Here is a 50,944-nt window from a genome sequence, read left to right on the forward strand (position 1 = left end):
GATCCGGAAAAAACAGTCAATATCGTGCTCAATGCCAAAATGCGGCGAACCGGTGTGTGCGGCGCTCTTGAGACACTGCTGGTCAATCGCACTGTCGCCAAGACCCTCCTGCCCGCGATCGCTGCACCCTTGCGCGACGCAGGTTGCGAACTGCGCGGAGACGGTGCGGCTCGCGCGATCCTGCCGAATATGACACCGGCGACTGAAGAAGATTGGCGAACGGAATACCTCGCCCCTATCCTCTCGGTACGAATTGTCGATGACCTCGATGCCGCACTCGATCACATCGCCTATTACGGCACCGGCCACACCGAACTGATCATAACCGAAAACGCATCAACAGCTGAGCGTTTCCTCAACCAGGTCGATGCTGGCATCGTCATTCACAACGCATCGACCCAGTTTGCCGATGGCGGTGAATTTGGCATGGGGGCCGAGATCGGGATCGCGACCGGCCGCATCCATGCGCGCGGCCCTGTCGGAGCCGAGCAGCTGACCATTTTCAAATACGTCGTTCGTGGCCATGGCGAGACACGTCCCTAGTATGGCCCCTGTCTGTTGAGCTCAGCCTTTCTTCCACCCGTGCGGACGTTGCCGCCCTCCGGCACACGCCAGCGGATTGGCCTGCTTGGCGGTAGTTTCGACCCACCCCATTCAGGGCACATGCACGTCGCACAGACTGCGCTGAAGCGTCTGAAGCTGGACTGGATTTACTGGCTCCCTGCGCGCGGCAACCCGCTGAAGCAGGCACCGGCCGATTTCTACGAACGTCTGCATGCCGTGCGCGAACTGATCGGTCATCACCCGAACATGTTTGTCAGCGATTTTGAACACTGGGCCGGCGTACGCTACACGGCTGATGTGCTTGGTCACTTTATCCAACACTGTCCGCATGCGAATTTTGTCTGGCTGATGGGCGCAGACAGCCTGATGAACTTCCATGACTGGTACCGATGGCAACAGGTTGCCGAAACCCTGCCAATCTGCGTTGTATCGCGCCCCTCAGCTGGCCCACGCGCCTTGCGCTCGCCCTTCGCGCACCGTTATGCATCCTGCCGCCTGCGCGAACGGGATGCGGCTCTTTTGGCCGATTGCGAACCGCCTGCCTGGGTCTATCTGAAAGCCCCCTTCGACCGGACATCCTCGACAGAACTGCGGACTGCCGCCCAAAAACGCTAGAGGGCAAGGGCAACGCGTGCTATAAATTGGTGACTCGAGATGAAAGGAACCGAAACCCTGCCTGCTACCCACACGCAGCCACTCAAGGCCGCCACTGTCAGCGTTGACGATATCCGCGCGCTTGCCGATACCGTCATAAGCTCGCTCGAGGATGACAAGGCTGAAGACATCACTGTCATCAATCTCGAAGGTAAATCTTCTCTAGCCGATATCATGATCATTGCGTCCGGACGTTCCGCCCGGCACGTGGCCGCTATTGCCGATCACTTGGCACAAACCGTCAAGGATGCCACCGGCCGTCCGATCAAGCTGGAAGGCCTTCCCAACGCAGATTGGGTCCTGCTGGATATCGGTGACATCATCGTTCACCTGTTCCGTCCGGAAGTTCGCGCCTTCTACAATCTTGAAAAGATCTGGTCTGACGACAGCGCCCACGGCCACGCCTGAGCGCCGTCGGCTGAACGGGATCCGTGCGTATTACCATTCTTGCCGTCGGACGTTTGAAATCCGGCCCTGAAGCTGAGCTTTGCGACGACTATCTCGACCGCTTCCGCAAAGCAGGACGTGCGCTCGGGTTTCGCTCAATCGACCTGATTGAGGTCGACAGCGGCGGAGGCATGGAGGCAGAAGCCGAACGGCTTCTCGCGAAACTGCCACAAGGTGCCCACACCATCCGTCTCGACGAACATGGCCGCGAACATCGGTCCGAAGCCTTCTCGACATATATAGCCACCCTACGCGACCGCGGCGTGCCCGACCTTTGTTTCCTGATCGGTGGGGCGGAGGGCTATGGCAAGGCCATTCAGTCGGCCGTGCCGGAAACCATGGCCTTTGGGAAACAGACCTGGCCTCACCGGATGGTGCGCGCCATGCTGGCCGAGCAGCTGTACCGGGCCGTCAGCATCGAAGCCGGCCTGCCCTATCACAAGGCCTGATCCGCCATGTCCGAAGCATCCGAAAAGATACTCGCCGCCATCCGGGCACAGGCCGACCTGCATCACCAATACCTGCTTGGCCTGGAACTGATGGTCGCCACACGCGAAGGCCCGAAGATTGTCGGTGACTGGATGTTCCGGTTGTTTCGCGCCCAGCATGAAGAGAAGTTTCTCTCCAGCTTCCAGAAACTCGGCCTGGACGGTCTTCCCGACGCAGTGGCCTGCGCACGCTACCATGTCCTGTCCAACAATATGGGCGGGGTCGGCGTCGAATACATAGAAGAGAGCGAAACCAAGGCCTGGGTGCGGTTTCGCTATCCGCGCTGGATGTATGCCGGCCCCGCGATCTGCGGCGTACCGGTCGAGGCGAGCCGCGGCTTTCTGAAAGGCTGGTACGCCCAGAACGGCGTCAGCCTCAGGAATCCGAGGCTCGGCTTTGTATGCGTTTCCGAAGACATGACAGGGCAGTTCGGCCTATGCGGCTATTTCCAGGAATTCGACCAAGATCTCACGCCGGATGAGCGCCTGCAGTTCCGTCCTGACGAATCGCCGCCGCCCTACGACCCTGATGCCCAGCCAGCTCCGCCACCTGGCGAATGGAACGAGGATCGCCTCGCCAAGGCCAATCGTAATTACGCAATGGAGTACATCCGCAACGGTGTGCGGAAATTGTGCGCGGTGCTCGGGCGAGATCGTGCCCTGGAGCTTGGAAAGCTTTCAGCGCGGCTGACCGGCCTGCAGCAATACCACGCCATGGCCGCAAGCGTTGGCGCCGTCGATGGCGGTCCGGCCGAAGCGGCCGCGTTCCTGTCCGCCATGTTTGCCGGCATGGGCGACACCTGCCAGGTGATCCCGGACGGCGATCATGTCCGCATCGAACAGTCCGGCCTGCGAATCGTCCGAGGGCTGGACGAAGAGGCCCGCGAGACGTTGCTGGCCTGCTGGATCGAACTCTGGCGAGGGGCCGTGCACTCGCACCGGGCCTTCATGGATATCGAAGCACAGCCAGGTGACAACGCTCTAACCTGGTCGATTCGGGCGCGCTAAACCGAGGTTCTGTTTGACGCCCGCCGCTGCTGGCGCCAAAGCAATTGAAAACACGGATAAAGGAGGACGCAGACATGGCTGAAAAGGATCTGGCAGGACGCAAGGCACTGGTGACGGGATCGGCGACAGGCCTAGGGCGGTCGATTGCCATCAAGCTCGCCGAACGCGGCGCCGACCTCATCATCAATTGCACCCGCAGCATCAGCGAGGCTGAAGAGACGGTTGCAGCGTGCAACGAGCTTGGTGCCCAGACACAGCTCGTTCCCGCAGACGTATCGACCGAGGAAGGCTGCCGCAAACTCGCCGATGCCGCCGCCGGATGGGGCCAGCTCGACATTCTGGTCAACAATGCCGGGATAACGCGGCACGCACGGGATCACTCTGACCTCGACGCTCTCACCCGGCAGGACTTCATGGACACTTATGCCATCAATGTCGCCGGGCCGTTTCTGATGATGCAGGCCTGCAAGCCGCTGCTGGTCAAGGCGAGTGAAAATACGGGACGCGCCTCGGCTGTGCTCAATGTCTCATCAATTGCCGGCGTGACCGGAATCGGCTCTTCGGTCGCGTATGCTGCGACCAAGGGCGCACTTAACACCATGACACTGTCCCTGGCGCGCGCATTGGCGCCTCAGATACGGGTAAACGCTGTTTGCCCCGGCTTCATCGGAACGCGCTGGTTCAAGGATCGTCTTGATGAGGAACAGTACCAGCGCATGACCGAGGGAGTCGCCCGGACAACGCCGCTTGGCGTGGCGAGCGGACCCGATGACATCGCTGATTCTGCAGTGTTTTTTCTAACCGACAGCTCGCGCCACGTGACCGGCGAAACCTTGCTGGTCGATGCCGGAATGCACCTCGGATTCGCTCCCCTCAGCGCACGTTGAAACCCGAAACAGCACTTTTTACAGGCGGATTTTGCGCAGGCTGCCCGAATTTCGTGCTGCGGCGCAAAAATTACCGTCTGTACGCTGTCAAACGTAGATAAAGGCCTGCTCTCACCTCCAAATTCGCACCGTGATGAGGATGCAAAGGAGGTACTTTATGAGCAAATCATTCACACGCCTTGCTGTTATGGCAATCGCTGCAACCGTTGCTGCTGGCCCTGCACTGGCTGAGGGCGAATGGAGCGCAAACGTTGCACTGACGAGCGACTACAAGTTCCGTGGTATTTCGCAAACCGACGGCGCACCCATGGTTTCCGGTGGCTTCGACTGGGCTTCCGACTCCTTCTATGTCGGCACCTGGGCTTCGGGCGTGGACTTCGGCGACGGCACGTCGACCGAAATCGACATCTATGCCGGCTTCACACCGACCGTTGGCGTTTTCGACCTCGACATCGGTGCGATCTACTACCTTTATCCGGATGCTCCGGATGAGCCGGAACAGAACTTCGTCGAGCTTTACGCTGGCGGCAGCACCACGGTCGGCGAATTCCTCGACATTGGTGCGTCCATCGCCTACTCGCCGGAATTCTACTACGAAACCGGCCAGGCCTTCTATTACGCTCTCAGCGCTGGCGTTCCGCTGGGTGAGAGCTTCGGCCTCGACGCGACCGTCGGTTATTCCGCCGGTGACGAGGATGAAGGCTTTGTCGACTATACCGACTACTCGGTCGGCCTGACCACGTCTGCCGAAGGCTTCGATTTCGACCTTCGCTATGTCGGCACCGACCTCGACGACGATGATGGCTCCATCATCTTCACCATTGCTCGCGCAATGTAAGTCGACACCCATCTTCCCGACCGGCATTGCCCTCCTGTAATCGCCGGTCAGGAAAACAGGCCGCTGTCCGATCCGTCGGGCAGCGGTCTTTCTTTTGCCCCCAAGCTGCTCCATATCGAGTAGCAGGAGACTGGAATGGCTGATGCAGCAACAACCCCTGTAGACGCGCTGATCCCGGCGATGACGCTGCTGGCTGCCGGCGGCGCCGCTGCACTCGCGTCCAAAGCGCTGAAACTGTCTCCAATCGTTGGCTACCTCGCCGTCGGCATCCTGATCGGCCCGCACGCCTTCGGCCTGATCGAGGAAAGCGCGACAACGCACCTTCTCGCTGAACTCGGGGTTGTTTTCCTGCTGTTCGACATCGGCCTGCATGTGTCATTGCGCGAGATACGAGAGAGCGGCCGGGACCTTGTCGGTCTCGCACCTGCGCATCTCGTCTTTACCAGCGTGCCATTCACAATCGCGCTTGCCCTGTTCGGACTGGAATGGCCGGTCGCCCTGGCCCTTGGCCTGTCATTCGGCCTGTCCTCGACCGCCGTTGTCTCACGCGTGATGGCAGAACGCGGCCTCGGCTCCTGTCCGCTTGGCCGCTCGACAACGCACGTCCTCATCTTCCAGGACATCGTCGCGATCTTCCTCCTGATATTCGCGAACTCCCTGGGACAGGGCACTGATGGCATGGCGCTCGCCCTGGATCTCGCCATCGCAGCTGGCTACGCCGTCATTGCTTTCGTCATAGCCTTCGCAGCTGGCCGCTACCTGATGGGGCCGATCTTCAAGGGCCTCGCCCAGACACGCAACCAGGAAGCGTTCACCGCCGTCACCCTGCTGCTTGTGCTCGGTGCCGCTTCTGCAACAGCACAGATCGGGCTGTCCCTGACGCTTGGGGCATTCCTCGCCGGACTCGCCGTGTCGGGAACAGCGTTTCGCCACCAGGTTCAGATGGAAACGGGACCGTTCCGCGGCCTCCTCCTGTCCTTCTTCTTCATGTCGGTCGGGCTTAGCGTCGATCTCGGCGTTCTCGCATCTCATTGGCCGCTCGTCCTGGCGGGCGCTGCCGCCATTCTTGCTGTGAAGACCCTGTTCGGCTTTGCCGCCGCCCGTCTCAACAAGTGGAGCAATCCAGGGAGCGTCCAGCTGACCTTCCTTCTCGCGCAGGGATCGGAGTTTACGCTTGTTGTCCTTTCCATCCTGACCGCAACCAGCGACGCCGTCCCGCCACTGGTCGCAACGATTGCCGTCAGCGCCATCGCTCTCTCCCTTGCGGTTGCGCCTGTCTGGGCCTCCGCCGGCATGCGCCTGTCCAGAAAGGTCGCGTCAATCTTCAAGGGGCAGACGCGTCCGGTGAACGAAATCACGCCCGTCGCGCCAGACCGCCCGGTGATCATATTCGGTATGTCGCCGGCTGGGCGCCTGGCAGCCGACGCCCTGTCGGACTTTTCCATTCCGCATGTCTGCCTCGACGCCGAGCCGGAACGGTTCGTCTCGGCCATCGCGGACGGCTACAAGGTCTCCTTCGGGAATGCAGCCAATCTCCGCCTGGTCGAGGCCGTTGCCGGACCAAATCCGCGTGCGGTTGTGATTGGTGCACCGCGCTATGAGACGTCACGCGATCTCACACCTGCTGCACAGCGGGAGTTTCCCGATACGCCGCGCTTCGTTTCCGTCGACAATGAAGCCGACCGCCAGCGGTTCAGCCAGCTGGGCATGCGCGCCTGGTTGTCCATGGGCCTGCCGACCGGCATCGAGATGGCAACCGACGTGCTTCGGCAGCTCGGCGTCGACGAAGAAAAGGTCGTCGAATGGATGTCACGCGAGGCAGACCGCTTCGATGTCGACGCACCCGGCGATCAGACGGCCAGCTCAGTGGAAACCGAAGCGGCCTAGCAAAAACAAAGAAGCCAGCCCCTGGGGACTGGCTTCTTCACGAAAACACCTGGTGAAGTCTGCGCCGGCCTAGCCTGCGATGCGACGGGCGTAAGCTTCATCATCGTTGCGCTTGCGGTCACGCTTGCGTTGCGGCTGGAAGGCAACTTTCGCGTGCTCGGAACAGTACGGACCGCAATCCGACTTGCGTCCGCAGAAAGCGAATTTCGGATCGGCCGGATCGCCAATCGGCCATTTGCACATGGAGTCACGCAGCGTGAGAATGGTCGCCGCTTCCCCGTCAGCTACAGGAGCCGGCTGCAGTGCCGAGACAATCGCGTCCTGATCGGAACGGCGAATGCGGGTCTCATCGAGATTGGTCTCTGTTGCCGGCGAGACACCATCGGGCCGGATACGCGGCTTCGGACGCGCCAGGCGCGGCGGACGCTTGACCGGGCGGGATGGCGTTGCACGGCCAGACAGGCCGAGCCTGTGAACCTTGCCGATCACTGCATTGCGGGTCACCCCGCCAAGCTGCTTTGCAATCTGGCTGGCCGAGTGACCTTCTGCCCAGAGTTTCTTCAAAACCTCGACGCGTTCTTCCGTCCAAGACATGTACTTGCCTCCTGGCGCTTTGCACCCCTAGATGTTGTAGCAGCTGTTTTCAGCCACCCCCGTTAACACCTAGATATCGTATCAGCGGCGAAATGAAACACAATATCCTGATATCTCTTCTCCACAACCTTTCTATATCTAGTAGCAGTTTGTGGAAAGCTGAGAAAAATCATTCGATTCGCGTCACTTACCTATCGTCATTGTGCGATTGCGCCCCTAAATAGCGGCGATGACCGATGAGATTTCTGCAGCCGCCCGCCCACTTCCGAAGCCGCCAAGATCTTATGGCGCGATCAACTGGATCGGCCTCTGGACACTCTACAAGCGCGAGGTGGGCCGTTTCCTGAAGGTCTGGATGCAGACGCTGTTTGCGCCCGTTATCACGACACTGCTCTTCATGACTGTCTTCAAGCTTGCCTTTGGCAATCGCGGTGAGCTGACAGGCGACTTTGCCGGCCTGGACTACAATTCTTTCCTCGCGCCCGGCTTGGTCATCATGTCGATGCTGCAGAACGCTTTCCAGAACACGTCTTCATCGCTGACCATCGCCAAGGTGCAGGGCAGCCAGGTCGACTTCCTCATGCCGCCGCTTTCACCGCTCGAGCTCACGCTCGGCTTTATTTTCGGCGCTGTCACAAGAGGACTTATGGTTGGCATCATCGGTGCGCTTGCCATTCATTTCTCGGGGCTGGCCAGTCTCGACATCGCGAACATCTGGCCGGTGATCTGGTTCAGCCTGATGGCGACCATCTTCCTGGCAGCCCTTGGGGCCGTTGGCGGCATCTGGGCTGAGAAGTTCGACCACCTCGCTGCTGTTACCAATTTCGTCATCGTGCCGCTCACCTTCCTGTCCGGCACCTTCTACGACATCAAGGTGCTCGTCGAACCGTTCCAGTCAGCAGCCCATTTCGACCCGATTTTCTATCTGATCGACGGTTTCCGCGCCGGTTTCATTGGCGTGTCGAACTCAGACTTGATGGTGGGTGTGATCGCGTCCGGCGTGTTCACATTCCTCGCTGGTGTCTGGGTCTGGTGGCTGTTCCGCATCGGCTACAAGCTCAAGGCCTGACAGGACCGGCTTGACGAGCCGCGCCAAGCGCGCGCACCACACACAATATGGCAGAACTTCCCATCCTCCGTCTGGCCGATGTCGAGCTGACCTTCGGCGGCACGCCAATCTTCACAGGTGTGACGTTTACCTTGGCGAAGGGCGAGCGCGCTGCACTTGTCGGACGCAACGGCGCGGGGAAGTCGACGCTGATGCGGCTCGTCACGGGCCGGCACGAGCCGGATGCCGGGGAGCTCTGGCTGCAGCCTGGTACGGTGGTCGCCACTGTCGAACAGGAGCCTGATCTCTCGGCGTTCGACACGGTGCTCGACTATGCTAGCGAAGGCGCCGATGAAACCTGGATGGCCGAGGCAGAGCTTGGCCTGTTCGGCATCGATCCGACGGCAAGTCCGAAAACGCTTTCAGGCGGCCAGATCCGCCGGGCAGCCCTCGCCCGCGCCTTTGCGAAGGACCCCGACATCCTTTTGCTCGATGAGCCGACAAACCATCTCGATGTGCCGATGATCGAGACGCTGGAAGAACGCCTCAAATCCTTTCCTGGCGCGGTCTTGCTGGTCAGTCACGACCGGCGTTTCCTGGAAAACGTCACGACGACGACCCTCTGGCTGCGGCAGGGCAAGGTCTGGAAGTCGCCGCGCGGCTATGCCGACTTCGACGACTGGGCAGCCGGCATCGAGGCCGAAGAGGAAAAGCAGCTGCAGCGCATGAAGACGCAGCTGAAGGAGGAGCAGCACTGGCTCGCCCGCGGCGTGACCGCACGGCGCAAGCGGAACATGGGCCGGCTGGCCCGGCTGCATGAGCTGCGGTCCCAGCACGCAAAACAGAAGTCGTTGCTAAACGAGAGCAAGTCCACGGCCGGCCTCTCGGCCGAAAGCGGCGACAGCCAGAGCCGCAAGGTGCTGGAAGCCTTCGGCCTGTCAAAGGCGTTCGGCGACACAATCATCGTTGATGACCTGTCACTGCGTATCCTGAAGGGCGACCGCATCGGCATTGTCGGACCCAATGGTGTCGGCAAGACGACGTTGCTCAAGCTCCTGCTAGGGGAAATCGCGCCGGACAAGGGCTCGGTAAAACTCTCCCAGGCCCTCACCGTGACCTATCTGGACCAGACGCGGGAAACCCTGAAACCAAGCGATACGCTGTGGGAGGCGCTCGCGCCTGCTGGCGGTGACGCGATCATGGTGCAAGGCAAGTCGAAGCATGTCGCCGCCTACGCCAAGGACTTCCTGTTCTCGCCTGAACAGCTGCGCCAGCCCGTCTCGGCCCTGTCCGGCGGTGAGCGCAACCGGCTGACCCTCGCCATCGCGCTTGCAAAACCCGCTGACGTTCTGGTCCTCGACGAACCGACCAATGATCTGGACATGCAGACGCTCGACCTTCTGGAGGAGATGCTTAGCGAGTTTGACGGCACGCTGATCCTGGTCAGCCACGACCGCGCCTTCCTCGATGCGATTGTCACCTCCTGCCTGGTGCCGATGGGCAAGGGAAAATGGGTCGAAACGGCAGGCGGGTGGAGCGATGCCGCGCAGCAGGTGCCATCGCTGACCTCCCGCAAGGCCGCCGCGCCACCGCCGCAGGACAAACCCAAGGCCCAGGCGCCCGCTCACACCCCCAAACGTGAAGCCAAACTCTCTTTCAAGGACCAGCACCGGCTAAAGGAAGTCGAAGCCGCTCTGCCTCGCCTGGAAGCGGAAATTGCAGACCTCGAGAAACAACTGGGCGATCCCGACTTGTTCAGCGCGGACCCGAAAAAGTTCGAGCAACTGACCGGGCGCCTGAATAAAGCGCGGGCAGACCTTGATAAGGCTGAGGAAGACTGGCTGGAGATCGAGGCGCTGAAAGAAGAGATCGCCGCCAAGGGCTGACGCCTAACCCATCCTTAAGGGCTGGACTGATAAATCGGGAGACCGGTTTGGTCTGAAAGCGCGCGTAAATGTCCCTGAAGATCCGTACCCTTGCATCCTTTTCGATGCTGGCCTTGGCAATCCTGCCAGCAGCAGCGGACGGTAACGGGCCGGCCCGTGAGAGAGATACATACCGCCCGGCTGGAACCTATGCGACCTTGCGAGGCTCGACGCCTGACGCCTGCGCGGCGACCTGCGAAAGTGATGCGCAATGCCGTGCCTGGTCACTGACGCCGCCGACCTTCCGGGCCGGGCCGAAGTGTGAACTGAAGTCGGTCGACGGCCCGCCTGTCGAACGCGTCGCCGCCATCTCAGGCATTGTGAAGCGATCGAGCGCCCCAGTCAGCGTGGCCTACACGCCCCCGCCCCCCTCACAGCCGCAAGCGGCCGAAGCCCGCCCGCCTGTCGCACAGCCTGCCGCGCCAAGACCCGCGCCGACGGGTAGTATCCAGCAGCAACGAATGGATGAACCGGATCGCCGGCCACTGCCCGCTCAGCCGGCTTCGATCGGTGATGCCGACCGGCCTTGGCCTGGCTTGCGCCGCAGCGAGGAGTCGGGAACCTACACGCTGCCGCCGGAAGGCACGCGGCCACTGCCAAGGCGCCGCCAGGACGGCATTCCGGTGTATTCGGTCCAGCACCTGGAAACGCTTCCAGCCGACTACAAGGACAATGCGGGGCTGCAGGGCCGCCTGCCATCCGGTCAGCTTCCCGAAGAGGCCGAAACCGAAGATTCTGAAAATTGAGGCCTAGGCGGGCGCGCTTGTCTTGAGAGCAAGGGCGTGCAGCTCGCCGCCCATCTTTCCCTTCAGCGCGGCATAGACCATCTGGTGCTGCTTGACGCGCGAGACGCCTTTGAACTGCTCCGACACGATTTCCGCCTGCCAGTGATCATTGTCTCCAGCAAGGTCGGTGAGCGTGATCTCTGCGTCCGGGAACGCTTCCTTGAGATGCGTTTCAAGTGTTGCACGATCCATGGCCATCGGCTGTCTCCTTCGGCTGGCACATGGCGTTCAATCTCTCTAGGGTCAAGCCAGTTCCTGTGGAGGCCTTCCCGATGATCCGATCCCTCTTCGCTGCTATGCTCTTGCTGGCTGCCTGTTCGAATGCGCCAGCGGCAGAGCAGGCCCCTGCCGCGCCGGTCGAACCGGCCGGATACCAGGCGGCGTATCATGATGCCGGACGCGCCATCGCCAATCTCGAAACGCTCTCATCGGACGAATTCGAGGGACGCCGTACAGGCGAGCCCGGCAACCTGAAAGCGCAGGCCCTGATCGTGGAGCAATTGCAGGCACTGGGCGTCGACCCGTACTTCGATAATGGCTACCAGGCGCCCTTCGCCGCAGGCCGGTTCGACCAGCCGAACCTGGAAGTGCGCGGCACAAACCTGATCGCCTCTATTGAAGGCAACCTCGGCGCGGATGCGCCGGTCATTGTGATGTCCGCCCACTACGATCATCTCGGCATGGATGGCGGCGAAATCTACAACGGCGCCGACGACAACGCGTCCGGCGTGGCCGCCCTGCTGGAGACGGCAGCCTGGTTCAAGGCCAATCCGCCCGAAAGCACAATTGTCTTCGTCTTTTTTGATGCCGAGGAGCGAGGCATTACCGGATCGGCCTATTTCGTCCAGGCCATGCCGGAAACGCTGAAGGACCGTCTGGCCCTGAACCTCAACCTCGACATGGTCGCGCGCGCCGACAAGGGCGAGCTTTATGCCGTGGGCGGCTATCACTATCCTGACCTCGTCCCGCTGATCGACAGTGTCGCGGAAGGCGCGCCAATCACGCTGAAGCGCGGCCATGACAGTCCGGAATGGGGCGAGCAGGACTGGTCGCTACAGTCCGATCACGCCCCCTTTCTGCGCGCCGGTATCCCGATCATCTATCTCGGTGTCGAGGATCATCCCGACTATCACCAACCAAGCGACACTTTCGACAAGATCGACCCGGTCACGTTTGCGCGCTGTGTCGATACCGTGATCCTGATGGCCGAGGCCGCCGACCAGTGGGTGGCCGAGCAATAGGGACGAGGTGCGATAGAAGGAAACCGGAAAGGTTTTCGTAACCTATCGGCGGATCATGCGCACACTGTTGAAGATGCTGCAGTTCATTCCGATTTTTTCCGTCACTCCACAGCCTCAAAAGCCGAGAACACTTGCAGAACATCCTATTGTTTGACGGAAAAATTTGTGCCCATATCCCGGCCATGAAAAAGCTACTTCCCGCCCTGCTTCTTCTCGCCGCCTGCGCTCCGGAGTCGACTTCGTCCCTCTACTGGTCGGACGGTGACAGCGGGCGGCTCAACGGTCAGGACTTCCGGCTTCACGGGGTCGACGCGCCAGAAACGGGCGGTGTCGGTGCCTATGGCGGAGCCGAATGCGAGCATGAGCGAGAGCTGGGCTACGAGGCGAAGGAAGAGGTCGTCGAGTTCACGCGCGGCAAGTTTGCCTATTTCGGCAAGGAGTATGGCGAGGACCGATACGGACGCCTTGTCGTGGATCTCTTTGTCGATGGCCGAAACGTCGGCGACGAGATGGTCGGACGCGGCGTCCTGAGGCGCTGGGACTATGATGGCGGTGATCCGAAGCCGGCGTGGTGCAGTGGGCGATGATGTGCCTTCCGCGCCGCGGGGCGTAAACCATTTGTTAATGCAACTGCAACGTTGCGCGCGCAACACTCCGAACCATCCCTCTTGCCGAGAAGAACAAATTCGGAAAGCTTGAGGGGTGAGCCCGCACCGATTTGCGTTGGAAGGCGATCAGTACGGGCTCTTGTATCAATCCCCGAGGGGGCTTGGCGACTAGCGCCTCCACCAGACTGGTGAAAGCCGCCAAGCCGGTCAAGTCCTCTCGGTCTGCGCCATGAGAGGAAAAAATGGCAGAGCACAACCTTCACATTTCCTACGACCTGTACTCACCAGGGCAGAAATACGACGCTATCAAAAAGGTGCTGGAGAGGCTCGGCGTTCCCGCCAAGGTCCACTATTCATTCTGGTACCTCAAAAGCCCGTACACGCCAAAAGAAGTCGGAGAAGCTATCTGGAGCGTGATGGACCAGAATGACAGCCTCTACGTCGTCGATGCTGCGACGAACGTTGCCTACTGGTTCAACGTCAACGACTTCACCGAGCAGCGGATCCAGAGGAACTGGAACCAATAAGACGGTTGTGCATGTTTTGTTCTTGGTGTTTACACACGCCATGAGCGACTTGCGCACCACTATTTATGTTGCAATCCGGTCCGCACCAAAGCGCGTGCGGGCCGGCCTTCGGGACCGGAATCCAACCATCGGCGATCGAGCGGCATCCGAGCTTGCGGAGATCGTGGAGAAGGCGGTTCAGCGTCACTTGGACTCTAAAACGCGCAAGGTTCAGCCTCCCGCCCCATCGGTTGGCGGCTGGGCCAACGACTAGCGGCGCGGCCGCCGGTGGATCGTCAGGACCAGCCAGACCAGGAAGACCACTGCCGCAGCCAACGCGCCGGCGAGCTGAGAGGTCACCCGTGCTCCTCTACCCATGCAAGGACGTCGGCCTTTGTGACCGGTGGCCGCTCGGCGTCGAGAGCATGTAGCCCCGCCATGAGTGCCCCCTTCAGGCTCCCATAGGTCTGCGCGTGCCGCTCCAGGAGGCGCAACTCATCATCGGAAAACCGGAATACCGACGCTTTTGATTTCGGCGGGTCGCACTCCTCAAAACCCATCCGAGAGATCGTCTCATGGGCGTCTTCGACACTCAACTCGAACCATTCGGCGTTTCGCCGGAAGCCTGCGAGCTTTGCATGCACCGCCGCCTCTGCAGATGCCGGATCGTCCCCTAATCGATAGGTCCTTTTGAGGTTGAGCGGCACCTTCCATTGAGTCGCAACAGAGGCACGGCGATCAACTGGCGAGTGCGAATAGCCAATCTTGATCGCATCAGGTGCTTCCATGATGTAGAGGTAGCTGTTCATTTTTGCTGCTCCACCCACGCCATAACATCGGCTTTTGTGACTGGCTGTCTCTCCCCTTTGAGCGAGCGGAGCCCGGCCATCAGAGCGGCTTTGTAACTGCCATACTCTTCCTTCAGTTGATCCAGGAGTTCGGCCTCTTCAGGCGTGAACCTAAACGAACGGGGGACATAATCGGTGCTCATGAAAAATATGTAGTGCATTGCAAACTTTTTTGCAATACCCCATTGACCATGCACTACGTATGCACTACATTAACCCTATCAGAACAGGAAAGGACACTCTGATGACAGCAACGACCATCATGATTTCCCTGGTCGCCTTCACAATCGGGACCGCGTTTTTCGAGGCGCTTTTCGAGGAGAAGAAAAAGTAAGTCCCGGCCCCACTTCGCGTCATGGCGGTGGGGTTTCGGGGTGCCGGGTGACCGGCCAAACCGAAGGACCTGAAATGACTGGAACACTTCTCTTCGGCGCTATCCTCGTCGTTCTCACCGTTGCCGGTGGTCTCGCAGGAATCAAGCGCCGCTAACCGCCTCGCCCGGACCCGCTTTCTAGCGGGCCGGGTTTTGAGGTGAGAGGGGTCGCATCCCTCTCGGCTCTTTGACATTCAATGGAGTTTCGAATGACGAAACAACCTACCAGCGCCGGGGTGGCCGGCGCAACACTGATCCTGATAGCAGGTGCCGTCCTGCTTGCGGTCACCGCGGGATTTGCCTTCGTCTCCGGCCTTTACTGGCATGTGAGGCTGGCCGATCAGCCGGATGCGGTACGCTGGGGCCTGATTGGGCTTTCCGTCGCCGTGTCCTTCGCCGGCGCTTTCGGAGCGATCGCTGCGGGCATCAAGCGCAATGCTGCGATGTTCGTCGGGGCCTTCATCTTCATGGGGCTCGATTGCGTCCAGAACGCCTACGGGCTGCAAGAGCTGGATCGGCTGACGAATGGGGCGACAGAGGCCCAGGCTCGCTACGACGCGATGCTGGACAAGCTGGTCTCCCTGCCCAATCCGAGCGCGACGGGGGAGATCCGAAACAAGGACACCTACCTGGACACGCAGGAAAAGCTTGGCGAGAATATCACCCTGCTGAAGACCGAACTCGAAGCATCGGAAACGACCCGCTTCGAACTCTGGCAGGTCATGTCGGCCTTCGCGGCCGCTCAGTTCGCCCTGCTGATGCTTTTTGGCGGACTGGGACGCACACACCGCCCCGAACCGCAGGAATCGCCCCAGCGCGTCCCTGTGCCCCAAGGCAAGAACGTCCATGTCTTCAAACCGAAGGTGATGGACGAACGGGATCAGAAAGCGTGGGCCAAGGTCAAAGCGAGGTCTCGCGCATAAAAAAGAGCCCCCAGCCGCAAGGCCGGGGGCTTTTTCATGCCTGAAATGTCGGTGGCCTTACTGGTCTTCGCCGTCTCTCTTCCGGCGCTTTGCCGCGTTGAGAACGTCCTCCAGCGCTTCGCGCAACGTCTTTCCATGCAGCCAGAGCAAGGTTGTCGGCGCGGTGATGGCGGCCAGCAGGACAGCGACGGGCACGAGATCGGCCGGAAACCAGCTCACCCGCAGAAGAGCCCAGCCGACCGCTGGCGCAAACAGCACACCCGAAAAGGCCAGGCGCGGCTTTCTCTGCCATTCGCTCAGGACCAGGTACCCGGCCCCGACCGCGGCGCAGGCGAGGAAGAACATTTCGCCCAGCTGCTGTAGCAGGTGTTTCATTCTTGAGGCTCCGGCTTGTTGATTGCGCCTGATCTGAGGGCCGCGTGGAAACCGATGACCGCCATGCCGGCGGCGAAGTGGGCTGCCAGCCAGCGAAGCGAGGTCAGTGTCCCCAGCCGGTCGCCGGAACGGGCAATCAGGTATTCGATGTTGAGAGTCGCCATGGCGATGCCGCCCATGGTCGAGACCACGGCAGCAAAGAACCAGACATGTTTGACGCCATTGTCAGCTGGCCATTCATACCGGCGCAGACAGAGCAGCGCGAGAAGGTAGCCGCCGAGGATCCTCGCCGCTTTTACAGCGCGGAACGGCGCACGGGCATGCAGCGCCGACAGGGCGTCGAGCCCGCTGAGGGCGACGAAAAGGTAGACGACTATGATGATGAACTGCGTAAGGTCGTGGACCATCGCGATCATTTTTCACCTCCGCTTGGAGAGAAACGCAGCCGGGCAGACAGCCCCCATGCCCCTGCCCGGCTGCTCCCTGACGCCTGCCTATCAGGCGTCGGCGGGCGTCAAAGCTGGGCTTTGAGCTTTTCGGTGTTGACCGAGATCTCCGCAGAGTTGGCCTTCAGCCGCTCGAGCTGCGCATCCAGCGCGGCCGCGTCGACCTGGCCCTTCTCGTCGATGATCTGCTGCAGGAGATCGGCCGCTTCCTGGACGGCGGCGGCCATGTCCTCGTCGAGCTGGAGCCCAAGCCGCGTGTAGCGGGTGGCGCTCTCGACGATTTCGAGGGCGGTGTCGATCACCTTGTTCTGGCCCTCGAAGATTCGAGCGACAGTAACCGCGCGATCGATCATCGTCAGCCAGGCGGAAAGATTGATAGCCATGGGAATATCCTTTCAGGATAGGAGGTTTTTTTGGTGGGTTGGCGTTGGCGGCGCGCAGCCGCCAGACCTTCGGGGCTAGATCTCGCCGAGCTGGTCGAAGATCGGCTTCGCGGCCGCCCATTTGTCGGTGAGCGTGCCATAGGCAGCCGCCGCTTCGATCAGCAGCGTCTGGGGTGGCGGCACACCTTCAGCCTCGTAGCGGACGACCTCACCGTGCAGGTAAACAAAGGCATCGATCGCCCGGTTGAGGGCCTGGGCGACCGGCGCGGCCTTCGCCTCGATCTCGCCGGCCTTGATCGCGGCCTTGATAAGGGCCTCGTCGCCAGAGCCGTCAGCGGCTTCCTGCAGGCTGATCACGCTTTGCTGGGCCACTTCATAGCCGAGCAGGCCTGCAAAGGCCTCACAGGCCACGCGGTTGCCCGTGCGGGCGATTTCCGAGGCTTCCGCCGTCTCGGTTGGCAGGGTCTCGCACGCCGCCGAGATGTCGGCGACCGGCGGCAGGCCGACTTTCGAGCGTACATCGTTGAGCTGTGTACAGGCGACGCAGGACGCGAGGCCGAGCACGAGGATGCCAAACAGCATCGCATATTTGATAGGTGACATGGGGAGTTTCCTTTCGGGGTTTCAGTCACAAAAAAGCCCGCCTGCCTGATGGCGGACGGGGTCGGCAGACCGGCCGATGCAGGGCCGGGCATTCGGGGTGGGTCAGGGATGAATCTCGAAGTGGGGGCCGTCGATAAATGCAGACCGTCCAAGCGAGCGGCGATGATCGACATAGGCGTTGACGCGAGCTTCCAACTCGGCAGCAGTCGGCGGGAGGTCTTCGCCTTCGTCGACCAGCCAAAGCCAGTCCCCGCCCCAGCGAATGCGCACGCCCAGAGAGTGCGCCGCGTAGGCCATGGCGGCGGCGACCGGGTGAATAAGCGGCCACTCCCAGCGCAGCTTGCCGTTGACATACGGCACGAGGTCCACGGCATGGCCGTAGCCGTCCGGCTGGGTCAGGTGCTTCGAGTTCAACGTCTTTGAAGCACCGCGCGCGACCATCTCACGCTGTTCTGCGGGAGACCGGATTCCATCATGGACACTGAAGTCCTGTGTCGTTACCGCAATAGCTTTCTCAACGCATTTGACGAGCTCCGGGTGCACACCGGTAAGCTCAGAGCGCGAACGCGATCCGAGTTTGAAGCCTGACATTTGGGGCTGGTCCTGTTCTGGTTTCCGGGCAGAAAAAAGCCGCCCGAAGGCGGCGAGCGGAAACAGGATGGGGGCTAAGAGGCGCATGGCTATTCTGCCGGTGTATCTTCTTCGACCGGGTCAGCGGCTGGCAGGGTCGCAATCACCGCTGCCAGCGTTCCCGGGTAATCGATCCCGCCGCGTGCTGCCCATGCATTTTCATTGCAAAGCCGGATTGATCCTGCAAGCAGTTCGCGGGCGCTTTGATCCATGCTGGCGCCATCTGCATCAAAGACCGGATGCAGCGCCGCGATGGCCTTGTGGCAGCGCTCTACCACGGACGGATGAGCCGCCGCCGCAATGAGCGCCTGCTGCGTTTCGGTCGACAGCGATGAGCTGGCCGCATAGGCGACTGCGTTCAGCTTGTCGGTGACCGCCTGAATTGTCTGCGGATATGTCATTGTGCGGCCTCGTGGATGGCGGTGAGGCGGGGGTCATTCACGCTTTCCACGCCGCTTTCGATGGCCTCGGCCACACAGCGCTTGGTGTCCGCCTTGCGGTGACGGTAGGTGTAGGCGTGGTCGGTATGCTCGCAGGCGCGCTCGGCAGCGATGCGCAGCGTGTCGTAGGCCTTCTGTGCCGTCTCGGCGTTGTAGACCTCCGGAACGATCACGGACTGGCTTACAGTCTCACGGTCGCGGATATCGGCGGACGCGCACGCACAGGTGAGCGCCGCCGCCAGGATAAGGGCAGGCGTTTTCATCGGGTTTCCTTTCGGGTTTGTTAGGAGGAGAAGCTGTAGGAGCCGCGCAGGAGGCGGACTCGGCCATCACCGTCCGTGATGGTGGTTTCGAAGCGCCCGGTCTCGGTCTGGCCACCACCAGTGAACGTGGCGGTCAGCTGCACAGTGCTGTCTGATGTTACCGAGCTTGTGATGGCGGTCTTCGGTGTCAGGGAGTCGGGATAGAGCTCGGTGCGCGCTTCATAGGATCCAGCGCCGCCGGAAATGTTGATGTTCGTACTCGCCACCACCGTGCCGGCGCCGCTGCGCGATCCGGTGAGGCTGCTATCGACATAACTGGCAGCGAAGTTGTTGTCGGCCGGCAGAGACGCGACATCTACCCAGCCGGATCCCGGCACGTCCCACTGCACAGTGTTCGTTTCGGTGTTCGCGTAGCCTGCCCAGCTTCCCGTGCTGGCCGGGCGGGCGGCTGTATTGCCTCGCCCATTGCTTGCCGTGGCCTGGTTGCCCTGCCCAGTGATCGAGGCCGCCACGCCCAGCGTCGTGATGACAAGGCTTTCGGTGAGCGTCGTCGTGCCGTCGGCGCGCTTGATGTAGGCGCTTTCGAGACTGATCTGGGTGAGTGTGGCGAGGACGTTGAAGCCGGTGAGTTCCGAGTCGCCATAGGCGAGGCTGGACAGGGTTGCGAGCGCGCCTTGGCCGGAGATTGCTGCGGCTGTGTTCCCGCTGGTGACATCGGCACCCGCTTCGGCGGGTCTCAGGCTTTCGAAGAGCGACACCTCGTCGATTTGGACCCAGACAACTTCGCCGGTTGCGCTTGCGCCAGCGTTCCGGATGCCGCCGCTGAAACGGACCCTTGCAGCACCCGCCGGGAGCGCGGCACTATTCGCTGGCAACCCGGTCGTGGACTCTGCGTAGTAGCATTCAACCTCGACAATGTCGGTCCCGGAGCCTGTCTCCGCACCGCCAAGGTAAACAGTGAAATTCGGCGAAAGCGCCACGCCGTCTTCATCATAACTGCGCGCAATGATCTGCGGATTCCAGCTCCCTTCGTTCGTCAGGGACCGGACGCCTGCGCGCACGCGGTAGACCTTCCCGCTGACCGGGAAATCGGCTTTCGGGCCGCCTTCACTGTTATTGCCATTGGCCGATAGCGCACCCGATGCGTTGATCGGGGCATCTGGCAGGGAGTCGAGCGCTCCGACTGTGCTTTTCGTCCAGGTGCGCGCGGTCGGGCCGGACGTCAGGCTGCCGATTACCGCCGCAGCATCGTCTGCATTCAAGTCAGCGAGAGTGTCAGCCGTCGCGCCCGAACCCTGCCCATCAATCGCAGCAGCCGTGCCAAGCGAGGTAACGACAAGACTATCCGTAAGGCTGGTCGTGCCGTCTTCGCGCTTCAGGTAAGCCGAGCCAAGCGCTATCTGTGAAAGCGCGGCGATGGAGCCAAACCCTGTAAGTTCTGCATCGCCGTACGCAAGACTACTCAGCGTGGCCAGCGCACCTTGGCCGATAAACGCCGCCGCTGTTCCTAGCGACGTGCGCAAGAGCGCATCCGTCGCGCTTGTGCTGCCGTCTTCAAGGCGGACATTCGAGCCGAGTGTCGTGAAGGCGAGCGCGGCAAGTGAACCGAAGCCCGTCAGATAGCCGGAGCCGTAAGCAACGCTATCTTTCGTCGCAAAGGCCCCTTGGCCAGCTATCGCGGCTGCGGTGTTGCCTGAAGTTACATCTGCGCCCGCCTCTGCGGGTCGCAAGGACTCGAATATTGAAACCTCTTCAACAGTAAGCCACAAAGTCTCTGCCGACGCCGAAACGCCGCCATTTCTAATGCCAGCCGTAAAACGAACGCGAGACGCCCCCGCTCTTAATGAGGTCGCCGTTTCATCTATTGAAACGGTGCTATCTTTGAAAAGCCATTCAACTTCAACAATTTCGCCGGTTGACGTCTCTTCGGCAAACTGAACGACGCTGAAGTGACTCACGTCACTCGGGTATTTGTCGCCCGCCTCATCGAAATTCCATGCAATAATATGCGGATTCCATGTGCCATCTGACGCTGTTGCCATAATGGCCGCACGCACTCGATAAACCTTGCCAGCGACAGGAAAATCAGCCTTAGGGCCTGCCGTTCCGGTGTTGCCGGTGCTGACTGCGCCGCCACTCGGCCCTATGCTCGCGTCAACAGCGCCACCCGGAATACTAAAGGACGATGCGGACCAGGTTCGCGCGCTCGGCCTAAAGGCATATGAAGCAACCACAGCAGCAGCATCGCTAGCATTCAGGTCTTCAAGGGAGTTCGCGGTTGCGCCGCTGCCCTGCCCAGCAATTGCCGCCGCCGTGTTGTCGCCCGTCACATCGGCATTATCGTCAGGCTTGCCGCCATCATTCGTGACGCCGGACCAAGGGACAGCGGCCGCACTACCTGAGCTGGTTGCGGTCGCGTTCGCGGTGGTGGTCACTTCCTGGAAGTCGGACCACTCCCCATAGCGCTTGCCGTCATCGCCACGGTTCTCCACGCCGCGAAAGCGGAAGACATAGTCCCGCGAGGGCTGGAATCCCGCGTAGACCAGTGTCGAGCGGCGCGGGTCGAAGTCGAGGACAAAGGACTCCCCCGAGATGCCCGGAGAACTGGCCCCGTCCGAGAAGCCGTACTCCATTTCGGTGCGGTCAGCGATGATGTCGTCGAGATCGGCCGGCAGCGTGACAGCAAGCTGGATTCCCGGTGTCAGGTTTCCACCGCTCCCCAGCTCGACCGCTGTCGCCGTGACGCTCGGCGGATCAATGTCCGGCAGGGTGAGCGGATCGAAACTCGGCGGGGCCGACAGGTCGACCGCCGTCCCCTCATCCCAGACCAGCTGGGCCGGATCGATTTCTGTTGCGACAACTTCGATGCTGCCATCGAGGAAGCGGGTGACTTCATCGGCAACAAAGGTCTTGCCGGATGGAAAGCCGCGGATCGCGCTCTCACGCACGAACCATTCACCCGGCTCGATGACGCGCGCCTTCACGGTGTAGGTCTCGGTCAGCTGGAAGATGCGGCGGCTGTCCTCGATCTTCAGCTTGGCAATCCGCTGAGACCGCTCCCCGCTGATTTCGAGGTCGAGGTCGAGCGTGTCGCTGATCTCGCCATTGTCGTCATCGACATAAGAGCTGATCGAGACTTCCGGGTAATCGTCCTTCTTGTAGTCGTTATCGGGATTGATGAACCGGCCCGAGAGCGTGTTGACCATGTCATCGATCAGCCCGCCCGGGTCGGCAACGCTTTCTGTCCCGCGCTTCAGGTCACCATCGGTGAGCGTGATAACAGGCGTGCGCTCGATCGGGGGCCGGAAGGCGATGCGCCCGCCCTGGTCGATGGCCCTTGCCGCCATCTGGCGCGCGATCTTCTCGAGGTTCTTGGCATGATCGTCGGCGGCCGAGAGGACGCCGTTGACCTCGTAGCGCTTCTGCGTGCCGCCAGCCTTGAGAGCGACGTTCTCGTCGCTGTGGTCAGCCAGCGCTGCAAATTCCGCATAAGGCACCGCGTCGACGGCCTCTCCCACGCCGAACCACATGGCTGACGAACCGGACATGATACGGATGCCGGAACGGTAGTGGTCTGCGGCAACCATCGCGTTCGTGGTGTAGGTCCATGTCGAAGGATCATCCCAGCGCTGCGAGCCGGAGCCGCCAGCGGTGGTGTCGAGCCGCCGGTCATAGAGCCGCGCGCCCTCGCCGCCGAAGCGGTAGTCGTAGGCGTTGGCGAGGTCGCTGTCCCAGCGGTGATCAATGATCACATAGGCAACACCGCGAAGCCTGTGCGCACTCGTCCATGTCGGTTCGACGGACTGAAGGAAGCTGTCGGCGGTCTGGTCCGGGCGGCCATCATAGAAGGTGATCCACGCGCGCGGGCCACCGGAGCGCAGAGCCGTGATCTCGGTGCGCACACCATGCGAGAGCGCACCGTCGATCAGGAGGTCGCCATTGATCCAGACCTTGTCGAGCTTGTTGATGCGGTGGTCGGCAATCGCGTAGATGCGCGTGAGAGACTTGTTCTGCTGCTGATGCGTCCATGCAGCGACGAAGCTGCCTGTCTTCGCGAAGCGGCCGAGCACGAGTTCGCGCGGCGCGGGTTCATACTCTTCCTGCAGCTCATACTGAACTGTGCCGGCCTTCTTGTGCTTCGTGCGCCAGGCAAGCGTCTTGCCTTCGAGCTTCGCAATGAGGTCGAAGCCCTTGTCGCCCGCGAACACGCGCTGCTGACCGGCGGGAGACCGGGTCTCCATGCGCCGTTCGAGATAGGCCAGCGCCCCGCTCTCGATCTCCATGGAGACAATTGCCGGGCTTCCAGCCTGCAGCGTGTCGGAGAGATTGCGGATGCGGCCGCGCTCGTCTTCGAGCACGTCACCATCATCCGGCCCGTCGCCTGCGTCCCATGCCAGTCTGCGAAGCCTGATCGCCCGGTTGCGCCACTTCTCATCGAGAAGCCCGCCGATGGGGTCGGAATTGTCGCTCTGCCGGGAGCTGTCGAACTCCAGATCGATCTTCTCGGATTTGAGCGAGGATTTGCGCTTCAGGCTGTCCGGCGGCGTCCAGCGGTCGCCTAGCCCGGTATAGGTGTTGCTCTCGAAGGTGATGGTCCCGGTACCCGACCACCAGTGCAGCGTCTCTGCGTCCAGCGTGATGTCGAGGAACCAGCGCGAAATCCGGGCCATCAGCGCAGCACCTGCCGGGCTTCAAAATCGATCGACCAGTTCTTGTGGCCTTCACGGATACGCGGCTTGTCAGACAGGCGGAACTCGCCCAGCGCCTGGATGCGGCGAACCGCAGGCGTTGCGTGCGCCGTCACAGGGCGAGGCCAGACCGGGATGGTGATGACACCCGACCCATCAGCCGTCGCCTCAGCGGTCGCCTGCCCGATCCAGTAGCCGCCGCCTGCGGTGATGTAGGAGATCATGTCGCCCGGATGGGCTTTCTTGCCCGCGCCATAGCCCGACAGCGTGATCGTGCTGTTGGCCACGCTGATGGAGGAGACGCCGAGACCAGCATCGGATGTGATCGACGTGTCGCGCGGGCGCGGCTTGAACGTCCGCCACATGGTGAAGGTGAGATCGTGCAGACGCCGGCGCGCGAGAAAGCTGTCCCATGTCTCGAAGTGCGCCCGGTCCTTGATGTTGACCTTCACATCGATCGACCAGAACGGTTCCCCAATCTCGATCGTGTCCGCCTCGCCTGAGTTGGAGACAGTCTCGGTCTGGACTTCATTGCGCTGCCATACCGCCTCGATAATGCCGAGACAGGGCGCCTGCTCGCCTGCGCTCATGGGAGACCTTTCGGGCAAAGAAAAAGCCCCGCTTTCGCGAGGCTCTATTCGGGACTGGTTGACTCTCCGGCGCGGGCCGGGAGGATGCGGCCCTCAATCAGGAGGGGAGCTCATGTCAGAGAAACAAGGCATCTACGGACGGTTCATCGTTGATGTGAACGACCGCAAGGCAATGCACAATCAGCACGCCGATCATATAAACGGCTTCCGAGTAGCACTCGGCGATGGGAAGCCCGTAGGCGTCCAGATTCAATACGAACACAAAGGCGCTCTTCAGAACCTGACGATGGATCTGGATAATGCCAATTTTCTGATGTGCGCCCTGATGGCATTTCATCTGGATTACGATGTGAAATTTCCAGACGACCCCCGCGATCCGAACACGAAATTTCGAGGCAAATCATAGTGATCTCCTGATATGAAAAGCCCCGCCGGAGCGGGGCTGATGGATAAGGACGGGAAGCTCTAAGCGGCTTCCTTCACCTTTTCGGCGAGGCGGGCGAGACCTTTCGGCGTCACCCTCACCTGCTCGTGTATGTCGGCGCGGCCATCTGAACGGGTGATCTCCGTCACCTTGTGTTCCAGCAGACCCTGCTGGATCTTGTCCTGATAGCCGATCCAGTGGGCGACACCGGCACGGCGGTAGACCCACTTGTGCCGCTGAAGCCATGCAAACAGGTCTTTCGGGCGCATCTGCAGCGTTTTCGCTGCGTCTGTGATGCACATGGACTTGTCCGCAAGGGCGATCCGCTCAAGCGCTTCCACTTTGGGCCGGGCCTCGGAGAGGTCGGCTTCCAGCGAAAGCACCCGCTCGGAATAGTCGAGAAGCAGGCCGCGAAGTTGGGCCGGATTGTTGAGGTCCGGTTGCTGCCCACGAAGGCGGGCCTCCATTTCATTGAAGGCCGCGATATACTTCTCTTTCCACTCCGCCGCCTTCGCGCCCGTGAAGCCCATGACGAGGAAGGTGAAGCCGTCCCGCGTCATCTGGCACAAGGGATAGTCTCGCTTCCCGTTCTCGGGGCGATATGTAGAAAAGCCAAAATTGGCTTCTCTAAATTCATCGGAACACTCAAGAGCCTTGATGTCCCGAAGCACTTTGCCGTGATCTTTGCCGAAAACGTCAGCCACCGTGAGGCTGTCGGCCTTGGGTTCGCCGTCGATGATATGAACCAGTTCCATGCTCGCCTCCTATGCGTCTGACTGCTGTTGCAGGGTCTTCACCTGCGAACGCATAGAGATGAGCGCGACAGTGAGCGCCTCGTTGAAGGTGTTGCAGTGCCCGGACAGGCCGCGCATCTGAAGCACCTGCCAAAGCTCATCCTGCATGGCCTCGGCCAGGGTGATGAACCCGTCGATCATGCTTGCGGCTTCGTGAACTTCATCCTTCAGGTGATTTACGTCCTTGGGATGTGCTAGGGCAATTGTAGCCATGAGAGTCTCCAAGACAGACTTGAGTGGTTAGGCCCTCTTCGGTGCGGTAACACCGTGGGGGGCCGCTGTTGCATTTGTGTGCAACTGAGTGCATATTGCCTTCTTCGTTTTGAATGTCAACTGCACACAAAGTAATTCAATGGCAAAAACCTCTGCAATATCCGTTCGCGTTCCAGATGCAACAAAGGCCGCTGCAGAGGCAGCGGCCCAGGATGAAAGGCGTTCGGTCGCCTCGCTAGTCGAGCTGATCCTTACGGACTGGCTGAAGGATAAGGGCTATCTGCCGAAGGATTAGCGGGGTCGGTGCTTCTTTTTGTTCAGCCGCTCAACGCGTTTTTGCCAATCTCCATTCCAGCCGCTGCTGATTGCCGCCTCACACAGATCAATCGCCCGGTCGAAATCGCCCCGTTTCTCTTCGATGATGGCGAGTTGCTTGAAGCAGTGGTGGGCGGGTACCGGATCGCCATATTGCTGTTTCCATTCTTGCGCAGCCCGCTCATTAATCTCGATACTACGCTCGCAAGCTGCGATAGCCCTTGAGAGAGCGGCTTCGTCCTCATCCCGCCAGCGATAAAATACCTGGCAGTGGTTCATGTATGCAAAGTGCAGGTCGAGCACATTCACATCATCGACCGGCGACTCGTAGGCTTTGTCGATGAACGCATAAGCGCAGTGGCGATAGCCTTCTTTGTTGAACCAAACTGCTGCATTCGAAAGGTATACAAACGGATGCGGCCGGGGCGTGTACGGCCTGCCTTCGATTAGCGGTCGCGCCGTTGCCCCCATCGGGGCGTAGGTGTCCGCCATCCATTGGCGATCCTCTTCGGTGAATGTCTCAAACCACCAGTGCTCAAGCCCAAGCAGCGCGATGTCACCTCGCACTCGCTTTTTTTTGAATATCCCAAGCATGCCACCTCAGCCGCCTGCAGCAGATATTTCAGCCGAAAATCGTCTCAGGGCGTGATACGCTTTGCTGTCCTTGCCACCGTCGATGACGGCATCTTCGAGATTTCCATCGCTGGTCGTGACGCGCATCCAAACCCGATCCGCCGTAAGTATACGGTCAATCAAGCTGATCGGAGCAACAAAGTCCTTTTCAGAGCCTTCGACGGTATCGAGCACGCGCTCAAAGTCGGTGAATCCGCCAGCAGGTTCCAGTTCGACCACCTCACCGTCGATATTGAACGAAGCGCCGAGGATGGCCGTTGTCTCATTGAAGACTGCCGCCCTGAGCAGAAACATGTCGGGCTTGGCCTCCTGCCATTGTCCGCCGAAACCCGTACAGATGAACTGCGTGCAGGCGTTGCCATGCGGATTGATGTGAACGACGGCAGAGTCGTCAAATCCACTATACGTGGTCTTGGCCGCCATTCCGGTCGTGGTCCCGCAGGCTGCCAATGCGAGCGCTGCCGCCAATGCTGTGAATCCCCTCAAACTGTTGTCCTCCTGTGCTTGGGAGAAGGCAACGTAAGGCAGATTTACCCGTTAAGGAACCTCTCCCTTTGGTGGCGCGGCGTAGACCGTTTCTTTTCCCGGCTGATTTCGCGGCGAACGTTTTCAAGCATTCGACGGTCACGCGCCTCCAGTTCGCGCATCATGTCCGGCAACGTGTCCTGATTGACAGGGCCGTAGAAGTTGACCGGACTTCCCGTCACGCTCACCCGCTGTCCGCCACCTGAGACGTAGGTCGGATTTACAGGCTGGCTGATGCGGGCGAGCTGGGCTTCCATGTTCGGCGCGGTCACCGCTGGCTGGACCTGCCCGTATCCGCCAGACATCAGGTAGTATTTGCCGCCGCGCTCCAGCAGCTCCGGCTTTCCCTTCTCGTTGACTTCGTAGAACTCGTCGGGGCGAACCGGACCACCGCGCTCGCGCCCGCCGCCGAAATTGGCGGCAACGCCCTGGATCGTGGAAACGACCTGGGCGCCCTGCGCTGCCACCGTCGCGGCCGCCGCAAGGTTTGACGGGAAGGGCAGGCTCAGCGCCTTTGCCACGCCGCTCTGGATCTGGACAATGGAAGACGCGATCGCAAACGCCTTCTCGACGGCGAAGAGCGCCTTGTAGATGCCGGACTGCTCGCCCGCGAATGTCTTGGCGAGCCCGGCAAGCCCGTCAAACAGCTGCTGACCGGCCTCAAGTTGCTGGATGGCGGATTGAGCCCGAATTTCGGCGATCTTCTCTTCGCTTTCAGCGATGATCTCCTGCCGGCGAAGCTCATACTCCTCCTCAAGAATTTGCTTTTTTTCCAGAAGCTCCTTCAGGTCTTTTATTTCGGTATCTCTCTGCGCTTCGATCTGATCGGCCGGGTCAGACGAATACTCGCCCTCGCCCATGACCTTTTTGCGATATTCCTCTTCGGCCAGCGCGCGTTCTTCCGCCAGCGCGGCAAGCGCTTCGTTCCTGCGGCCCTCATGCTCGATCTCGTCTTCAATGGCCTTGGCCCGGCGGTCATATTCTCGTTCGATCAGCGCGAAGCCGCGCCCGGCAAGGCGGTCTCGCGCAGCGGCGATCTGGTCGATGATGTCGAGTTCGCGATCAAGCTTATCCTTATCGGCCTTCTCTTCCGCGTCATTGATGCGGTTGACCTCTGCAAGGTATGCTTCGAGCGCATGGCCACGCTTCAAAGTGGCTTCCTCGCCTTTCAGGCCGAGCGTTTCTATCGCCTTGATTTGCTCGTCATAGGCGGCTTTGGCCTCGTCGCGCTCGATCTGATAGGTCGTTTTGAAAGCGTCTTCGAGTTCCTTTAAGGCGTCCTTGGCGGCGTCGATGTCGGCGGTCGATGTCGGGCCACCGGACGTGCGTTCGCCCTGCACCGTTTCGCGCGCCAGGTCGCGGGCTGTGACTTCATCCAGACCGGCTTCGAGAAGTCGGATGGTTTCTTCGGCAATTTCGATCTGCTGCTGAAAGCGCTCGACCGCAGCGTCCGTTCCGGCAGCGCGCGCCTGCTCAAGCGAGTCCTTCAGCTTATCGATCTGCTCTAGCTCTGCCTCGATGAGGCCGACATTGCGAAGCTCTGTCGATCGTCTGTCGAGCGCCTTCCTCAGTCCCTCGACACCGCCATCGGCCAAGGCCTCGCCAATATTGACGCCGCCTTCACCAAAGGCACCCTCCAGTATGCCGGAAGCCTGTCCGCGCAGAACAGCAAGCTTCTGCTCAACTTCCAGGATGCTGTCTTCGAATCCCGTTTCCTTGTAAACGGAGCCGCGCTGGATGCGCTGGATTTTTTCGGCGTCGGCCTGCTTGTCGCGAAGGTCTTCCAGTTTGGCTTCGGCCTTCGCAATCTCGCCCGTTACGAGAGAGAATTGCTGGACGATGGTTGCTGACGTTACCTCGTTTAAGGCTTCGCTGATCTCACGCACCGCATCACGCATACGGTTAAGCGCTGGGATGGAACCGTCGGCGCCGTTCCGCACCTCATTGAAAGCGTCAAACTCTGACGTGTTCTCCAAAGCAGCGTTCATGCTTTCGATGGAGGCCCTTGCCTCCTCGATGGCACGCTCTCCCGCGCGGGCATCCCTGCCGAGTACGACAAAGGCTGTCGCCGCTGCCGCGATGGCGAGCGTCAGCGGCCCGCCCATCAGGAGACCCAGCCGGCCAGCCACGGCGCTGACTGCGCCAAGACGGGTGACGCTTGTACCTGCGATGGCGTTTGCCACGGTGAGCTGCGCGTTTAGCGCTGCGATCCCGCCAGCCGCTGCGGGCAATGCCTTGGCGGCAAGCGGCAGCAGCGCCCGCACAGACAGCGCGATGATCGCGACGCCAAGAATGTCTGCGTTCTCCGCGGCGACGATGAGGAGCTTTTGCAGGTTTTCCAGCGCGATGATAAGACCGTCTTCCGCTCCGGCTTCACCAAGCGCCAGAACTAGTTCTTCCAAACGAGACCGAGTCTGAAGCAGCGCGCCATTGAGGTTGTCGTCCATGATCTTGGAAACGCGCTCTGCCGTACCGCCTGCCTCGTCGTAGGCTTTGGACAGCTCACGCACCTTCGGGATTGACGACTGCAGCACTTCAAAGGCTGGACCGCCACGAAGGCCGAACAGCGTCATGGCGTCAGCCGTGGCGATCCCAGCATCGGAAAGGCGGTTGAGACTGTCTGCAAGCGATCCCGTCGATGAAAGCGCGATGTCTTCCATCTTGAGGCCGTACTTCGCGAGCACCTTCTCGCCCTGGCTCGACTGTTTCTCGAGACCGATCATGACGCGGCGGAGGCCCGTGCCGGCCATTTCCGCCTGAATGCCTGCGTCCGATAGCGCCGAGACCGCAGCTGCCGTGTCCTCGATGCCCACATTCAGGCCCGCCGCCACCGGCGAGACGTACTTCATGGCCTCGCCGAGCTGGTTCACGTCGGTGTTCGATGAGTTCGCAGCCTTGGCCAGCACATCGACGACACGCGCGGTTTCGGACACTTCCAGGCGGAAGCCCTGCAAAACGTTCGACGCGATATCCGCAGCCCGGCCGAGATCAAGATTACCGGCCTGGGCGAGCTGTAGCGTACCCTCGATCGAGCCAAGCACCTGTTCGGTGTCGAAGCCCGCACGAGCGAGGAAGAGCATGCCCTCTGCGGCCTGCGTTGCGCTGAAGCGGGTTGTGGCGCCAAGCTCGCGCGCCCTGTCCGTCAGGGATGCGATCTGCGCTTCCGTGGCCTGAGTGACCGCCTGAACCGTCGACATGGCCTGCGAGAAGCCCGCAAGCACACGAATACCGGCGGCCGCGCCAGCGGCAAGCGCCAAGGCGGAAGCAGCGCCCGCGAGCGTGCGACCCATATTATTCGCCGATGTACTGATGTTGTTGAATGCCTGGACATTCCGGCGCTCAGTCAGACCGGCCTGCCGACGCATGGAATCCATGTGCTTGTCGAACTTGCGGTCTGCGCCCGCGATCTTGCGCTCGTACTCGGCGACACGAGCTTCAAGTTCGACGATGACCGAATCTGCACGGACGGCCATTATTCACCGCCCTTCTTCGACTGCCGCTTCTCGCGCATCTTCTGGTCGAACCGCTTTTCGGCATGCTTGAGCGCCTCCTGATACGGAGCAATTCTCTGCTCAAGCTCGCGCAGTATGACTTCCGCTCTGACGGCCATGCGGGGCATCCTTCAGGAAAAGAAAAAGCCGCCCCGGAGGACGGCTGTTATGGAGGTGGTCAGACCCTCACATCGGGCAGGTTCATGGCCCGGATGCGGTCTTTCATGGCATCGAACTCCTCATCAGATGGGGGCTCGGCCTTGTCGCTTTTCATGAGCTTGTTGTGCTCGGCGATCATGCCTTGCCACTGCCAGAGCGTGAGGTCGTCGATGTCTTTCGGCGGGATGCCTTTTTCGAGGCCGACCGCGTAGCAGGCGGCGAGGGGGAAGTATCCGTCCCCGCCGCCTTCTGCTTTTTTGGCGCGCCCGCCTCCGGCTTCTTCTCGGCGACCTCATAGCCCTCGACACAGGCGCCGAGGATCGCGAGGGCATGCTTGTGCCACTCCTGGAGCGGCCACTGATCGCAGTAACGCTCGATCAGCTTGCGGGCATCCTGGGCATCCATGCCGCCGCCGATGAGACCGAGCCTGACGGTCTCGATGAGGTCGTTCGCCTTGTAGTCGCCAGTGAGGCAGACACGCTTCCAGATCGTACCGATGGGGGCGCCGCATTTCTCTTCCAGCTCCGCGATACGTTTGAGCGGGAGCCGGAAGAGATAGTCTGCGTCTGCGAACTCCAGCGTGACTTCGCAGCTTCGATACGGTCCGGGCATCAGGCGTTGCCCGGCACGAAGGTCGGCTTGCCGTTGAGAGCGATGCCGACGCTGACGTTCCAGCGCTGGCCGCGAGAGCCGGTTTCCTCATAGGAGGTGATGATCGCCGGCGCCTCGAAATAGCCGCCACCTTCAGCCGAGCTGAGGTCGCGGAACCAGCGGACATTCTTCTCGGCCGTATCGCCGAACCACCAGTCCTGCCAGGTCTGCAGGGCGTCCGTGTCGAGCACGCCGGAACCGGAGAGCGTCATCTGCTTGGAAACGACATCCGAGACCAGCCAGGACGGGAAATCCGGGTCCGAGCAGTCTGGAATGTTGGTGGTGTTGCTCTCGATATTCACCGTCATGGTCAGCTCGGTGAAGCCGCACGGAGCAGCGAATGCCTCAGACGAGGCTCCGTCGCCCAGCATGATCATCGCCTTGCCGAACGTCATGGTCTTTGCTTGTGCCATAGATGGGCATCCTTCTATTGGGCCGCGCCGCTTCACAGCGGTGCATCACGGGGCTGCCCACACCCCATGTCGTTGATTCCTCCGCCTGGGCCGGGCGGGGTCTTCTATCCGGTGGTGACCACCGAAAATTCGATGATTGCGTGATAGTCCGTGCTCTCGTCGCCATCCTCGAGGACCTGCGTGCGCTGCCAGTCGAGGGAGACGAGGCCGAGACCGCTCTCAAGCGGCAGCTGGTCGGCAGAGAGGGCTTCGACGATCGCGGCCGCAAGGGTTGCGCATGCACCTTCGTCGGGACCGCGCGCGAAAGCGTGAACCGTGATGGCGCTGTCGCTGCCGCCCTGCCCGGTCGCCTCATAGGGCCGCGTGTCGGGGACGCCATAGCGAATGAATGGCCATGTCGGATTGTCCGGCACACGCCGACCATAAATCCGGTTGGCGGCAACGATAGCCGTGACGGCGGGAACGCTGCGCAGGTGCGCAACCACCGCCTGCCTCAGCTGGAGAGAATGATCAGCCGGGTTCACGGTCTGCCGTTCCTGTCAGCTTGCCGATCAGCGATTGTCTCTTCGGTGTCTCGTCTTCATCGATCTCCTGGGTCTCGGTGAGGACGACGTCGGGTGTCTCGGTTTGCGAGGTCGTATCATCTGCGGCATCGGCCTCCTTGGAGGAGCGCTTGCCCTTTCCGGCCGCTTCTGCCGCCTCGGCGCAGGCCAAAGGCACATTGACCTTCTGGCCCTTGCGGAACTGCCGCATGCCGCGCTTCGAGGAGCGCCAGTTGAAGTCCTGGTTAAAAGTCACCCATGGCATCGGGCTATCCTTTCCTGATAATTGAATTGACGCCTGCGCTGATATTGACCGTGTATTGCGCCTGAACCTTGCGAGACGCCGGGCGCATGAAGGGGCGCTCCGCCATCTTCGATGTCCCGTATTCCAGGGCGACAGAATAAGGCGCTGCAGACTCCGCCACCGCCTTGAGCGGCGCCGTCCGGCGCGCTGTGGTTTTGGAGGTAAGCAGCCCCGTATCGAGGTTCGGAGGCTCGCCCGGCTTGGAGGGGACGTGCCCCGCGCCTTGGACCGAGCCCCGGGCAATGAGGACGTGCGCCTCCGCCCGCACCTGATCGGCGGCGACGAAGACACGCTTTCCCAACTCGTTGACGAGCTCCCGGCCCTTGAGCCTCTGCAATCGGCGCCGATGACGGCCGACGCCCTTGAACTTAGCCATTGATCGGCCTGCCCTGAATGGTCCACGCGGCCTGTGCCGGGTCTTCCTCGATGGCCTGGACCGAATAGAGCTGCCCCCGGATCGTGATCTTGCTGTCGAGGTCTGGCGTGAGCGCCACATCCTTCTGCAGGATAATGAGCTTCACGTCGGTGGATGGGATGTTCGCCTGAGCGCGGGTATAGGCGCTGTACGCCTCGACCATGCCTTTTGCGGCGGCGGTCTGCGTGCTCTCGGCGAAGCCGCCCTTGCCGTCATCGGTGAGTGAGACTTTCGTGATCGTCGCATCCAGCAGGAGCGGCGCAAAGACGCTGCCGAAGACCTCCTGCAGGTCGCCCCCGAGAAGACCGGCCATCAGCTGGAGCCTCCGAGCGCGACCACACCCGGCACGTTTCGCTTCAGGATCGCGAGAAAGCGCTGACCGTAGGTGGTGAGGTTGTACGTGCTGGACGAGCCAGACTGGCCGCTTTCGCGCTCCAGCTCCAGCGAGCCGAGCTTCAGCCGGCGGAAGCCTTGGAGCTGCGCCTCGCGTGTCGCGCCGAGACCGTCCAGCGTCATCTCATGGGCGGCGTGCAGGCTCTCGGCTTCCTGCCGATCGTCAGCGAGCCATGTCGCATCGACGACGCGGCGCGCCCGGACCAGTGCCGCATTGATGACAGCATCATCGACAGCGTCAAAGGCCGGGAAACGCGCCTTGAAGGTGGTCGCATCGGCGGCGGTGTAGGCCATGGCCTATTCTTCCTCGCCGTCTTTCTTGGTGTCGGACTTGGGCTGGCCACCATTGCCGGAAGTCTTGGTGCTTCCGCTGTCCTTCGATGCGGACTTGCCGCCGGACTTGGAGTCCTTCGCTGGCGTTATGATCACATCGTCGCGCGCGAAAGCCTCGACTTGTTCCGGGGCGAACTCGTATTCGCAATCGACGGTCTTCGTCTCGCCGCGCTTGACGACTTCCGTTCCGCCAAAAACCTTGAAGGCCTTGCCGAACGGGGAGTTGTTCTCGATCTCGTATTTGGGCATTGGAGGATTTCCTTCATATAGAAAAATCGTCTATATTCAGGAACGAACCCGCCCGGCGCGCCAACGCCGGAACGGGCCCTGACCAAGCCAACCTGTAAGGAGGTTCGAATGGCTGAATCCCGAATATGTTCTGTTGAGGGCTGCGACAAGCCTTTCCTCGCTCGCGGCTGGTGCGACAAGCACTACAGGCGCTGGCAAAGGCACGGCGACCCATTGGGCGGGCAACCGCCTCGCGGAACCACCATGCAGTGGCTGCTTGATCACGCCAATCACGGCGGCACAGATTGTCTTCTCTGGCCCTTCGCGCGCAACAAGAGCGGTTACGCCACGATCAGTCACCCAGACAGACCGGGCACAATGATCGCCTCCCGGATGATGTGCATCATCGCGCATGGCGAGCCGTCTGATCCTTCAGACTATGCTTGTCACGATTGCAACAATGGTCACCTAGGATGCGTGAACCCCAAGCACCTGCGCTGGGATGACAACCGGGGAAACCAGATGGACCGCGTTGCTGCCGGAAACAGCAATCGCGGGTCTCGCCACGGCAACTCCAAACTCACTGAAAGCGACGTTCGCCAAATTCGAAAACTGGCAAAGTCGCTTACAAGACAGGAGATAGCGGAGCGCTTTGATGTCAGCGTCTCCGCTATCCACTTGATCATGCAAGGTCGCACGTGGGGATGGTTGAAGTGAGGCGAGCCTAAACCCGCCTCAGATCATTAGATGTTCCCAACCGCCTTTCTGAGCGTGTTAGGGCGGACGCACATATAAAGCGGGTAGCTGTACTGTTCGCCACGGGTCCAAGCCTGACGATCGCGGTCAAGAACGTTGATCGCGTAGATGTCCTGGCCCAGCGTGTTGACGTACGGGCCGAACTCAGCCGGCGCCATCGCCTTCTTGAAGACGCCGCTCGCCCCGACCGGGAAGAACTTCGCTTCGTTGGCAGCCACCGCAACCGTCGAATTGTCGTCGGTGCCGCGATAGTTGTGCCAGGTGATGCCGCCAAAGGTGAATGCGCTGAACGCCTTGTTCGAACGCAGGTCTTCGGCTGCCGCCCAGTTCTGGTAGGTCTTCTCGACAGTCGGATGCGAGATCAGATTGTCGTAGAACGTGTCACCGACGAGTGCATGCACGCTCGTCTGAGACGTGAATGCACCCTTCGAGGACCGGGCCATGGCGCGGGTGACCGCCTGACACTTTTCGCGAACCTTCGTCGTGCTCGTGGTGAGCGCGAAGTCGATGGCTGCGGCTTCGCTGACGCCGAACTCGGAGAAGTAGTCGTAGATCACCGTAGTGCCGTCAGCATCAAGCAGCTTGCCTTGGAGCGCACCGAGACGATGGTACTCGTGGGTGAGTTCCATGTCGTCGCGGACGCGGGACATGCGACGCAGGTATTCAGCCTGCACCTGCATCAACTCGGTTTCGGACCCGAAGCCGCGAATACCCTGCACTTCCTCGGCATAGAGCGTGAAGCCCTTGGCGAGGCGCGTGGTCTTCAGCGGAACCGCGCTGCGGTTGTCCTTGACCAGTTCTTCCGGCGGAGCGCCGGTCGGAGAGGACGGGATCAGCGAGAGTGTGCCCTCGCGCTCGTCCACGAAGACGGTGCGGGTGCGAACCGGCATGTCTTCGAAGATGCCCAGCTCACCGAGCAGTTGCGGTTTGTAGTCGGTTTTCTCAACAGCGCCGGTCAGCGAAGTCATGCTGAACGCAGAGCTGTTGAACACATCCATGGATGCCATGATGAAAGTATCCTTCTATGGGAAAGACGCGCTTCTCAGCGGGCCAATAGTGGTGCTAGCGGACGATGATGCCCTTGGTGGCAAGCGCCGCGTTGGCGGTTGCCTTGGCTGCGTCGTCGGCTCCATCCACATAGGTGAGATGAGCGCCAACGACTTCGGCATCACGTTCGATCAGGGTGACAACGCGATCGACGGCCGATCCGCTGTCGTTCACGAGCGTCTCGTAGAGAAGCGCCTGGTTCTCCAGATCACCAGAGGCGAAGCTGAAGTCCGGATTGACGTACTTCTCGGCAGACGTGTCGTAACCGAGGATGGTGCCGGCCGCGAGCGTGGTATTCGCCGGGACAACAACCGTGGCGGTGCCACGAGAGCGATAGTTGTTCGCTTCCGAGACGAGGAATTGCGCGTTACGAGCGCCTTCGGTAAGTGCCATGGGTTATGCTCCCTTCTTGGCGTTGACGCCCGCACGGGCAAACACGTCATCACCCCAGTCGGAGAGAACGACGACTTTCGAATCTTGGATGCCATCAGACAGAGGATTGCGAGGTTTCGCGTCGGCGGTGAGGTGGTCGAACAGACCGGCGACATAGTCGTCGGACTTGTCTTTCACCTTCTCGTCACCGAGCTTGGCGGCAACGGCCTGCTTCTTCAGGTCCGCATTCGAGACGTTATCCGTCTTCAGGCTCGGCGCGATGGCCTTCACCTTGGCGACGATATCCGCGCGATCGGCGACCATCTGGTCGAGCTTCGCGTCGTCGAACTGCTTCGACTTCAGATCCTCGATCTCGGCGTCTTTCTTGCCGAGTTCGGTGTCCTTGTCGGCCAGCGCCTTCGCGTGGTCCGCCTTGGCATCGGACAGGGCTTTCTGAGCCGTGTCGCGGTCGCTGATTAGCTTCTTGATGGCCTGGGCGCCTTGATCAGTCGTGCTGACATTAAGGCCGTCGACCACCACTGTTTGCAGATTGTCCGGCATATGCGGGTTCCTTTCGTCTGCTTTCGGGGTGACGGGGCTGGCGCCCCAATTCGCATCATCTCCGATGCGAGCTCGTGAGCCCGCCCTGGCCTTGTCGACCACGGCGAGGTGATTGATCCTGATGCCGCGCTGAACGGCGTCGTATTCCTGCCCCTCCGGCGAGGTGCCCGGTGTCCAATCGAGCTGACACGAATATCCAGCTGAGAGTTCGCGTTTGCCGTCCTCGACAGCCTTGATCGCGGCCGCATCCTTGAGAATGAGCGGCAGCATGATCCACTCGCCGTCCTGCTTGGCAGCGGTCGAGACCTCGCCGGCGGCCAAACGCTTCCAGTTATCGCCGGTCACAGCCTCGGATGGGTGATCGATCGTGACCGGCGCATGGCTGAAGCTCTGCAGGCTGTCCTGAGCAAACACCTCTTCCGGCGGGCGATAGACGCGCACGGTCTCCATGTCGGCCTTGCCGACTTCGGAGCCGCGGTACAGTTGAATCCCCGTCCGAACACTTCGCGCCTCGGCAATCAGGTAGCCGTCTTCAGTGCGCCGCGTCCCCGAGATCGGGGCGGCGTCGGTGAACTTGGTTGTCATGGATTATCTCCAGTGCTGGTCGACCCAGCCTTCTTCGATCTCGTGCGGCTTTTCCTTGCCGTGAAAATACACGATCCGCGCGCCCCCCAGCCCGTTCGGCTTGACGTGGCACTTGTAGCTCAGCACCTGCCCCGGAAAGAGCGTGTCCAGTACGTCCGGGTTCTGCCGGCGTATCCACTCCATGTCGTTCTGGCCGCGCCAGCGCTCATAAACATGGGCGTGTCCGGCCGGGACCAGGGCGACCCCGTTGCACACCCGCGTGGGCCGGTATGGATCGAGCGGCACGGCGATGCGCTCTGCGGTGAAGCAGTATTCGGCCAGCGCATCGCAATTGCCGGTGACGATCGTATCCAGCCCCACGAGGATCATCGGCCGGTTCAGCCGGTATGGCTCTATGCAGTCGCCATAGCCCGGCGTCCGGTTGGTCATCAGCCTTTGCGTGATCGGCTCCTCGAAGTCGCGCTCCCGGTCAGTGAAACAGACGAACTCGAAGGGTATAGTCAGGTTGCGGGCGAAGCCGCGATAGAGCTTTTCGGCCCAGCTTTCGTCATAGGCCTGGCTGAAGCTCTTGCTGTTCTGATTGCTGTCCCAAAGGAGGGTCGCGACGACGAGATCAGGCCGCAAAGCGTACCCGCCTGTTCTGCCGGCTGATTTCATCTTCCATTGTGATCGGCCGCATTTCTCCGTGCTTCATCCAGACATGGCAGGCGGGCACATCCTTGGACACCACGGACCCTGCGCCGATCATGGCCCCGACACCGATCCGGACACCCGGCAGGATGACGCTATTTGCTCCGATGCTTGCATCAGGCTCGATGATGATGGCCGGGCGATCCTTGTAGGCCGACACATTGAACCCGGTCTTGCCAGCGCGCGGCCAGCCATCGTTGCACAGCGTGCAGTTAGGTCCGATGAAGACCCGGCTGCCTATTTGAAAGCCCGGACCAGCGGCGAGATTATGGGCGATGACGGTTTCGTCACCGACCGTTGACCCGTCGATACAGGCCCCGCTCGCGATCGAGCAGTCCGCTCCGATCACAGCGCCCCGGATCACCGAAGCAAATTGCCAGATGCGGGTGCGCGCTCCGACCGTCGCCCCCTCCACCAATGCCATAGGATGGATGAAGGCGTCGGGGTGGATGCTCATTGCGGGTGCGTCTCCAGCGAGGGGAAGCAGCGAAGGGCCGAATTTGGCGTAGCGTTGAACACCTCGACCTTCCCCTCCAGCCGAACCGCCATTCCCTCGATCGAGGGAATAAAGTCGGCCTCGTACTTGTTCACCGGCGTCTTCACGCGGTGGTCATCGTGATAGTTGCCCGGCCTCATGTCGAAGCCGTGCAGGATGATGCGGCTCGCGCCCATAAGATAAGCGAGGTTCAGCGCCATGGCGCCACCACACTCGCCAGCCAGCTTCTTCGGATCTTCACTCAGCGTCCCGAACTTGTCGTGTTGCAGCTCGATGACCGGCCATGGCAGCGTCCAGCCGCGCGGCTCCTGGAACTGGCGGATGACGCGGTATTTCGACCGGTTCAGATGCAGCCGCTCCCGGTTCCAGTCGAACCAGCGCCGGTCCATGACAAAAAGGACGTCAGCATCGGGGAAGACATCGAGCCCCGCATTGTTCACCGCGATCACCGGATCAGAGCCGAGGGTGCGGATATCGAGATCGTTGATTGAGGGTCCGCCGCCGAGGATGTGAATTTGCTTTCCACGGAATGCGTCGATCATCGCTTTTCGTCTACCGCCTCAAGGTAGGCCTTGTGCGCCGCGCGCGCCATTCGTCGCCACTTGGCCAGCGCCGTCATTGCATCGACTTCGCCGTTCCTGTCGGCTGCGATAACCAGCGCCTCGAACCCGTCACCGCCGGACGCCGTGAAGATTGCCGCCGCCATCCGGTCGATGATCTCATTCATGGAGAGGCCAGACTCGCCCTCCTTGGTGATCATCAGCTTTGAAATACGCTCAAGCAGGTCGTCTGAAAATTCCGATTTCGCCATGTCTTTACCTTACCCACCCCAGCACACCCGGCGCGATACTGATGGTCAGCCCGCCCTTGCCGTCGAACTGGACGCTGCCCGCCTCAGAGGCAGTGAAAATGGGCTCGCGCGGTAAGCGCTGCGCCACATGCGCCGCAACCGCCCGGATGTCGAAGCTGCCCTCCAGAGAGACCGACGAGAAGTCATCGGCCTCGACCATCATGAGGCGCGGGGCCTCGCCTTGCGAGCACTGGGCTTCCAGCGCGTCCATCAGGAGCGCCGTCATGTCTTCGGGTTTCATGGTGTCCCTTTCGGGGCTAGACGAACACGCCTTCCGGCACGTCATCAGCATCGATTGCGCCGACCGATTCCAGTTCGCGCGCCGTCAGTTGCTTGCCGCGCTTCACCGCGGCATCAAGAAGACGGTTCAGTTCAGGCCGATCATTGACCATGATCGTAACGATCCCGTGCTCCGGAAATCGCTGGTTGTAGACATCGAGGCTGGTTGGCTGTGGCGGCTTGTCGAAAATGGACATCAGAGCGTTCCCCGTGCGGCCTTGGCGAACTCCGGCACAAAGCGCTCGATGATTTCGCTCCAGGCTGACCCATTCGGGCCACCCGTCAACGCGAACCAGTTTGCATACGCTTCAGCCATGTGCCCTTCGGTATATCCGTCCTTCAGCTTCCGGAACCGCGCATAGTACCCGGATCCATGACCATACCCATACCGCGTCCGCGACACCGACTCAAGCAGATCAGCGAAGAACAGCCACTCCTTGCCAAGCTCGCCCGCCGCTTTTTGTTCCAGCCATCCCGCAAGGTTCTTTGCATAGCGAAGATCGCCGCGCCGCATCAGCTCGATCAAATCGTCGGCCCACTCCTTTGTTGGCGTCAGCTTTGCCGCGGCATTGCGTGCAACCGCAGAAACCGTCATGAACTCGCCGGCGTCTGCGGCCATCTCTTGGCGCAACATCGCCTCGAAGTCCTTGCGAGCCGCACCCGTCAGTGATGCCGAACGAAAGTTGAGCAGACGTCCGCGCATATCGACGCTGTGGCCCAGCTCGTGCCGCATAACGGGAGCGCGAGCAGACGCCGGCATGTTCGCCGGCATGAAGATCGCGTGATCGCGCGGGCTGTAGTAGGCTCCGCCGCCCTTGGCATGGACGCGCGTCGGTAGCTTCTTGCGAACGGCCTTTTCAGCCCATTCCTCGGATTCCTTCAGGGTGCGCTCCAGCACCTCGTTGAACTCGTCGTCCAGCATCGGAGCGGTTGGCGGCCTTTGCTGTCCAGCGCTCGCCATCTCTGCGGCGTTCTGCTCCACATCGACAACCGGCTCGGACACGCATCCGCAATTCCCAACCCCGGCTGTTCCTGCTATGTACCAACCTGAAGCAGTTTGGAAATTGTAGACATGTCCCTCCCAAGCCCGACTGACGCAGACCTCGACCTTGCTATATCGAAGCTCGACGCCGGCGAAACTCTCAAGGCGATCGGCGCCATGGTCGGGTTCCATCCCGATTGCTTGTCCAAGCACCTCCACTCCAGGCGCGGATACAGGATCAGCACAGTCGGCCGCCGCGCGAACAACAGCATACAGTACGATGAGGCGGAAGCGATCCGGGCCTACCTTGCCGGCGAGTCCGTCAAATCTCTCAGCAATCGCCTTGGCCCCCAGCGAAAGACCATCACCGAAATGCTCAAGCGCAATGGCGTACCAATCCGAGGCGCTGCCGAGGCCGGGCGCATCGTCTGGGATAAGATGACGCCAGAAGAGCGCTTCAAGCAGACGGAGGCTGCGCACGCGGCTGTCACGGGCACTAAGAGACCAATGCGGCAGCGCCTTAAGCGCGCCCGCACGTTTGAGGCCAATGAGAGTCGCATGGGCATGTTCGAAGACACACTCCGAGACGCCCTGACTGATGCAGGCTGTGAGTTCACGCCGCAGGCCGCCGTCGGCGTCTACAACGTCGATATCCTCGTCGGCGGTAACGTCGCCGTGGAAGTCTCCCGGTCGAGCGTAACCCGTTACCGATCCAAGGAGGGTCTTGCCCGCTGCGAACACCTCGCCAATCGAGGGCTCTCGCTGTTCTACGTATGGGTCCAATGCATTGAGGCCGCAAACATCAGGTTGGACGATATAGTCGCCGACATTCAGCGCCTCAGCCGGCTTCCATCCGGTGCTCGTGAGAATCGGGTGGTTCGCTGTACAACTTACTCTTTCACCCGATTCCGTAACGAACTCGGTCAGATGGCCGCTGTGCCAACGGCGCCAGATTTTAAGTACATCGTCATGGATGCTGACTGGTTGCCCTGACGGGAAGCAGTAAATCGCAAATCCGGGCTCATCGCCCGCAGGCTGTCCGAGCTCATAGATGCGGCCCTCCCGGCGCTTGTGCTGCGGTCGAAACCGACGCTTGCCCGAGTGGCGCCAGCGATAGTGCTTCACGCCCGCCTCCCCCATGCGGATCCGGGTCAGCTCGCCGTTCAGCTTCTGCGCCTGGTCGACGGCGATCATGTTCGCGCGGCGGCGGGCAATGCCGATGCGTTCGGTCAGCTCCTTCGCGATCTTCTTCCGGGGCGTCCCCTCGGCAAAGCCGCGCCAGATCGTATCGGCGATTTCCTTCTTCGTCTTCGCGTCCACATCCTTGATGAGGTTGGCGATCTGGCTCTGGAAGGCCTTCACCCGGGCCGCGTTTTCCTTCCGGTCGATGAAGGGGAAGATATCGATCCCCGTCCCCGCCTTCACCGAGTCGGCCCAGCGCTGTTCGTGCCACTTCAGGGCGTCGCGCACCCAGCCGCGCACCTCTGCGTCGACCATGACTGTCGCGCCGGCTGCCTGCGCCTCGGCAATCCTTATCGCTTCGGCCAGGTCGTCGCTCTCATCGTCGCGGGTCAGCGTGGAGAGCGCCTGACCATAAGCCGGACGAATCCGGTCGATGACCTGCCGCTCCCATGCCTGCACCGGGCGAACCACGATGCGGTAGAGCGAGCGCTTCAGCGTGTCCGTGATCTCGATGCCGCGAAGCACCCGGTTCTTGCGGATGCCGTTCTGCCGGGCCAGCTCGGCGAGGTCGAAGCTCATGACCGTTTGATGAAACGTCCGCGGGCGTCTCGGGGTTGAGGCGAGCGGTCCTTCATCTGCTCAGGTGACCAGCCCGTGTCGATCTCCTCGAACACTTCCGGCCCCAGCTCGATCTTGCCGCGGTAGGGCTCGATGTCCTTCAGGTCGATGTCAGTGTCGTTCCACGAGATGGTGATGTGCGGCTGGTACTCTTCATGGTCCCAGCTCGCGCCCATATGCTTCATGTGCTCGTGACGCCAGCTGAGTTCGGATGCAGCGAACAGGAGCACGGTCGCATCGCCGAAGCGATCAACGAGGCGGGCACCGCCTGGCGCGATGGTGAGACCACCGTCTTCATCGCCCCAGGACTGCCCCATCTTGAGCCAATCCACCGGTGTCTTCGAATAGGTGATGGTGACGTGCAGCTCGCTGCCCGGCATCGGAGACTTGAAGCCTTGGTCCTTGGCCCAGCGGAGAATGTCTGCCGTGTTCAGCACCTTCCGGTACACATACAGGGTGCGCGGCGCCGCATCGGCAGCCTGCGTCGGGTCGTCTTCCGGGTCGAGATCGTCCGGCGCGTCCGGGTCCGGGTTGTTCGGGTCGCCGGCTTCGGGGTCGAACTCTTCGGTCTCTTCTCCGAACTCCTCGTAGGCGGCCTCGATGCCGGGGAAGCGGCCGCTTTCAATCAGCGCATTCTCGACGGCCTTGGCGAGGACGCCGGACGGGACAAGGCCCATGCTGGCATACTTGCCGAAGGTCTCGGAACGGCCCTTCTCGACCTCCATCTGTTCCTTCTCGTCAAGCTGATAGAGAGGATTCCAGAGCGCATGAACATCATCGTCACGCTGACCGGTCGCCGAGCGGATCAGCACCTCGTCCAGCCGGGAAAGCGCAGGTCCGACTGTCAGGGTCTGTTCTGCACGAATGCGGTCGTAATAGTTGCGGAGCGCGCTTTCACCGTCGCTGTTCAGCCCGCCGGGCGCCTGGCCGAGAAGGCGGGTTGCAGGGATGTCGGACACACCGGAGACGATCTGAAGGTATTCGCGGATGATCTCAGGCAGATTGGAGAAGCTGATCTGCTTCTGGTCGTGTTCTTCCTCTGCGTCGAGGATGATGCCGTTGATGATGGATTTGATGCTGTCGGAGGTCTGAAACCGCTTCACCAGGAGGTCGGAGTATTCCTTCGAGGCGATATTCTCGGACAGTCTGGGGATCTTGTAGATATCGACCTTCGCCTCGAGAACGAGGGAGGCGATGCCTGAAATGGCTGCGCTCGCATTCTGGAGCGACTCGTTGACCGACTGCAGAACACTGTCGCCCCAGCCGTGCGGGTTCATGTCTTCGTCGGGGTGTTCGTTTCCGAGAAAGCGGACAACGCGGGACGGGTGAACACGGTGGGATTTACCGGCAGTGGTCGTAAACTCGTACCAGACCGGCTCGCCGCACCATTCGTCTTCAGGATCGGTGCGAAGTTCACCGGCCGTCAGACGGTAACGATGCATGACGTGCGCCCAGCGCAGCGCATCCTTGCCAACACGCTCCGCAGTAAGCGGCTCGGTCGGATCGTCAGCACCCACACCAAGCACGAGACCGGCGCCGCCGTAGAGGCGCGCGAGGTTCTGAGCCTTCTTGACCTTGGCTCGCAAATTGAGCCGGCCTTCCTCTTTTTCGATGGCTTCGATCTGGTCTTTCTCTGCCTGCCAGGCGCGCCACTCACGCACCATGTCGAAAGCCGGCGCATCGATTACCTTTCGAGACAGCCCATCGCCACGATAGGCGTTTGAGAGCTGCTCACGGGTGAGTTCCTCGAATCTCCAGCTATTGGAGGAGCTCTTGTCGCGCGTACCGCCGAGGCCCGCGAGGACGTTGACCAGCTGATCGCCGATGAAGGAAAAAGCGCCCATCAGAAATTCGCCAGATTATAGCTGGAGCCGGACACCAGCTCAGAGAAAGCCCGCGATGCCGCGTCGACCTGGTCCTTCCACTTCCCGACCGGGAATGTGGTGATCTCATCCAGAAAAGCTGCGTTCCAGTCGCCTTCAACGAGTTTCACGTTACCGACCTCCGCTTGTGCTGCGAGCGGCTGGGCTCGCGTTTCCTTGTCGCCGCTCTCGGTCGAGGCGGTGTAGCTGTAGCCAGCAAGTTGCTTGATCAGGTATTGGGCCTGCGCCTTGCCGGATTGGCCGGGGTCTTGCGGGATAGAACCCTTAACTGATCGGCCATCCTGAGAGGCCGTGTTCACGAGAAGGCGCTCGACCGCCGCCGGCGCGCCTTGAATGCGCTTCACGTCCGCGATGATGTATTCGCCATCCGGCGAGCGCCCCATGAGCAGACCCGCCGTCCAGGCCGAGTCCTTGTCTTCGGACGCGGCCAAGTCCCAGGCGCGCACCCACTTGCACTTTGCCGGCGGGGCCTGAATGACCTGAAACCATTCCCGCTTGAACATGCCGCCGCCGCGTGGCGCGGGCCTCTGCTGGAGCTGACCGGCTGCGCCATAGCTGCCGAGCGTGATTTCAAGCTCCCTGACCTGCGCCTCGGGAAAGCGCTCGGGAAACATCAGCTCCCCATCCCTCTGTCTCGGATCCTGCCAGCCGAGTGATGTCACGCATCGCCGGTCGGCCTCGAAGCGCATCGGCACGCAGAGGTGCGTATAGGGCAGCCCCATATCGAGGATGACCCCAGAGGTATCCTTCTCGCTGAGCCGCTGCATGATGACCACGATGGCCGAGCGCTCGTTATTGATCCGGGTCGGCAGTGTCTCAGTGAACGTCAGCCGCGCGTTCTCCAGCTCAGCATCCGAGTTCGCATCATCGGCACTGATCGGATCATCGAGGATAACCCGGTCTCCACGAGAGCCGGTCATTGACGTGAAGGCCATCGCCTCCCGGAATCCGGTGCGATCGTTCTCGAATTTCGTCTTCGTGTTCTGGTCATCGACCAGCGGCATCGGCCATAGCGACTGAAACCATGGCGACTGGATCAGCCGCCGGCACTTCATGTTGTCGCGCACGGCTAGCGCCTGGGCATGGGCCGTCCCGATAAAGCGGTTCGCGGCCAGCCCCTTCGGTCCCCATTCCCATGCTGGCCATATTACCGCCGTGAGCATAGACTTCATCGAACCCGGCGGCACATTCATGAGCAGGCGCTTAATATCGCCTGCCGTCACGGCTTCCAGATGCTCGCAGATCGCATCCAGCACCCAGCCCCATTTCAGTTCGGCTGAGGGCTCCAGGACCGACCAGGCCCGCTTCGCGAAATTGGCCAGAGACCGGGAGCAATATTCCCGCTCGATGCAGCGCCAGTCCTCACTCGTCAGATTCAGTTCTGCGAGCGGCAAGGAGAGCCTCCATCACGTCAGTGGGCAGCTTGCTGGGATCAATGGTGGTCGTGCCATCCACCCTGCCAGAGTGCTCGAGCTGGCGACGGTTCGTGTAGGCGTCGCCCATTTCCTTGGCGGCCTGCTCATGCAGCGAGGCAGCGAGGACCATGTTGCCCTGCTTCTCGGCCTTTTCCGCCATCCTCTGGAGCGCGCGGAGCCGAACTGCACGGTGGCTAATGCCGATTGAGGATGTGTCTTCGAGGAAGGTCTTTCGGGTCTCCTCAAAGAGCGCCTTCCACTTCTTCGCAACCGCGGCCCCCGCCTTTTTCGTGGGGTCATATGTCTCGACATGCTGGCGGGTGATGTCCTGGCCGAACTCATCCTTGACAGCCTTTGCCACAACGGACGGGCTGTCGAAGCAGGCGAGCGCCTGAACGATAAAGGTCTTCTCAGCCTCAGAGAGTTTCGACTTGGCTGCCATGGGTTGTCTACAATCTGTCTATAGGCTCACGCCACCTGTCGAAGGCAGACCCCACATGCATGAGCAATACTTGCGCGGCCGATCTCCGGCCCTTTCTTCGCGGCATCGATGAACGCCTGCGCGTGGGCAGGTTCGGCACCGTAGCGGCGAACGATCGATGTGAACTCTTCCACGTCATGGCCCCGGATCGCGAACTTCGGGCGTCCCGTGGACTTGCTGAACTTGGGCGCGCCAAAGGCATCCCGCTCCTGTGCGGCGTGAAGCAGCTCGTGCTCTACAAGCGCGCACCATTCCACATCTGAGCAGGTCGCCGCGTATCCGGCGTCGAAGGTGAGAATGAAGTCAGGGATGCCCCCGAACCATTGTTCGATCTGGACCTCGGCTCTCGCCTTTGCCCATTTCCCCATGGCGCGGGGTGCGCCGGTCTCGCACTGAGCGAGGATGATGCGGCCGTGCCGGCCATTCGGGACATTGGTCCAGAGCGCGCCGATTAGCGCATGGTTCAGGTGTTGGTGCTCGGGGTTGTGGAGCGTGGCGCTGTCTTCGATAAAGGTCTCGCGTGCCCACTGAACAAGATCGGGCGCCGGAACGAACTGCTGCGTAACGTGATCAGCGAGAAGGCTTTCGGGTGGGCTGGGTCTATGGGTCATGATGCATCACCGCCCGGCGTACAGACGCTCTCGGCACGCGGGCATACAGGAGGAGGATGTCGGCCGGCTCTGGGTCCGGGCGGTGAAGGGGGTCTGCGGGCCGGGCGTCACTCCGGCTCTAGCGACCTATTGAACACGGGATGCGCCCGAGACACAGCGTGCCGCCAGCCTGGCTTGGCCTGCGCTTCCACTTTCAGCGCCGCCGCAGATACGAAAAGCGCCCGGCAAGCTCTGGGCTTCGGGCGCACTCTTCAAATCTGAATTTCTGCAGGTTCTCTATCTGTTCGGAGAGTATGTCAAGGGGGTGGGGCTAGAGGTTGTGGATAGCGGTTCAGGCTGACCGAGATATTGTGATGCGCTGCCAGATACGTCCGAGTTCGACATAAAGCGTGCGGCGCAGCCTCCTGAGCGCCATTCGCAATTCTCGGCGGCCGCTTTCAACATCCACAAGCTCGTCTAACCACTCTTCGCGCGCAGTGGCCCAATCCTCTTTCATGATGAAGCCGGCGAGGTTTCCTTGAGCGAGCACTTTCATGGCATAGCCGTGAGGAGGCGGGACTGGATGCGGGTCATTAGAAGCGAAACTCTCCCCCGTTCTTTTTCTGCAGAACATGGTATGCCGCGTCATAGGCATTCATGGTCCATGACGTTTCCGCCAGCTGCACCGCGTAAAGTCGGCTCCACGGGTCGAGCATGTTCATCAAACTGACGGCATCAAGGTACCAATCTGGATATTTGGGCGGGAGCCCAGACAGAGCGAGCGCGGCCTTGATCTTTGGTTCGACCCCTTCGAGGCGGGATCGGACACGAGCTCTCGTCCCTTCTACAGGAGTGTGTATCGCTTTCAGAGTCGGGTTGTCGCTCATCACAATCTCCAAAGCCTGATCAGCGCATCCAACCCGATCCTGAGCCTGCCGACCTCATGCCCTCTTGGGGGCTGGTTGTCGATGCACACGCGCTCGATCACGCGGCGAACGTCAGATCCGGCATCATACACGCATTGCCGCGCCTTCCGCCACTCGAAAGCGGCGCGACCATCATCGGCCGGCAGGGTTGCGACTGAGCTTCCGCGGTCAATCCATTCTGAGAGACGAGGCGACTTCGCCTCCGGTGTCACACCCGCCGCCCTGAGCGCACGAAGACGCGCCGTCGCATACCGCCGCCCGGCCTCTGCCTGCTTCTGTGTGAGAACCTGGCTGACGGGCGATGCGAGATGGTCCAGCACGCAGTCTGTCTCACCAGCGGCGTTCTTGCCGCCAAGCAGGGCCTTCCTCCGCGCTTCGAGCTCCGGCGTCGGGCCGACTCGCTCATCATGGCGGTGGACGCTGCCGTTCGGATAGCGCTTTGCCTTGAGGTTACGCTTGCGTCCTGCTCTCTTGGCCAATGAGGGCCTCCGTGAAATGGCTAGGGTGGTCAATTAGCGTCCCCTTTGGTCTTCGGCGCTGGCGGCTTCTCACGCTCGCTGAATGGAAGCTGCTCCCGCTCCCACCTGACTTTGCGGAGGTATGAATCCCCGTCGGCCGCATCCCGCGCCAGCGCCGAACAGGCGAGGGTGTGCCCGCCGTTCGGGCGACCGCAATAGCTGCAATAAGTGTCGGTCATGGTGTCGGTGGCCTCCATGGAGTCAGCGGCGTTGAATACGCCAGCATGAGAGTGTGGCGCGGCTGGCCATCCTGAGCCGTGCCGAAGCACCAGAGCGTGTCGTGGCCAGCATCCTGTGCGATATGAACGACACGTCTCCAGCGTTGCCGCAGCGGCCTTGGCAGCTTGGCCAGCGGCCCCCATGCCGGGACGACCAGATCGGCCTCCTTGAATATCGAGTAGAGGTATTCGTCGGCGTATGGCCCTATCGGGTCAGCTGCATCCCTGAGTTCCCGAACGTCAGTCGCGCAGAGCTGAAACTTATTGGGCTTTATGATCCGCCCCCAGCCGAGACGCTGGCCAAAGCCAATGTCCTTGCGGATCGTGGCATCGTTCTTTTCAGCGTCGGCTGTCGATGGATTGACGCCCGGTACGGCAACGACGGGGCCGGTGTCGGCGACCTTTCTGTCGAGGCGGTGACGATAAAGACCGCACGGCGAGAAGACAGCCGACGACCCTGTTTCGGCAAATGCGAAGGCCCCTTGATCGCTCATTCCGCCTCCACCGGCTCAAGCCGTTTCACTGTCAGGGATTTGAGGGCGGAGAGGGCCGCAGGGTCGGGGGAAAGCTTCTGGAGCTTGCGGAAGCGCTCGCCAAAAAACGGAGCATCATCGCGAAACATCACGAGGCGATGGTCTGGAGCATGAACGTCGTCCAGCCAAACCGCTTCATCCATAAGCTTCCTGACCGTATAAACGGCCCCTACCGTCAGGAAAGCAGCCGCATAGTGATCATCTCGCGCACCGTCAGACATGCGCCCAACCTCAACGCACTGCACACGATCTCCGAGATCGAACATCAAAACCTCCCTGTCTTCGATTGAGCTTTCCCGCCTGGCCACCGGCCAGTTCCCGGCAGAGGCGCAGTTGAGCTTTTATGCTCGTCGCAGAGCTGACCCTTGCAGGTCTTGCCGCAACGGCGAACGGTTCCGTTTCGTGGGACGAGGTAGACGCAGTGACGCTGCGTTGTGGGTGCTTGCGGTCTTGATGGCGCTTCTGCCTCTTCCAGCCTGGCGCGAATGGCATCGACGCCAAACTCGTTGATGAGTTGGATGTCGGAGCAGAGAGCGGCCAAGGAAATATCGACCGCCGCAGCGATCTCCTTACGGCTCATGTGTGCCTTTCGCATCCGGTCGACCGACAGGAGCCGGCGAAGGCGCGGCGCCCGCGTGCGGTCGAGAGCCGAACCGGAGCAGTGGAAGCCCTGAGTCGTCATGATGCCAGCCCCACAGCTTCAAGGCGGTCTCCGATGGCTTCATCAACCGGCTGGCAGAAAATGGCGTCGGGGTATCTCTCCTTCGCCGTTTCCTGTGCATGCATGATGGTGGTGTGATCCTTCATCCGGAATATCTTGGCGATGCGCGGATAGCTCATCTCCGGATACTTCCAGCGGATGTAGGCCATGCACCACTGGCGCGGCCAGACGTTGTAGCGGGCCTTGCAGCGGTCGAGGACGCGGGCTTTCGTGATCGGCTCGGCTGCTATCGCGCCAGAGGCGTTTGGCTTGCTGAAGTATCTCGACGCCGCATCGAGGGCCTCGGATAGCAGACGGTCTTTCGGGGTCTGGGGAATGTCGATGGCCATCAGATTTCCCCCAGCGCGATCATGTAGGTTTCGAGCAGGCTCTCCTGCTCCTGGCGCTCGTCGCGGTCCTGCTTCCGAAGCTTCACCACGGATCGCAGCGTCTTCGTGCAGTAGCCCATCGCCTTTGCCTCGGCGTAGACGTCCTTGATCTGGTCGGCGATCTCGGCCTTCTCGTTATTCAACCGTTCGATGCGTTCAATGGTCAGACGCAGCTTTTCGCGGGCCACGTCCGAGAGCATCCCGGACTCGGCTGGTGTGAACATGTTTCCGTCAGGCATTGGTCTGTCCTCCTGTCAGTAGCGCAATGAAAATGGCGGTGTAGGCGAGCCAGATCAGAACGGCCGGCCAGTCGATGCGGCGGGTCATGCGTGCGCTCCATTTCCGAGCGCGGCCTCGACGGCGAGACGCTTCATCTCGATCAGCTCGGCGTGCGTCGTCGCCTTGGCGAGCACCTGGCCGGGCTTCGGCGCAAACTCGCGATCAGAGCGCAGGAAGTGCTCATAGGCAGCAAACAGGCTGGCGAGCGGGACATCGAGGAACAGGCGAATCCAGTCCTGCACCACGGACTTGTCCGAAGCCGATGTGTCGGACCAGATGCGCAGCAGGCGGGTCACGACCTCAGCGATCTGACGCGGCGAGCCGGGTGAACTGAGACTGGTCAAGGTCGATAACGCGGCCTCCGCCTCGGCTCTCGAAATGTTGAGGACCGTCATCTTCCTCGCGGTATTGCCCTCCCATGAGAGCTTCGAACTCGTCAGCGACCTCGTCAAAAGCTTGATCTCTCTCGGCATGTCTGCGAGCGCTGGCGGTGCTGGCCGGGCGTTGGGATGAGCGAGCACCTGGCCGGTGTTCGACTTCTGGCGCTCCGGAGAGGCGGGCGTCCCGGTTTCGGATGATTGCGTCATGGCAGTAGCTCCAGTTCGTGATTTTCTGGCCACGCTTGGCGAGCGTGGCGGCGCATTGCTGAATTGCGGGGATGACATCGAGGTCGAGATCGGCCGGGTTTTCCGGCGCGTTAACGAGGTTTCTGATCGAGA

68 protein-coding genes (2 of these 68 running past the window's edge) are annotated in these 50,944 nt (G+C 61.2%); 18 read left to right on the plus strand and 50 right to left on the minus strand.

Annotated elements, in window-relative coordinates; genetic code table 11:
* The 8 genes from D1227_RS12505 to D1227_RS12540 form a co-directional block, all read left to right on the plus strand.
* Nucleotides 1-543 carry the 3' portion of a glutamate-5-semialdehyde dehydrogenase gene (locus D1227_RS12505; RefSeq protein WP_233349754.1) on the plus strand. 744 nt of this gene lie to the left of the window's left edge, so the window shows 543 of its 1,287 coding nt (coding positions 745-1,287); its start codon lies beyond the left edge, outside the window; it ends in the stop codon at nt 541-543.
* A 39-nt stretch (nt 544-582) separates the two neighbouring features.
* Nucleotides 583-1,179, plus strand: a complete 597-nt coding sequence (gene nadD, locus D1227_RS12510; RefSeq protein ID WP_267896854.1) for a nicotinate (nicotinamide) nucleotide adenylyltransferase — start codon at nt 583-585, stop codon at nt 1,177-1,179.
* Between the two features lie 39 nt (nt 1,180-1,218).
* Nucleotides 1,219-1,626, plus strand: a complete 408-nt coding sequence (rsfS, locus tag D1227_RS12515) for a ribosome silencing factor (protein ID WP_119374715.1) — start codon at nt 1,219-1,221, stop codon at nt 1,624-1,626.
* Nucleotides 1,627-1,649: 23 nt separating this feature from the next.
* Nucleotides 1,650-2,114 carry a 23S rRNA (pseudouridine(1915)-N(3))-methyltransferase RlmH gene (gene rlmH / locus D1227_RS12520; protein WP_119374714.1) on the plus strand — a complete coding sequence of 155 codons (465 nt, stop codon included), beginning with the start codon at nt 1,650-1,652 and terminating at the stop codon, nt 2,112-2,114.
* A gap of 6 nt (nt 2,115-2,120) precedes the next feature.
* On the plus strand, nt 2,121-3,161 hold the full coding sequence (locus D1227_RS12525) for a hypothetical protein (protein WP_119404918.1): 1,041 nt from the start codon (nt 2,121-2,123) through the stop codon (nt 3,159-3,161).
* Between the two features lie 74 nt (nt 3,162-3,235).
* A complete protein-coding gene (locus D1227_RS12530; RefSeq protein WP_119404919.1) occupies nt 3,236-4,048 on the plus strand; it encodes an SDR family NAD(P)-dependent oxidoreductase in 813 nt (270 codons plus the stop codon).
* Nucleotides 4,049-4,205: 157 nt separating this feature from the next.
* A complete protein-coding gene (locus D1227_RS12535) occupies nt 4,206-4,886 on the plus strand; it encodes a TorF family putative porin (RefSeq protein WP_233349767.1) in 681 nt (226 codons plus the stop codon).
* A gap of 135 nt (nt 4,887-5,021) precedes the next feature.
* Entirely contained in the window at nt 5,022-6,773 is a 1,752-nt protein-coding gene (locus D1227_RS12540; protein WP_119404920.1) for a cation:proton antiporter domain-containing protein, read from the plus strand.
* A gap of 69 nt (nt 6,774-6,842) precedes the next feature.
* Here the strand turns inward: D1227_RS12540 and D1227_RS12545 are convergent, their stop codons facing one another.
* Nucleotides 6,843-7,367, minus strand: coding sequence for a GcrA family cell cycle regulator (locus D1227_RS12545; RefSeq protein ID WP_119374710.1), 525 nt, complete (start codon nt 7,365-7,367; stop codon nt 6,843-6,845).
* A 229-nt stretch (nt 7,368-7,596) separates the two neighbouring features.
* On the opposite strand from D1227_RS12545, the gene D1227_RS12550 reads away from it, so the two are divergent.
* From D1227_RS12550 to D1227_RS12560, 3 genes are all read left to right on the plus strand, one after another.
* Nucleotides 7,597-8,436, plus strand: a complete 840-nt coding sequence (locus tag D1227_RS12550) for an ABC transporter permease (RefSeq protein WP_119404921.1) — start codon at nt 7,597-7,599, stop codon at nt 8,434-8,436.
* 47 nt (nt 8,437-8,483) lie between these two features.
* The gene (locus tag D1227_RS12555) at nt 8,484-10,301 is read left to right on the plus strand and encodes an ABC-F family ATP-binding cassette domain-containing protein (RefSeq protein ID WP_119374708.1); all 1,818 of its coding nucleotides are present in this window, start codon (nt 8,484-8,486) and stop codon (nt 10,299-10,301) included.
* A 68-nt stretch (nt 10,302-10,369) separates the two neighbouring features.
* Nucleotides 10,370-11,086 (plus strand): PAN/Apple domain-containing protein, encoded by a 717-nt coding sequence (locus tag D1227_RS12560; RefSeq protein WP_119404922.1) that lies wholly within the window; start codon nt 10,370-10,372, stop codon nt 11,084-11,086.
* 3 nt (nt 11,087-11,089) lie between these two features.
* Here D1227_RS12560 and D1227_RS12565 read toward each other — a convergent pair whose 3' ends face one another.
* Complete coding sequence (locus tag D1227_RS12565) at nt 11,090-11,323, minus strand: BolA family protein (RefSeq protein WP_119374706.1); 234 nt, start codon at nt 11,321-11,323, stop codon at nt 11,090-11,092.
* A gap of 74 nt (nt 11,324-11,397) precedes the next feature.
* Between D1227_RS12565 and D1227_RS12570 the strand changes: the two genes are divergently transcribed.
* The 3 genes from D1227_RS12570 (at nt 11,398) to D1227_RS12580 (ending at nt 13,501) form a co-directional block, all read left to right on the plus strand.
* On the plus strand, nt 11,398-12,366 hold the full coding sequence (locus D1227_RS12570; RefSeq protein WP_158586645.1) for a M20/M25/M40 family metallo-hydrolase: 969 nt from the start codon (nt 11,398-11,400) through the stop codon (nt 12,364-12,366).
* 182 nt (nt 12,367-12,548) lie between these two features.
* Nucleotides 12,549-12,953 carry a thermonuclease family protein gene (locus tag D1227_RS12575; protein ID WP_119404291.1) on the plus strand — a complete coding sequence of 135 codons (405 nt, stop codon included), beginning with the start codon at nt 12,549-12,551 and terminating at the stop codon, nt 12,951-12,953.
* Nucleotides 12,954-13,216: 263 nt separating this feature from the next.
* The gene (locus tag D1227_RS12580) at nt 13,217-13,501 is read left to right on the plus strand and encodes a hypothetical protein (protein WP_119404290.1); all 285 of its coding nucleotides are present in this window, start codon (nt 13,217-13,219) and stop codon (nt 13,499-13,501) included.
* Nucleotides 13,502-13,836: 335 nt separating this feature from the next.
* Here D1227_RS12580 and D1227_RS12590 read toward each other — a convergent pair whose 3' ends face one another.
* Nucleotides 13,837-14,289 (minus strand): GIY-YIG nuclease family protein, encoded by a 453-nt coding sequence (locus tag D1227_RS12590; protein ID WP_119404289.1) that lies wholly within the window; start codon nt 14,287-14,289, stop codon nt 13,837-13,839.
* Entirely contained in the window at nt 14,286-14,489 is a 204-nt protein-coding gene (locus tag D1227_RS12595; RefSeq protein ID WP_119404288.1) for a hypothetical protein, read from the minus strand. Before D1227_RS12595 ends, D1227_RS12590 begins: the two co-directional genes overlap by 4 nt.
* 421 nt (nt 14,490-14,910) lie before the next feature.
* Here D1227_RS12595 and D1227_RS12600 point away from each other — a divergent pair, with 421 nt between their 5' ends.
* Nucleotides 14,911-15,624, plus strand: a complete 714-nt coding sequence (locus tag D1227_RS12600; RefSeq protein ID WP_119455251.1) for a hypothetical protein — start codon at nt 14,911-14,913, stop codon at nt 15,622-15,624.
* Nucleotides 15,625-15,681: 57 nt separating this feature from the next.
* Here the strand turns inward: D1227_RS12600 and D1227_RS12605 are convergent, their stop codons facing one another.
* From D1227_RS12605 to D1227_RS12645, 9 genes are all read right to left on the minus strand, one after another.
* Nucleotides 15,682-15,999 carry a hypothetical protein gene (locus tag D1227_RS12605; protein WP_119404286.1) on the minus strand — a complete coding sequence of 106 codons (318 nt, stop codon included), beginning with the start codon at nt 15,997-15,999 and terminating at the stop codon, nt 15,682-15,684.
* On the minus strand, nt 15,996-16,415 hold the full coding sequence (locus D1227_RS12610; protein WP_119404285.1) for a hypothetical protein: 420 nt from the start codon (nt 16,413-16,415) through the stop codon (nt 15,996-15,998). Before D1227_RS12610 ends, D1227_RS12605 begins: the two co-directional genes overlap by 4 nt.
* A gap of 98 nt (nt 16,416-16,513) precedes the next feature.
* Nucleotides 16,514-16,828: a hypothetical protein gene (locus D1227_RS12615; protein ID WP_119404284.1), complete on the minus strand. Its 315-nt coding sequence runs from the start codon at nt 16,826-16,828 to the stop codon at nt 16,514-16,516.
* A gap of 75 nt (nt 16,829-16,903) precedes the next feature.
* Nucleotides 16,904-17,431, minus strand: coding sequence for a hypothetical protein (locus D1227_RS12620; RefSeq protein ID WP_119404283.1), 528 nt, complete (start codon nt 17,429-17,431; stop codon nt 16,904-16,906).
* A 102-nt stretch (nt 17,432-17,533) separates the two neighbouring features.
* Nucleotides 17,534-18,109, minus strand: coding sequence for a M15 family metallopeptidase (locus D1227_RS12625; RefSeq protein ID WP_233349769.1), 576 nt, complete (start codon nt 18,107-18,109; stop codon nt 17,534-17,536).
* Between the two features lie 2 nt (nt 18,110-18,111).
* On the minus strand, nt 18,112-18,462 hold the full coding sequence (locus tag D1227_RS12630; RefSeq protein WP_119404282.1) for a hypothetical protein: 351 nt from the start codon (nt 18,460-18,462) through the stop codon (nt 18,112-18,114).
* On the minus strand, nt 18,459-18,764 hold the full coding sequence (locus D1227_RS12635; protein ID WP_119404281.1) for a hypothetical protein: 306 nt from the start codon (nt 18,762-18,764) through the stop codon (nt 18,459-18,461). The genes D1227_RS12630 and D1227_RS12635 overlap by 4 nt, the downstream gene beginning before the upstream one ends.
* Before the next feature lie 20 nt (nt 18,765-18,784).
* Complete coding sequence (locus D1227_RS12640; protein ID WP_119404280.1) at nt 18,785-23,434, minus strand: aminomethyltransferase family protein; 4,650 nt, start codon at nt 23,432-23,434, stop codon at nt 18,785-18,787.
* Complete coding sequence (locus D1227_RS12645) at nt 23,434-24,042, minus strand: hypothetical protein (protein ID WP_119404279.1); 609 nt, start codon at nt 24,040-24,042, stop codon at nt 23,434-23,436. Before D1227_RS12645 ends, D1227_RS12640 begins: the two co-directional genes overlap by 1 nt.
* 112 nt (nt 24,043-24,154) lie before the next feature.
* Here D1227_RS12645 and D1227_RS12650 point away from each other — a divergent pair, with 112 nt between their 5' ends.
* Entirely contained in the window at nt 24,155-24,448 is a 294-nt protein-coding gene (locus D1227_RS12650; RefSeq protein ID WP_119404925.1) for a hypothetical protein, read from the plus strand.
* 59 nt (nt 24,449-24,507) lie between these two features.
* Here the strand turns inward: D1227_RS12650 and D1227_RS12655 are convergent, their stop codons facing one another.
* Both D1227_RS12655 and D1227_RS12660 read right to left on the minus strand, forming a co-directional pair.
* A complete protein-coding gene (locus D1227_RS12655; protein WP_119404277.1) occupies nt 24,508-25,221 on the minus strand; it encodes a Rha family transcriptional regulator in 714 nt (237 codons plus the stop codon).
* A gap of 9 nt (nt 25,222-25,230) precedes the next feature.
* Nucleotides 25,231-25,473 carry a hypothetical protein gene (locus tag D1227_RS12660; protein ID WP_119404276.1) on the minus strand — a complete coding sequence of 81 codons (243 nt, stop codon included), beginning with the start codon at nt 25,471-25,473 and terminating at the stop codon, nt 25,231-25,233.
* A 139-nt stretch (nt 25,474-25,612) separates the two neighbouring features.
* Here D1227_RS12660 and D1227_RS20050 point away from each other — a divergent pair, with 139 nt between their 5' ends.
* Entirely contained in the window at nt 25,613-25,768 is a 156-nt protein-coding gene (locus D1227_RS20050; RefSeq protein WP_199288312.1) for a hypothetical protein, read from the plus strand.
* Here D1227_RS20050 and D1227_RS12665 read toward each other — a convergent pair.
* From D1227_RS12665 to D1227_RS12715, 12 genes are all read right to left on the minus strand, one after another.
* Entirely contained in the window at nt 25,765-26,382 is a 618-nt protein-coding gene (locus D1227_RS12665; protein ID WP_119404275.1) for a hypothetical protein, read from the minus strand. The two genes, D1227_RS20050 and D1227_RS12665, sit on opposite strands and share 4 nt — an antisense overlap.
* A gap of 6 nt (nt 26,383-26,388) precedes the next feature.
* On the minus strand, nt 26,389-26,844 hold the full coding sequence (locus D1227_RS12670) for a hypothetical protein (protein ID WP_119404274.1): 456 nt from the start codon (nt 26,842-26,844) through the stop codon (nt 26,389-26,391).
* A 107-nt stretch (nt 26,845-26,951) separates the two neighbouring features.
* A complete protein-coding gene (locus tag D1227_RS12675; protein ID WP_119404273.1) occupies nt 26,952-30,419 on the minus strand; it encodes a phage tail tape measure protein in 3,468 nt (1,155 codons plus the stop codon).
* A complete protein-coding gene (locus D1227_RS19945) occupies nt 30,419-30,556 on the minus strand; it encodes a hypothetical protein (protein WP_158586586.1) in 138 nt (45 codons plus the stop codon). The genes D1227_RS12675 and D1227_RS19945 overlap by 1 nt, the downstream gene beginning before the upstream one ends.
* Nucleotides 30,557-30,731: 175 nt before the next feature.
* Nucleotides 30,732-31,208 (minus strand): gene transfer agent family protein, encoded by a 477-nt coding sequence (locus D1227_RS12680; protein WP_119404272.1) that lies wholly within the window; start codon nt 31,206-31,208, stop codon nt 30,732-30,734.
* On the minus strand, nt 31,208-31,660 hold the full coding sequence (locus tag D1227_RS12685) for a phage tail tube protein (RefSeq protein WP_119404271.1): 453 nt from the start codon (nt 31,658-31,660) through the stop codon (nt 31,208-31,210). The genes D1227_RS12680 and D1227_RS12685 overlap by 1 nt, the downstream gene beginning before the upstream one ends.
* A 104-nt stretch (nt 31,661-31,764) precedes the next feature.
* Complete coding sequence (locus D1227_RS12690; protein ID WP_119404270.1) at nt 31,765-32,184, minus strand: DUF3168 domain-containing protein; 420 nt, start codon at nt 32,182-32,184, stop codon at nt 31,765-31,767.
* Entirely contained in the window at nt 32,171-32,467 is a 297-nt protein-coding gene (locus D1227_RS12695) for a hypothetical protein (protein WP_119404269.1), read from the minus strand. Before D1227_RS12695 ends, D1227_RS12690 begins: the two co-directional genes overlap by 14 nt.
* Nucleotides 32,468-32,471: 4 nt before the next feature.
* Nucleotides 32,472-32,882, minus strand: coding sequence for an HK97-gp10 family putative phage morphogenesis protein (locus tag D1227_RS12700; RefSeq protein ID WP_119404268.1), 411 nt, complete (start codon nt 32,880-32,882; stop codon nt 32,472-32,474).
* Nucleotides 32,875-33,234: a hypothetical protein gene (locus tag D1227_RS12705; protein WP_119404267.1), complete on the minus strand. Its 360-nt coding sequence runs from the start codon at nt 33,232-33,234 to the stop codon at nt 32,875-32,877. The genes D1227_RS12700 and D1227_RS12705 overlap by 8 nt, the downstream gene beginning before the upstream one ends.
* Entirely contained in the window at nt 33,234-33,608 is a 375-nt protein-coding gene (locus tag D1227_RS12710; protein WP_119404266.1) for a DUF4054 domain-containing protein, read from the minus strand. Before D1227_RS12710 ends, D1227_RS12705 begins: the two co-directional genes overlap by 1 nt.
* A 3-nt stretch (nt 33,609-33,611) precedes the next feature.
* On the minus strand, nt 33,612-33,896 hold the full coding sequence (locus D1227_RS12715; RefSeq protein WP_119404265.1) for a hypothetical protein: 285 nt from the start codon (nt 33,894-33,896) through the stop codon (nt 33,612-33,614).
* Between the two features lie 108 nt (nt 33,897-34,004).
* Between D1227_RS12715 and D1227_RS12720 the strand changes: the two genes are divergently transcribed.
* Nucleotides 34,005-34,592 carry a helix-turn-helix domain-containing protein gene (locus D1227_RS12720; RefSeq protein WP_119455252.1) on the plus strand — a complete coding sequence of 196 codons (588 nt, stop codon included), beginning with the start codon at nt 34,005-34,007 and terminating at the stop codon, nt 34,590-34,592.
* Nucleotides 34,593-34,618: 26 nt separating this feature from the next.
* Here D1227_RS12720 and D1227_RS12725 read toward each other — a convergent pair whose 3' ends face one another.
* The 23 genes from D1227_RS12725 to D1227_RS12845 form a co-directional block, all read right to left on the minus strand.
* Nucleotides 34,619-35,638, minus strand: coding sequence for a major capsid protein (locus D1227_RS12725; protein WP_119404263.1), 1,020 nt, complete (start codon nt 35,636-35,638; stop codon nt 34,619-34,621).
* A gap of 55 nt (nt 35,639-35,693) precedes the next feature.
* Nucleotides 35,694-36,071, minus strand: a complete 378-nt coding sequence (locus D1227_RS12730; RefSeq protein ID WP_084398284.1) for a head decoration protein — start codon at nt 36,069-36,071, stop codon at nt 35,694-35,696.
* Between the two features lie 3 nt (nt 36,072-36,074).
* Nucleotides 36,075-37,196 carry a DUF2213 domain-containing protein gene (locus D1227_RS12735; protein ID WP_119404262.1) on the minus strand — a complete coding sequence of 374 codons (1,122 nt, stop codon included), beginning with the start codon at nt 37,194-37,196 and terminating at the stop codon, nt 36,075-36,077.
* A gap of 3 nt (nt 37,197-37,199) precedes the next feature.
* Complete coding sequence (locus D1227_RS12740) at nt 37,200-37,820, minus strand: hypothetical protein (protein WP_233349771.1); 621 nt, start codon at nt 37,818-37,820, stop codon at nt 37,200-37,202.
* Nucleotides 37,810-38,343 (minus strand): DapH/DapD/GlmU-related protein, encoded by a 534-nt coding sequence (locus D1227_RS12745; RefSeq protein ID WP_119404260.1) that lies wholly within the window; start codon nt 38,341-38,343, stop codon nt 37,810-37,812. The genes D1227_RS12740 and D1227_RS12745 overlap by 11 nt, the downstream gene beginning before the upstream one ends.
* A complete protein-coding gene (locus D1227_RS12750; protein WP_119404259.1) occupies nt 38,340-38,924 on the minus strand; it encodes a motility associated factor glycosyltransferase family protein in 585 nt (194 codons plus the stop codon). Before D1227_RS12750 ends, D1227_RS12745 begins: the two co-directional genes overlap by 4 nt.
* Nucleotides 38,921-39,193, minus strand: coding sequence for a hypothetical protein (locus D1227_RS12755; RefSeq protein ID WP_119404258.1), 273 nt, complete (start codon nt 39,191-39,193; stop codon nt 38,921-38,923). Before D1227_RS12755 ends, D1227_RS12750 begins: the two co-directional genes overlap by 4 nt.
* Nucleotides 39,194-39,197: 4 nt before the next feature.
* A complete protein-coding gene (locus D1227_RS12760; protein WP_119404257.1) occupies nt 39,198-39,473 on the minus strand; it encodes a hypothetical protein in 276 nt (91 codons plus the stop codon).
* A 16-nt stretch (nt 39,474-39,489) separates the two neighbouring features.
* Nucleotides 39,490-39,708, minus strand: coding sequence for a hypothetical protein (locus tag D1227_RS12765; RefSeq protein ID WP_119404256.1), 219 nt, complete (start codon nt 39,706-39,708; stop codon nt 39,490-39,492).
* Nucleotides 39,708-42,254, minus strand: coding sequence for a minor capsid protein (locus D1227_RS12770; protein ID WP_119404255.1), 2,547 nt, complete (start codon nt 42,252-42,254; stop codon nt 39,708-39,710). The genes D1227_RS12765 and D1227_RS12770 overlap by 1 nt, the downstream gene beginning before the upstream one ends.
* Nucleotides 42,251-44,137: an anti-CBASS protein Acb1 family protein gene (locus tag D1227_RS12775; RefSeq protein WP_119404254.1), complete on the minus strand. Its 1,887-nt coding sequence runs from the start codon at nt 44,135-44,137 to the stop codon at nt 42,251-42,253. The genes D1227_RS12770 and D1227_RS12775 overlap by 4 nt, the downstream gene beginning before the upstream one ends.
* Nucleotides 44,137-45,570, minus strand: a complete 1,434-nt coding sequence (terL, locus tag D1227_RS12780) for a phage terminase large subunit (protein ID WP_233349777.1) — start codon at nt 45,568-45,570, stop codon at nt 44,137-44,139. Before terL ends, D1227_RS12775 begins: the two co-directional genes overlap by 1 nt.
* Nucleotides 45,539-46,033 carry a DUF2280 domain-containing protein gene (locus tag D1227_RS12785; protein WP_119404253.1) on the minus strand — a complete coding sequence of 165 codons (495 nt, stop codon included), beginning with the start codon at nt 46,031-46,033 and terminating at the stop codon, nt 45,539-45,541. The genes terL and D1227_RS12785 overlap by 32 nt, the downstream gene beginning before the upstream one ends.
* 26 nt (nt 46,034-46,059) lie before the next feature.
* Nucleotides 46,060-46,683: a putative metallopeptidase gene (locus tag D1227_RS12790; RefSeq protein ID WP_119404252.1), complete on the minus strand. Its 624-nt coding sequence runs from the start codon at nt 46,681-46,683 to the stop codon at nt 46,060-46,062.
* Between the two features lie 331 nt (nt 46,684-47,014).
* Entirely contained in the window at nt 47,015-47,218 is a 204-nt protein-coding gene (locus D1227_RS12795) for a hypothetical protein (RefSeq protein WP_119404251.1), read from the minus strand.
* A 37-nt stretch (nt 47,219-47,255) separates the two neighbouring features.
* Nucleotides 47,256-47,549, minus strand: coding sequence for a hypothetical protein (locus D1227_RS12800; protein ID WP_119404250.1), 294 nt, complete (start codon nt 47,547-47,549; stop codon nt 47,256-47,258).
* Complete coding sequence (locus D1227_RS12805; protein WP_119404249.1) at nt 47,549-48,067, minus strand: hypothetical protein; 519 nt, start codon at nt 48,065-48,067, stop codon at nt 47,549-47,551. Before D1227_RS12805 ends, D1227_RS12800 begins: the two co-directional genes overlap by 1 nt.
* Before the next feature lie 214 nt (nt 48,068-48,281).
* Nucleotides 48,282-48,818 (minus strand): DUF1643 domain-containing protein, encoded by a 537-nt coding sequence (locus tag D1227_RS12815; RefSeq protein ID WP_119404247.1) that lies wholly within the window; start codon nt 48,816-48,818, stop codon nt 48,282-48,284.
* Nucleotides 48,815-49,123, minus strand: coding sequence for a hypothetical protein (locus D1227_RS12820; RefSeq protein WP_119404246.1), 309 nt, complete (start codon nt 49,121-49,123; stop codon nt 48,815-48,817). The genes D1227_RS12815 and D1227_RS12820 overlap by 4 nt, the downstream gene beginning before the upstream one ends.
* Before the next feature lie 412 nt (nt 49,124-49,535).
* On the minus strand, nt 49,536-49,907 hold the full coding sequence (locus D1227_RS12830; protein WP_119404244.1) for a helix-turn-helix domain-containing protein: 372 nt from the start codon (nt 49,905-49,907) through the stop codon (nt 49,536-49,538).
* The gene (locus D1227_RS12835; protein WP_267896853.1) at nt 49,907-50,185 is read right to left on the minus strand and encodes a DUF2312 domain-containing protein; all 279 of its coding nucleotides are present in this window, start codon (nt 50,183-50,185) and stop codon (nt 49,907-49,909) included. Before D1227_RS12835 ends, D1227_RS12830 begins: the two co-directional genes overlap by 1 nt.
* Nucleotides 50,186-50,269: 84 nt before the next feature.
* Complete coding sequence (locus tag D1227_RS12840; protein WP_147373271.1) at nt 50,270-50,569, minus strand: hypothetical protein; 300 nt, start codon at nt 50,567-50,569, stop codon at nt 50,270-50,272.
* Nucleotides 50,526-50,944 carry the final stretch of a hypothetical protein gene (locus tag D1227_RS12845; protein WP_147373270.1) on the minus strand. The gene runs 541 nt beyond the window's last position, so 419 of the gene's 960 nt are visible here — the last part of the coding sequence; the start codon falls outside the window, past its right edge — the gene reads right to left on this strand; its stop codon occupies nt 50,526-50,528. The genes D1227_RS12840 and D1227_RS12845 overlap by 44 nt, the downstream gene beginning before the upstream one ends.

This window comes from Henriciella mobilis (assembly GCF_003576315.1).
Classification (GTDB): Bacteria; Pseudomonadota; Alphaproteobacteria; order Caulobacterales; family Hyphomonadaceae; genus Henriciella; species Henriciella mobilis.

What these genes read in the sequence shown, in the direction of transcription:
- D1227_RS12615 (WP_119404284.1), bottom strand. Translation starts at nt 16,828, where the DNA reads ATGGCTATCAATCTTTCCGCCTGGCTGACGATGATCGATCGCGCGGTT.
- D1227_RS12705 (WP_119404267.1), bottom strand. Translation starts at nt 33,234, where the DNA reads ATGGCCGGTCTTCTCGGGGGCGACCTGCAGGAGGTCTTCGGCAGCGTC.
- D1227_RS12555 (WP_119374708.1), top strand. Translation starts at nt 8,484, where the DNA reads ATGGCAGAACTTCCCATCCTCCGTCTGGCCGATGTCGAGCTGACCTTC.
- D1227_RS12750 (WP_119404259.1), bottom strand. Translation starts at nt 38,924, where the DNA reads ATGATCGACGCATTCCGTGGAAAGCAAATTCACATCCTCGGCGGCGGA.
- D1227_RS12745 (WP_119404260.1), bottom strand. Translation starts at nt 38,343, where the DNA reads ATGAGCATCCACCCCGACGCCTTCATCCATCCTATGGCATTGGTGGAG.
- D1227_RS12760 (WP_119404257.1), bottom strand. Translation starts at nt 39,473, where the DNA reads ATGAAACCCGAAGACATGACGGCGCTCCTGATGGACGCGCTGGAAGCC.
- D1227_RS12670 (WP_119404274.1), bottom strand. Translation starts at nt 26,844, where the DNA reads ATGGCGGCCAAGACCACGTATAGTGGATTTGACGACTCTGCCGTCGTT.
- D1227_RS12610 (WP_119404285.1), bottom strand. Translation starts at nt 16,415, where the DNA reads ATGATCGCGATGGTCCACGACCTTACGCAGTTCATCATCATAGTCGTC.
- D1227_RS12595 (WP_119404288.1), bottom strand. Translation starts at nt 14,489, where the DNA reads ATGCACTACATATTTTTCATGAGCACCGATTATGTCCCCCGTTCGTTT.
- D1227_RS12790 (WP_119404252.1), bottom strand. Translation starts at nt 46,683, where the DNA reads ATGACCCATAGACCCAGCCCACCCGAAAGCCTTCTCGCTGATCACGTT.
- D1227_RS12580 (WP_119404290.1), top strand. Translation starts at nt 13,217, where the DNA reads ATGGCAGAGCACAACCTTCACATTTCCTACGACCTGTACTCACCAGGG.
- D1227_RS12570 (WP_158586645.1), top strand. Translation starts at nt 11,398, where the DNA reads ATGATCCGATCCCTCTTCGCTGCTATGCTCTTGCTGGCTGCCTGTTCG.
- D1227_RS12575 (WP_119404291.1), top strand. Translation starts at nt 12,549, where the DNA reads ATGAAAAAGCTACTTCCCGCCCTGCTTCTTCTCGCCGCCTGCGCTCCG.
- D1227_RS12675 (WP_119404273.1), bottom strand. Translation starts at nt 30,419, where the DNA reads ATGGCCGTCCGTGCAGATTCGGTCATCGTCGAACTTGAAGCTCGTGTC.
- D1227_RS12765 (WP_119404256.1), bottom strand. Translation starts at nt 39,708, where the DNA reads ATGTCCATTTTCGACAAGCCGCCACAGCCAACCAGCCTCGATGTCTAC.
- D1227_RS12535 (WP_233349767.1), top strand. Translation starts at nt 4,206, where the DNA reads ATGAGCAAATCATTCACACGCCTTGCTGTTATGGCAATCGCTGCAACC.
- D1227_RS12560 (WP_119404922.1), top strand. Translation starts at nt 10,370, where the DNA reads ATGTCCCTGAAGATCCGTACCCTTGCATCCTTTTCGATGCTGGCCTTG.
- D1227_RS12715 (WP_119404265.1), bottom strand. Translation starts at nt 33,896, where the DNA reads ATGCCCAAATACGAGATCGAGAACAACTCCCCGTTCGGCAAGGCCTTC.
- D1227_RS12725 (WP_119404263.1), bottom strand. Translation starts at nt 35,638, where the DNA reads ATGGCATCCATGGATGTGTTCAACAGCTCTGCGTTCAGCATGACTTCG.
- D1227_RS12660 (WP_119404276.1), bottom strand. Translation starts at nt 25,473, where the DNA reads ATGGCTACAATTGCCCTAGCACATCCCAAGGACGTAAATCACCTGAAG.
- D1227_RS12545 (WP_119374710.1), bottom strand. Translation starts at nt 7,367, where the DNA reads ATGTCTTGGACGGAAGAACGCGTCGAGGTTTTGAAGAAACTCTGGGCA.
- D1227_RS12635 (WP_119404281.1), bottom strand. Translation starts at nt 18,764, where the DNA reads ATGAAAACGCCTGCCCTTATCCTGGCGGCGGCGCTCACCTGTGCGTGC.
- D1227_RS12685 (WP_119404271.1), bottom strand. Translation starts at nt 31,660, where the DNA reads ATGGCACAAGCAAAGACCATGACGTTCGGCAAGGCGATGATCATGCTG.
- D1227_RS12835 (WP_267896853.1), bottom strand. Translation starts at nt 50,185, where the DNA reads ATGCCTGACGGAAACATGTTCACACCAGCCGAGTCCGGGATGCTCTCG.
- D1227_RS12775 (WP_119404254.1), bottom strand. Translation starts at nt 44,137, where the DNA reads ATGGGCGCTTTTTCCTTCATCGGCGATCAGCTGGTCAACGTCCTCGCG.
- D1227_RS12815 (WP_119404247.1), bottom strand. Translation starts at nt 48,818, where the DNA reads ATGAGCGATCAAGGGGCCTTCGCATTTGCCGAAACAGGGTCGTCGGCT.
- D1227_RS12735 (WP_119404262.1), bottom strand. Translation starts at nt 37,196, where the DNA reads ATGACAACCAAGTTCACCGACGCCGCCCCGATCTCGGGGACGCGGCGC.
- D1227_RS20050 (WP_199288312.1), top strand. Translation starts at nt 25,613, where the DNA reads ATGGCAAAAACCTCTGCAATATCCGTTCGCGTTCCAGATGCAACAAAG.
- D1227_RS12800 (WP_119404250.1), bottom strand. Translation starts at nt 47,549, where the DNA reads ATGAGCGACAACCCGACTCTGAAAGCGATACACACTCCTGTAGAAGGG.
- D1227_RS12525 (WP_119404918.1), top strand. Translation starts at nt 2,121, where the DNA reads ATGTCCGAAGCATCCGAAAAGATACTCGCCGCCATCCGGGCACAGGCC.
- D1227_RS12640 (WP_119404280.1), bottom strand. Translation starts at nt 23,434, where the DNA reads ATGGCCCGGATTTCGCGCTGGTTCCTCGACATCACGCTGGACGCAGAG.
- D1227_RS12710 (WP_119404266.1), bottom strand. Translation starts at nt 33,608, where the DNA reads ATGGCCTACACCGCCGCCGATGCGACCACCTTCAAGGCGCGTTTCCCG.
- D1227_RS12665 (WP_119404275.1), bottom strand. Translation starts at nt 26,382, where the DNA reads ATGCTTGGGATATTCAAAAAAAAGCGAGTGCGAGGTGACATCGCGCTG.
- rsfS (WP_119374715.1), top strand. Translation starts at nt 1,219, where the DNA reads ATGAAAGGAACCGAAACCCTGCCTGCTACCCACACGCAGCCACTCAAG.
- D1227_RS12565 (WP_119374706.1), bottom strand. Translation starts at nt 11,323, where the DNA reads ATGGCCATGGATCGTGCAACACTTGAAACGCATCTCAAGGAAGCGTTC.
- D1227_RS12540 (WP_119404920.1), top strand. Translation starts at nt 5,022, where the DNA reads ATGGCTGATGCAGCAACAACCCCTGTAGACGCGCTGATCCCGGCGATG.
- D1227_RS12680 (WP_119404272.1), bottom strand. Translation starts at nt 31,208, where the DNA reads ATGCCCGGACCGTATCGAAGCTGCGAAGTCACGCTGGAGTTCGCAGAC.
- D1227_RS12620 (WP_119404283.1), bottom strand. Translation starts at nt 17,431, where the DNA reads ATGTCACCTATCAAATATGCGATGCTGTTTGGCATCCTCGTGCTCGGC.
- D1227_RS12625 (WP_233349769.1), bottom strand. Translation starts at nt 18,109, where the DNA reads ATGCGCCTCTTAGCCCCCATCCTGTTTCCGCTCGCCGCCTTCGGGCGG.
- D1227_RS12655 (WP_119404277.1), bottom strand. Translation starts at nt 25,221, where the DNA reads ATGGAACTGGTTCATATCATCGACGGCGAACCCAAGGCCGACAGCCTC.
- D1227_RS12720 (WP_119455252.1), top strand. Translation starts at nt 34,005, where the DNA reads ATGGCTGAATCCCGAATATGTTCTGTTGAGGGCTGCGACAAGCCTTTC.
- D1227_RS12700 (WP_119404268.1), bottom strand. Translation starts at nt 32,882, where the DNA reads ATGGCTAAGTTCAAGGGCGTCGGCCGTCATCGGCGCCGATTGCAGAGG.
- D1227_RS12820 (WP_119404246.1), bottom strand. Translation starts at nt 49,123, where the DNA reads ATGTTCGATCTCGGAGATCGTGTGCAGTGCGTTGAGGTTGGGCGCATG.
- D1227_RS12605 (WP_119404286.1), bottom strand. Translation starts at nt 15,999, where the DNA reads ATGAAACACCTGCTACAGCAGCTGGGCGAAATGTTCTTCCTCGCCTGC.
- D1227_RS12785 (WP_119404253.1), bottom strand. Translation starts at nt 46,033, where the DNA reads ATGGCAGCCAAGTCGAAACTCTCTGAGGCTGAGAAGACCTTTATCGTT.
- D1227_RS12650 (WP_119404925.1), top strand. Translation starts at nt 24,155, where the DNA reads ATGTCAGAGAAACAAGGCATCTACGGACGGTTCATCGTTGATGTGAAC.
- D1227_RS12590 (WP_119404289.1), bottom strand. Translation starts at nt 14,289, where the DNA reads ATGAACAGCTACCTCTACATCATGGAAGCACCTGATGCGATCAAGATT.
- D1227_RS12730 (WP_084398284.1), bottom strand. Translation starts at nt 36,071, where the DNA reads ATGGCACTTACCGAAGGCGCTCGTAACGCGCAATTCCTCGTCTCGGAA.
- D1227_RS12550 (WP_119404921.1), top strand. Translation starts at nt 7,597, where the DNA reads ATGACCGATGAGATTTCTGCAGCCGCCCGCCCACTTCCGAAGCCGCCA.
- D1227_RS19945 (WP_158586586.1), bottom strand. Translation starts at nt 30,556, where the DNA reads ATGGCCGTCAGAGCGGAAGTCATACTGCGCGAGCTTGAGCAGAGAATT.
- D1227_RS12530 (WP_119404919.1), top strand. Translation starts at nt 3,236, where the DNA reads ATGGCTGAAAAGGATCTGGCAGGACGCAAGGCACTGGTGACGGGATCG.
- D1227_RS12645 (WP_119404279.1), bottom strand. Translation starts at nt 24,042, where the DNA reads ATGAGCGCAGGCGAGCAGGCGCCCTGTCTCGGCATTATCGAGGCGGTA.
- D1227_RS12755 (WP_119404258.1), bottom strand. Translation starts at nt 39,193, where the DNA reads ATGGCGAAATCGGAATTTTCAGACGACCTGCTTGAGCGTATTTCAAAG.
- D1227_RS12600 (WP_119455251.1), top strand. Translation starts at nt 14,911, where the DNA reads ATGACGAAACAACCTACCAGCGCCGGGGTGGCCGGCGCAACACTGATC.
- D1227_RS12630 (WP_119404282.1), bottom strand. Translation starts at nt 18,462, where the DNA reads ATGACATATCCGCAGACAATTCAGGCGGTCACCGACAAGCTGAACGCA.
- D1227_RS12770 (WP_119404255.1), bottom strand. Translation starts at nt 42,254, where the DNA reads ATGAGCTTCGACCTCGCCGAGCTGGCCCGGCAGAACGGCATCCGCAAG.
- D1227_RS12695 (WP_119404269.1), bottom strand. Translation starts at nt 32,467, where the DNA reads ATGCCATGGGTGACTTTTAACCAGGACTTCAACTGGCGCTCCTCGAAG.
- D1227_RS12795 (WP_119404251.1), bottom strand. Translation starts at nt 47,218, where the DNA reads ATGAAAGTGCTCGCTCAAGGAAACCTCGCCGGCTTCATCATGAAAGAG.
- D1227_RS12830 (WP_119404244.1), bottom strand. Translation starts at nt 49,907, where the DNA reads ATGGCCATCGACATTCCCCAGACCCCGAAAGACCGTCTGCTATCCGAG.